Here is a 57671-nt window from a genome sequence, read left to right as displayed (position 1 = left end):
GACAACAAACTGTCCATTGGGCAGGAACTCAACCTGGTTCACCAGTCCAAAATGAACGGGGCCATCCGCTGCCGCCACGTCAAATTCATCGATTGCAACCGAGCCATCGGCGTTGAAAACAGCAGCCCGGATAAAGGAGTCTCCATCGTTGCCGGTACCATCCCGGTGCTTCCAGGTGACCACAAAGCGCCCATCGTCATGTACCGAGACAGAGGAGTATGCATCGCTGCCGGTCAGGGTCTCGGAATTGACCTGAAACTCTGGGACAACTTCAGCCCCAGCCTCATCAAAGATGCGGGCTCTGACCGTTCCTCCTGCAGTCCATGTGGCCACAAAGCCCCCGTCGGGAAGCGCCGAAATCTCTGGTTCCAATAGAAACCCATCCGGATCTTCATCCAGGGAAAACGGTTCTGCGATACGGTTTCCCGATTGATCAAAAATCGAAACCTGCAAGTCGTACCCGTCAATTCCACTGTTCGTCCAGGAAACTGCAAATGAGCCGTCTTCGAGTGTTTCTATTTCGGGGTAGAGACGCGCGTCCACATCAAAGGCATCGGAGGCCGCAAATTCGTCCCCCTTTGGGATCCCGTCAGCATTGTACACCCGTGCCATCACCACGTAGCCTTGGTCGCCTAATTCGGCATCGTCCTCTTGCCACGTTTCCCAGGCGACAACAAAATCCCCATTTGGGAAGGTAAGATACAACTGCGCTCATTCCCAGAACACCCAGATCACTAGGGGTGCTTACCTGAAACTCACTGACGACAACATTGCCTTCAGCATCAAGAATGGTGCATCGAATTCCTTGGTCTTCGTTACTTGCTGGCCCTTGGGCATCCCAGACAACTATCGCGCCTCCAGTGCCGGTCGCCGCCGTAGAAGGTAAATTATTCCACCGCGCATCACCGGTTTCGATGTTGAATTCGTCACCTGCGACGTAGCCTGGCTGGGATGTCCCACCAGCAGAGCCTAAACGGTCGTCATTTGCGACCGGGCCGCTGTCGCTGGCTTGGCCTGTCACGGAGAGGGTGACGGTTGCGGTAGCTGTGTTGCCGTTTGCGTCGGTCACCGTATAGGTAAAGCTGTCGCTGAAGACTTCTCCGGCGGCGAGGTGCTGCAGGGCGTCGTCGGCGTTATAGGTGATACTCACCCCATCAAACGTCAGCGCCAGTCCGGCGGCACTGGTTGCGGCGACCTCATAGCTGGCGGTGCCAGTTCCCATCTCATAAGCAGTTCATAGCAACTGCACTATGGCGCATTGCGACGCCGGGTGATGCGGGAGCCATCCACACCATCCGCTCAGCCGACCTTGGAGATCCAAAATGATGCATCAACGCGCCAATTTCTGCAATGATGGGCTGCTTTGCAGCATTCACGATGGGTAACAACGGTAAGCTCAGGAGAGAAGCGCGACTTTGCAAGGTACACAAACTGAGCATAGCGGCCAAACAAGTCCGTTTCGGCTAACTAGGGATCTTAAGCCCGACAGCTTCAAATTCGTCTTTTAGGTTCTCCCAGCTTTCGGTATTCATTGCGCCTGCAGAACCGCGTCTACCTCTGGCAGGTGGGACTTCCACATTGGCTCGCCGTCCATTTTGGCATTGGCGGGCTGTCCGGCTAGGTCGAAATATGGGCGGGCAGCACGTTCGCGTATGGGCTTTGGTTGCCCTGTTCTCGTCGGCAAGGTTGGACAGGCCTTGTGTCTGCGTTGATGAGACATTGCTGATGGACGCGTTCAGGCTCGTGTTCAATTGCGCCAGGGCCGCCGTTTGCAAAGCCGCCGCGACATAGTCTTGCACCAGCGGCGAGGGGTGATAGCCGATTGCGCCGAGACGACCAGGTCAGGTTTCCACGGCAGGTCAGTGGAGTGCAGGGGCATCCATTGCGCCTTGATCACCTCGGCCGCGAGCCAGGAGCGGCCAATAGCGGCGATGCGGGGGCGGGTTTCATTCGACATAGCGAAATCCTTGAACGGCGCGGAGGTGTCCACCCGATACGACCGTTGTCCCACAGTATTCCGATCGGCAATTGCTCTCGCTGCAACCGTCGTGTTCTGGCTCCAAAGCAATGAGGCTGGAGCCTAAGAGATAGCGGGCTGTAGGGTAGATGTGGAGAGCTGCAGGATGGAACTATTTCAGGGCTATAAATTTTAAGCTTGAAATAAAAATGACACTGCCTGATATTGCGGCAACATACTCTAGAGTGCACCGATTTTAAGGAGAGCCCCATGCCTGCCATTTCAGTACATCCCGAAGGGTGGAAACCGGCCAAGGGCTACGCCAATGGCATGGTCGCCGAAGGAAAGCTGTTGTTTGTGGGCGGCCAGATTGGCTGGACCGCTGATCAGATCTTTGAAGAGCACGGGTTTATCGGCCAGATGAGCCAGGCGCTGCGTAATATTCTCGAAGTGGTGGAGGCTGCTGGCGGTCAGGCCAGTGATATCACCCGCCTGACCTGGTATGTGACTGATAAGGCTGAGTACCTGGCGCATCAAAGCCAGGTTGGTGCTGCCTACCGTGCAGTTATGGGCTATCACTTCCCGGCCATGACCATGGTTGTGGTCTCGGCGCTGGTCGAAGACGAGGCCAAGGGTCGAGATCGAAGCAACGGCTGTTCTGCCCTCTTAGACCTTTGAAGTGATGCGCGACATGCAGATTGAGGCCGGTGGGGAGAACCGCCGGTCTTTGTGTTTCTGCTACGTGCTGCGGAGAGCCCGCCAGTCCTGCATAGGCGTCCAGTCCTGCGTAGGCGTTCAGTCCTGCGTAGGCGTCTTGTCCTCGGTTGAGCCTCCCCTGTGAGCATTCAAGTGAGCATTCATGGCTGATCAAGCGAGATAAAGGCGGCTTGCAGCTGTGCATGCCCAACAGCTTCAAACGACACTTATTTACAGTCGGGCCGGACAAACTTTATAGGCGGGCCAGACAAAGGGGCTGGCATGGTGCGCGCGTATGGACAGTTTTTTGAGCCTGCTCAAGAAATGGGCGATGTGTTTTATCATCTTATATTAGGGTGTTAGGCTGAACTCCTGATGGATGCGGCAGGGTTTTTTGCAATTTTCAAAATTTTACCAGTTGATAAAAAATCAAACTGTGGCACTCTGAGTCGTATAAGAACACAGTCAGGGAGACACCCAATGGCGAGTAGCCATCAGGCATCAGGCATTCAGGCAGGGCGATTGGCCGCTCCTGAGATCGCCGACAATTTTGGGGATCTACATCCCGCATATGACGCGCATGAGGCCTCGGTGGCTGCAGATCGTTGCTATTTCTGCTATGATGCGCCCTGCATGACCGCATGCCCCACCAGCATCGACATCCCGCAGTTCATCCGCGAGATTCAGGCCGGGCATCCGGCCTCGGCGGCCAAGACCATTCTGGATCAGAATATTCTGGGTGGCATGTGCGCGCGGGTCTGTCCGACGGCACCCCTCTGCGAAGAAGCCTGCGTGCGTGAAGCTGCCGAAGGCAAGCCGGTCGAGATCGGCCGTTTGCAGCGGTTTGCCACGGATCTGATTATGCAGCGCAATGAGCATCCCTTTAGCCGTACCGCCAGCACAGGCAAGCGGGTTGCCGTTGTTGGTGCAGGGCCTGCTGGCCTGTCGGCGGCGCATCGTCTGGCGATGCTGGGCCATGACGTGGTGATGTATGATGCCAAATCAAAGGCGGGTGGCCTGAACGAATTTGGTATCGCCGCCTATAAATCGACCGAGAACTTTGCCGCGCGTGAAGTGGACTGGCTGTTGCAGATCGGCGGCATCACCGTTGAATACGGCAAAAAGCTGGGCACTGACCTCACGCTTGCGGCGCTGCAGGGCGACTTTGACGCGGTGTTCCTCTCTATTGGTCTGGCCGGGGTGAATTCCCTGCGGGCCGAAGGTGAGGAGCTGGACGGTGTGCGTGACGCGGGGGACTTTATTGAAGAGCTGCGCCAGGCGGAAGATCTGACGACGCTGCCCGTTGGCCGCAATGTTGTGGTCATTGGCGGTGGCAGGACGGCGGTGGATGCTGCTGTGCAGTCAAAACTGCTGGGGGCTGAAAACGTCACCATCGCCTATCGCCGCGACCGTGAGGCCATGGGCGCCAGCCGTTTTGAACAAGACCTCCCGGCCTCTTAAGGCGTGACGCTGCTGTTCAATGTGATGCCCGTAGCCATCCATGGCAACGGGGCTGCAGCCGAGATCGAGCTGGAGTATACCAGCGTCGAAGACGGGCGTGTGCGCGGCACCGGTGAGACCATGCGTCTGGCCGCCGAACAGGTCTATAAGGCCATCGGTCAAAGCCTTGTGGGCCAGCCAGAAGAGGTTGAGCTTGAGGGCGGCAAGATCATGGTCGACGCAACCGGGCGCACCTCGGTGGCAATGGTCTGGGCCGGGGGCGACTGTGCCTCGGGTGGCGAAGACCTCACCGTGACAGCTGTGGCCGAGGGCCGCGATGCCGCAATGGATATTCATACGAGCCTGATGGGCTGAGCAAGCCGGGGTCGTCGCCCAGGCAACGGCCCCAAGCGAGCATGGGAAGGAGCAGACAAATGGCTGATCTGACAACAGAATTCCTGGGGATTAAATCTCCAAACCCGTTCTGGCTGGCCTCGGCGCCGCCCACGGATAAAGAATACAATGTGCGGCGTGCCTTTGAGGCCGGCTGGGGTGGAGTGGTCTGGAAGACCCTCGGCTCCGAAGGCCCGCCCGTGGTCAATGTGAACGGCCCGCGCTATGGCGCGATCTTTGGCGCTGACCGTCGCCTGCTGGGGCTGAACAATATCGAGCTGATCACTGATCGCTCGCTTGAGATCAACCTCGAGGAAATCACCCGTGTCAAAAAGGACTACCCGGATCGTGCGGTCATTGTGTCGATCATGGTGCCCTGCGAAGAGCAGGCCTGGAAAGACATCCTGCCCAAGGTTGAGGCCACCGGTGCCGATGGCATCGAGCTGAACTTTGGCTGCCCGCACGGCATGGCCGAGCGCGGCATGGGCGCGGCTGTGGGGCAGGTGCCCGAATACATCCAGATGGTGACCGAGTGGTGCAAAAAGTACTACTCAAAGCCCGTGATCGTAAAGCTGACGCCAAACATCACTGACGTGCGCTTTCCGGCGCGTGCGGCCAAGGCGGGCGGTGGCGACGCGGTCAGCCTGATCAACACGATCAACTCGATTGTCTCGGTGGATCTGAACCTGATGGCGCCCGAGCCCACGGTTGGGGGCAAAGGCACCCACGGCGGCTATTGTGGCCCTGCGGTAAAGCCCATTGCCATGAACATGGTGGCCGAAATCGCCCGCTGCCCACAGACGGCAGGCCTGCCGATCTCGGCCATCGGTGGCGTGACCACCTGGAAGGACGCGGCAGAATTCATGGCGCTGGGGGCTGGCAACGTACAGGTCTGCACCGCCGCGATGACCTATGGCTTTAACGTGGTCAAAGAGATGATCCCGGGCCTGTCGACCTGGATGGATGAGCAGGGCTATACTTCTACCCAGGACTTCATCGGCATGGCGGTTCCCAATGTCACCGACTGGCAGTATCTGGATCTGAACTATGTTGCCAAGGCCGAGATCGATCAGGACGACTGCATCAGTTGTGGCCGCTGTTTTGCCGCCTGCGAAGACACCTCGCACCAGGCCATCGAGATGAGCGCTGACCGGGTCTTTACGGTTAAGGATGATGAATGTGTTGCCTGTAATCTCTGTGTGAGTGTCTGCCCAATCGAGGGCTGTATCACCATGGAAGAGGTTGCTGCAGGTCAGATTGATGAGCGCACCGGCAAGGTAGTCTCGGGCGACTATGCCAACTGGACAACGCATCCCAACAATCCCTCAGCGACAGCTGCGGAATAAGCGTTTTTCCCCTGTGGGGACAGACTGAAAAGGGGCGGTGCCATGGCGCTGCCCCTTTTGCATTTGTGGTTTCAGGCCTGTGATTTCTGACCTGCGTCAGACAGGGTTAATTATCTTTAACTTTTGGGCGTAAGCATACGCCGATAAAGAGTTTCCAGGAACTCAGGGGCGGCATCAAAAGGGTCTTCGCCTTCCATGAGCATGCGAACCTGTACGTCAAAATCCGCATAGTGCTGGGTCAGCGCCCAGATGGAAAACATCAGGTGCTTGGGGTGCGTCTGATTGATTTTTCCTGCCGCCATCCAGGCCAGCAGAACCGCTTCTTTTTCTTCCAGCAGCACCCGCAGATCCGTGGACAACGCGTCAAGCATACGCGGCGCACCCTGCACGATTTCATTGGCAAACAGTCGGCTTTCTCGCGGAAAATCCCGGCTCATCTGCAGTTTGCGCTGCACATAGGCAAGGATCTCTTCCAGCGGATCGCCCTCGGCATCTATCTCGCGCATCGGGTCAAGCCAGGTATCCAGCAGCTCTGACATCAGCGCGGTGAACTTCGCGTCTTTGGAAGGAAAATAATACAGCAAATTCGGCTTTGACAGACCCGCCTGGTTGGCGATCTGATCCACGGTCGCGCCGCGAAACCCATGCGCTGAGAACACCTCAAGCGCGGCCTCCAAAATTGCTGCGCGATTCTTTTTCTGGATGCGGGTGGGGGGGCGGTCCTTGGGCATTGTGGATAAGAGATCCTTACTGGCCGTTGCGCGGGAGAGATCGCCCGCAATTTGCGCATTTTCCCCCAGGTTTCTGGGGAATTCCGAGCCAATGTGACTCAATTTCTTGACTGGTGCCGAACCCGTGATAGCGTGAGTTTGACCAGTTGGTCAAATCCAACTCTTTGGAAACCGACCAACGCTTCAAAGCCACCAATTGGTGCCAAGCCAAGAATAACCCGCTTGATCAGCGGGGGGAACAGGAAGGAAGCTGCGATGACGTCTTTGGGACAGAATCTGAAAATCAACGGCGACAGGCTCTCCCAGAGCCTGATGGATATGGCCAAGATCGGCCCCGGTATCGCAGGGGGTAACAATCGCCAGACCTTGACCGACGAAGACGCCGAGGGGCGCGCCTTGTTTCAGAAATGGTGTGAAGAGGCCGGCTGCACCATGGGGCTGGACCAGATGGGCAATATGTTTGCCCGCCGCGAAGGCACGGACCCCGACGCGCTGCCGGTCTATGTGGGATCACACCTGGACACGCAGCCGACCGGTGGCAAATACGATGGCGTTTTGGGGGTGCTTGCGGGGCTGGAATTGATTCGGTCCCTGAACGACATGAATATCAAGACAAAACATCCCATTGTGGCGACAAATTTCACCAATGAAGAAGGCACGCGCTATGCGCCGGCCATGCTGTCATCGGGGGTTTTTGCCGGCATTCACACCCAGGACTGGGCCTATAATGTCGAGGATGCCGAGGGCAAGAAATTTGGCGATGAGCTAAAGCGCATCGGCTGGCGCGGCGACGAAGAGGTTGGCGCGCGCAAGATGCATGCTTTCTTTGAGCTGCATATCGAACAGGGGCCCATTCTGGAGGCTGAGGGCAAGGATATTGGTGTCGTCACCCATGGTCAGGGTCTCAGCTGGACGCAGGTCACTATTACCGGGCGCGATGCGCACACGGGCTCCACTCCGATGCCGATGCGCCGCAACGCGGGCCTCGCCATGGCGCGGGTGCTTGAGGCGGTGGACGAAATCGCCTGGTCACATGCGCCAAGCGCTGTTGGGGCGGCGGGGCATATCGACGTCTATCCCAACTCACGCAATGTGATCCCGGGTAAGGTGGTCTTTACCGTCGATTTCCGCTCACCAGAGCTTGCCGTGATCGAAGACATGGAGCTGCGTCTGCGCGAAGAGGGCAAGGACATTGTTGAAGCCATGGATATGCAGATCGAGTTTGAAAAGGTCGGCGGCTTTGATCCGGTGAAATTTGACGAGACCTGTGTTACTGCTGTGCGCAGCGCGGCTGACCGGCTGGGCTATTCGCATCTTGATATCATCTCTGGTGCCGGCCATGACGCTTGCTGGATCAATCGGGTGGCCCCAACTGCGATGATCATGTGCCCCTGCGTTGATGGGCTTTCGCATAACGAGGCGGAAGAGATCAGCAAGGACTGGGCAGAAGCTGGCGGCAATGTGCTGTTCCACGCGGTTGTTGAGACCGCGGAAATCGTTTCCTGACCCAGCAAACAGGGCTCTGACCGTGCAGTCCCAGCAGGGCTGCGCCCCGAGAGTTTCGGGACAGATGCAAAAAACAGCGCGCGCGACACGCGGCAAAAGAAACATTGGAGGCGTAAATCGCCCCGTCTCAGGGAGTTTTATTCATGAGTAAAGTCATCAAGAACGGCACAATCGTCACGGCCGACCTTACCTACAAAGCGGATGTTTTGATCGAAGGTGGTGTGATCACCCAGATCGGCGCCAATCTGAAGGGCGACGAAGAACTCGACGCCACCGGCTGCTATGTCATGCCGGGCGGGATTGACCCGCATACCCATCTGGAAATGCCCTTTATGGGCACCTATTCCACCGATGATTTTGAATCTGGCACCCGTGCCGGTCTGGCTGGCGGCACCACGATGGTGGTGGATTTTGCCCTGCCAAACCCGGGCGAAGGCATGCTGGACGCGCTAAAGCGCTGGGATAATAAATCGACCCGCGCCAACTGCGACTACTCGTTCCACATGGCTGTGACCTGGTGGGGCGAGCAGGTCTTTGACGACATGAAGACGGTGATCGAGACCCGCGGCATCAATACCTTCAAGCACTTCATGGCCTATAAGGGCGCTTTGATGGTCAATGATGACGAGATGTATTCCAGCTTTAAGCGTCTGTCGGAGCTGGGTGGCATCGCCATGGTGCATGCCGAAAACGGTGATGTGGTGGCGGAACTCTCGGCCAAGCTGCTGGCCGAAGGCAATACCGGCCCCGAGGCACATGCCTATTCACGCCCTCCCCAGGTCGAAGGCGAGGCCACCAACCGTGCCATCATGATCGCTGATATGGCGGGTGTTCCGCTCTATGTGGTGCATACCTCCTGCGAGGACAGCCATGAGGCCATTCGCCGGGCGCGTCAGCAGGGCAAACGGGTCTGGGGCGAGCCGCTGATCCAGCACCTGACGCTGGACGAGAGCGAGTATTTCAACCCCGATTGGGACCACGCCGCCCGTCGTGTCATGTCGCCACCCTTCCGCAATAAAATGCACCAGGACAGCCTCTGGGCCGGTCTGCAGTCGGGCTCGCTTTCGGTGGTTGCCACCGATCACTGTGCCTTCTCGACCGAGCAGAAACGCTATGGCCTTGGCGATTTCACCAAGATCCCCAATGGCACCGGCGGCCTTGAAGACCGGATGCCGATGCTCTGGACCCATGGCGTCGCCACCGGCCGCATCACCCCGAACGAGTTTGTCGCGGTGACCTCGACCAATATTGCCAAGATCCTGAATTGCTACCCGAAAAAGGGTGCGGTTCTGGTGGGGGCCGATGCCGATCTGGTGGTGTGGGATCCGGAAAAGTCCAAAACGATCACCGCAGGGACGCAGCAGTCGGCCATCGATTACAACGTCTTTGAGGGCAAAGAGGTCAAAGGCCTGCCGCGCTTTACCCTGACACGTGGCCAGGTTGCGGTGCATGATGGTGAAATCCGCACCCAGGAAGGCCATGGCCGCTTTGTTGAGCGCGAAGCCAACACCACGGTGAACAAGGCACTCTCCAGCTGGAAAGAGCTGACCGCGCCGCGGCCTGTAGAACGCACTGGCATTCCCGCAACCGGCGTATAAAAGAGCTGGGCTGCCCCGGACCGACATCGCGTGTCTGTCTTTGAGGCGGCCCACTCATAGTCTGAGCAAGGCGAAGAAATGAATACTCAAACGACTACCCAGGCCCATGCCCAACAAGGTGCCACCGAGGCCGTCGTCGAAGCGAAAAACCTAGATCTGGTTTTCCCGACAAATGACGGCTCGGTGCAGGCGCTTAAGGATGTGAACCTCACCATCAACAAGGGCGATTTTGTCAGCTTTATCGGCCCCTCGGGCTGTGGCAAAACCACGTTTTTGCGGGTGATGGCGGCGCTGGAACATCCCACGGGCGGCTCTATCACGGTCAATGGCATGAGCCCGGATGAGGCCCGCAAACAGCGCGCCTATGGCTATGTGTTTCAGGCCGCTGGTCTGTATCCCTGGCGCACCATTGCCAAGAATATCAAGCTGCCGCTTGAAATCATGGGGTACTCAAAGGCCGAACAAGACAAACGTGTAGAGCAGGTGCTGGAACTGGTAGAGCTTACGGGCTTTGGTGGAAAATACCCCTGGCAGTTGTCGGGCGGCATGCAGCAGCGTGCCAGTATTGCGCGCGCGCTGGCCTTTGATGCCGATATCCTGCTGATGGACGAGCCTTTTGGGGCGCTGGATGAAATTGTCCGCGACCACCTCAATGAGCAGCTTTTGAAGCTCTGGGCGCGCACCAACAAAACCATCGGTTTTGTCACCCACTCGATCCCCGAGGCGGTGTATCTGTCGACCAAGATCGTAGTGATGAGCCCGCGTCCGGGCCGCATTACCGATGTGATCGAGAGCACCTTGCCGCGCGAACGCCCGCTGGATATTCGCGACAGCCAGGAATTTATCGACATCGCCCACCGGGTCCGCGAAGGCCTGCGGGCAGGGCATGCCGATGATTGATCTTCTGCGTGTCATTCTGACAAGGGAGGCGGGGGTATGAAGACTTTTCTTTCCGTCCTCACCGTGCTGCGGCCATTGTGGCCTTTTGGTACGCCGCCTGCGTGCCGATGAACATCAAGGGCGTGCTGGACGCCGCTGAACGCGCCGGGGCCGAAGTCACCCCTGCGACCTCTAAAGCGCGCCGCGACATGGGGACCTTTGGCCTGGTTGCTGGCAATACATTTGCCATCGCCGATACCTTTGCGCAGGACCGGCCGCGTCTGCCGGCGCCGCATCAGGTGATGTCAGAGCTGTGGAAGACCACGGTTCAGAAGAAAGTCACCTCGAAACGCTCGCTGGTCTATCACGCGCAGGTGACGCTAAAGGCAACCTTGCTGGGGTTTGTCATCGGCACTGGCCTGGGCATTTTGCTCGCCGTGGGGATTGTGCATTCACGCGTGATGGATATGTCGGTGATGCCCTGGGCTATCGTCAGTCAGACCACCCCGATTATTGCGCTGGCACCGATGATTATCGTGGTGCTCTACTCAATCGGGGTGCAAGGCATCCTGCCCAAGGCGATCATCTCGGCCTATCTCAGCTTCTTTCCTGTGGTGGTTGGCATGGTAAAGGGCTTGCGCAGCCCGGATGCGATGCAGCTGGATCTGCTGAAAACCTATAGTGCCAATACCAATCAGGGCTTTTGGAAGCTGCGGCTGCCGTCGTCGATGCCCTATCTCTTTACCTCGCTCAAGATCGGCATCGCGGCGTCCCTGCTGGGGGCTATCGTGGGAGAGCTGCCAACGGGTGCGGTTTCCGGCCTTGGCGCGCGTCTGTTGGCGGGCAGTTATTATGGCCAGACCGTGCAAATCTGGTCAGCCCTGTTTGCCGCAGCCATTCTGGCCGGGCTCTTGGTGGCCTTGCTTGAACTCATCGAGAAGGCAGTGCTCAAACGGATGGGAATGGTGTCATGATTGAAGTCATTCTTGCTGTGGTGGTCTGGTGTGCTGGCTGGTGGCTGAACAGCCGTCTCGCCAACTCTGCCGCCGCCAGCACCCGTGCAGTTAAACTGCTGGTGCCTGTGATCTTTGGTGTCACTGTGCTGATAATATGGGAGCTTTTGGTGCGGGGGCTTGAGGTGTCGATGGTGATCCTGCCAGCGCCGAGCCTGATTGCTGACCGCTTTGCCAGCTCCTTGCCGATCCTGTGGAAGGATCTGCAGCAGACCTTCCTGAAGGGGGCGCTGTCGGGCTATATCATGGGCTGCTCTGCGGCGCTTTTGATGGCTGTTGCGGTGGATCGCAGTGACTTTTTGCGTCGCGGGCTGTTGCCGGTGGGCAATTTTGTCGCGGCGCTGCCGATGTTGGCACGGCCCCCATTCTGGTGATGTGGTTTGGCTTTGACTGGCAGTCCAAGGCGGCTGTTGTGGTGGTCATGGTGTTCTTTCCCATGCTGGTGAACACGGTTGCGGGCCTGCGCGAAACCTCTGCCATGCAGCGCGATCTGATGCAGACCTATGCCGCCAGCTACTGGCAGAGCTTTTTCAAGCTGCGCCTGCCGGCCGCCTTGCCCTTTATCTTTAACGGGCTCAAGATCTCGACCACGCTGGCGCTGGTTGGTGCGATCGTTGCTGAATTCTTTGGCTCGCCCACCGTCGGGATGGGGTTTCGGATTTCTACCAGCGTTGGCCAGTTGGCGCTTGATATGGTCTGGGCCGAAATCGTGATGGCAGCTCTTGCCGGGTCTTTGTTTTACGGCACAATCGCTTTGGTCGAGAAAAGCCTGACCTTCTGGCACCCGTCACAGCGCGGCTAAAACATTATCAGGCCACTCCGTGTTTTGGCGCGGGGTGGCTATGACCAGAGGAGCGCTCTGGTCTGGTCCTTTAAGATGGTGAAAAATTAACCACGTGACCGGAAACAACGCTCAAGAGCTGCGCAAAAAGCCTAAAGGTTTTAGGTAAATAAAATAATAATATTTGATCGAAGGGTCAAATTCGCGCAAGCTTTCTTCATAACCTAAATCAGGGAGAACGATCTCATGAAACACATTTTGACAGCAGCCGGTCTGGCACTTGCAACTGTCGGTGCCGCACAGGCGTCGGACGATGTAAAACTGCAGCTGAAATGGGTGACACAGGCACAGTTCGCTGGCTACTATGTGGCCTTGGATAAGGGCTTTTACGGCGAAGAAGACCTGAACGTCACCATCCTGCCGGGTGGCCCAGACATTGCACCAACTCAGGTTATTGCCGGTGGCGGCGCTGACGTCACTGTTGAGTGGATGCCTGCCGCCCTGGCGGCCCGCGAAAAGGGTCTGCCGCTGGTCAATATCGCCCAGCCCTACAAAAGCTCTGGCATGCAGCTGACCTGCTGGAAAGACGCCGGCATTGCGACGCCTGCGGATCTGTCCAACCGTACCCTGGGTGTATGGTTCTTTGGCAATGAATTCCCCTTCATGAGCTGGATGAGCAAGCTGGGGATCTCAACCGAAGCCAAGGGAGAGATGGGCGTCGAGGTTCTGAAGCAGGGCTTTAACGTTGACCCTCTGTTGCAGCGTCAGGCCGATTGCATCTCGACCATGACCTACAACGAGTACTGGCAGGTCATCGATTCCGGTGTGGCTCCCGAAAAGCTGATCACCTTCAAATATGAGGATCAGGGCGTCGCGACGCTGGAAGATGGTCTTTATGTGCTGGAAGAGAACCTGGAAGACCCGGCTTTTGTCGCCAAAATGGAGCGTTTTGTGCGCGCCTCGATGAAGGGCTGGAAATACGCTGAAGCGAATCCTGATGAGGCCGCTGATATCATTCTGGAAAACGATGCCTCTGGCGCGCAGACCGAAATGCACCAGCAGCGTATGATGCGTGAAGTTGCCAAACTGACCGCCGGCAGCAATGGCGCGCTGGATGTGGCCGACTATGAGCGCACCGTAAAAACCCTGCTCGAAGGCGGCGACTCGCCCGTTATCACCAAGATGCCTGAAGGCGCCTGGAGCCATGTCATCACCGACGCCGCTCTGAAGTAAGCCTGCGCCTGTTCTCCTCAAGGGATCGTTCGGTCCGTTGAGGAGGCTTGGGGACAGGATCAGACCGGCCCCTCTGAGAAAAATTAGTCCGCTGAACCCCTGGGTTTGGCGGTTTTTTTGTGCGGCCTCATAGGCCTGAAGCGGATATTTATCAAGGGGTAAGCAGGAGCGCGTCTAAAGCTGCCCCAGGAATCCACCGTACTGCCCGTGTTTAAAGATCAAGCCATTGCCGGGGCGCGTCGTGACGGAGGTCACCTGGCCCAGTACTATGGTGTGATCGCCTGCGGGATGTGCGGCATAGTGGCGACAGTCAAAGCGGGCGATGGGGCCGGACAGGGCAGGGGTCTGCGCCTCGCTGAGATGCCAGTCCACCTCGGTGAAACTATCGCCATCGCGGGCAAAGTGCTGTGCCATTTCCAGCTGGTCTTCAGCGAGAACATGGATGGAAAAGCTCTTGGCTGAGACAAAGGCGTCATGGCGCAAAGAGCTGTGGCCCGGGCACCAGAGCAGCAGTGGCGGCTCTATTGAGACGGAGGTGAAGCTGTTGACCGTGATCGCCAGAGGGCCACTTTCGGTCATGGTGGTCACAACTGTAACCCCGGTGCCAAAGCATCCCAGGGCATCCCTGTAGGCCCGGGCGGTGTCAGCACCGGGAATGAAACTGGTTTGTGGCATGTCGCGCGCCTTTGTTCAGGTCTTGCTGCCTGCCTGCCATGTGCCACCGTGATTGTCCACCGGGTTCAGGTCTTCCAACAGGCGTCCGTGGCGGCGCGTCTGGGCAATGACCTCACCCAAAGTGTCAAAGCCGAGCGCCTGCAGCATCGGGATCATTTTGACCAGCGCTTCGGCGGTGGCCTGGGCATCGCCCAGTGCGGTGTGGCGCAGTGCGGTGGGAATGGTGATGTCCAGCCTGTCGCACAGCGCATCAAGCGTGTGTGGAACCGAGGCGCCAAAAAGAACGGCGCTCAGCAGCACCGTGTCCAGAATAGGGTGATCCCATTGCACCTTTGCAGCCGCCGCGTGGCGGCGCAGAAAGGCCATGTCAAAAGGCGCATTATGCGCCACGATCACTGCATCCGAGGCAAAAAGATGAAAGGCGGCAGCCGCCTTGGCAATAACCGGTGCCCCCCGGACCATGTCATCGCTGACGCCATGAACCCGGGTTGACGCCTCTGGAATGGGCCGCTGTGGATCCACAAGGGTGTCAAACTGCTCGCCTTCGATGAGGCGGCCGTTTAGCACCCTGAGGGCGCCGATCTGCACGATCTCGTCCTTATGCGGCAAAAGCCCCGTGGTTTCGGTATCAAACACCGCAAAGCACAGCTCTTTTAGGGGCCGGTCCTCGATCTCCAGCAGGGGCCGGTCGAGCAGATCAAAGTCAAAAATCAGCGGCCGCGCCGCCTCCGGGGAGATTTCGGCCACGGCTGCGTCAAATATGACCGATATAGCCCTCACCCTCTCCCAGCGGTTTCAGGCGCAGGCTATAGCTTTGCGCCCCGTCGCGCCCCGTGACACTGGCAAGGACTTCTTTGCCGGTCCTGATCATCTGTTTATGCGCCGCCTTCAGTGCGGCCTGATCCAGATAGTCAAACAGACAGGCATTGAGACGCGGATGCGCGATCTGGGCCAGCACGGCTGCCGCCTGCGCATCATAAAGAACAATGCGATGGTCAGGCCCCAGCAGGACGGTGGCGACAGGCAGCTCGCTCAACAGAGCGGTAAGGCGCGCCTTTTCTGCCTCCAGTCGGGCGGTTTCCTCGGCTATATCGCGGGCGCGGAGCAGGGTTGCATCGCCCAGCTGCCCGGCGAGCCCGGCGGCCGCAGGTGCAAGATCGCCAAGATACCGGGCGAATTTTTCATCAATAGCACGGCTCACACCGCCATGGGCCCGCACCCGCATCTGCGAGGCCAGAGCCTCGATCGGCTTGGCGACATGCTCGTCAAACAACAACCAGATGGCAGCACACAGCCCCAGAATGGAAAACGAGCTAAGCAGGCCTGCAAAAACAAAGGGGTCCAGCAGCGCAGGCAGGCCTGCGCGCTGATAACTGATCCAGAGCCCTGCCATGACCACCGCGATGGAGCCAAAGGCCAGCAGGCAAAAAAACAGAAAGATCCGTAACCGAAGGCTCAGATAGGTCAGCATAGCTCAGCCTCCACAAACTGCGGTCAGTATGGCATCCTTGCGCGACGGTGAGATCCAGTCCACGCCGTCAATTTCACCCGTGTCGGAAAACGTGGTCTGTGCGGCAACCACGGCGCGCCGCCAGGAGGCGCAATCCACTACGGTGGTCAGCTGGCTGATGGGGGCCCAACGGCCAAAGAAAAAGATTTCTGCCAGATGCTGGTCAGGCTGGTTGGAATGGCTGCGCAGGGTGGCGGTGTCAACGGCGACAAAGCGCTCAGTGTAGGGCACCACATAGGTCCAGGGGCGGTAAAAACTCTGGCGCTCCACCGCTTCGGCGACCACCAGCCCGTCGGGCAGATTGGCAACCGTGCGCCCGTACCAGCCGTATTCCGACGCGACCGTGACGCCAATCATCGCAAGCCCTGCAGCCACCGGAGCCAGCCATGCAGGCAGTCGGTTGCCAAGCGTCCGGTTGACCAGCATGACGACACCAGCCACCGCCACACCGGCAAAAATCACTGCAATCAATTCCAGAAACATAGGCTATCCTTTGTGCGTTTGGTGCCAGCTGTCGAAGCTTGCTTGCTGGGTCTGTTGTGCCCTTTGTACCCTGTCGGGCCTGAGCGTGCGCGCGCCCGGCAGAGCATGATAGGGCTCAGCCGAGCATAGATTTACCGTGTCCAAGCGCGGATTGCATGGTTTTTACCACAACAAAGGCATCGCGCAGATGACTTCGCTCAAAGTCGGACAGAGTGGAGGGCATCAGGTAGTTATCTGGCGCTGCGCCGCGGCGCACCAGAGCGGCCTGATGTTCCAGCCGGGTCGGGGCGTTCAGGTCATAGGCATCTATCAGATCGCGCGCCCCGCTTGGGCTGATCGCGCCGACGGCAGCTGCGGCCTCAAGGCGGGCGCGGGTGTTTACCGCCGGGATCCTGGCCTGCAGCGCATAGATACGCCCCAGATCGGTGACCGGAACCACGCCATTGTGCTTCATGTCCAGTGTGTTGCGGTGCTCTCCTGACCGGATGGTGGCAAAGCCGCGCAACAGGCCCAGGGGAGGTGTGTGTTTCAGCTCGTTTGAGGTTAGATGCGCGACAAAGATCGAATTGGCGCAGGCGGCGGCCAGAACCTCTGTCTGCAGCCCTGCAAACAGGCTGGGGTCGCCGCCAATCGGGCGCAGATCAAACATCACCGAGGCCAGCATTTGTGCTTCGGGGCCGGGTTTGTTGATCCAGCCGTCAAAATAGTCGCGCCAGATGCGCAGCGGCTGACGCCAGCGCGGGTTTGAGGCCATCATATCGCCAGGGCAATAGACATAGCCGCAGGTATTGAGCCCGTCACAGACAAAGGCGGCCAGCGCGGCAAAATAGGCCTCGCCCTTGGCGTCGACCGTATCGGCCAGGATCAGGCATTTGTCTTGATCCGACACGCCGGTCTGTTCTTGTCGGCCCTGACTGCCACAGGCAAGCCAGAGATAGGGAACCGGAGCTGGTCCCAGTTTCTCCTCTGCCAGGGTCAGCAGGCGTCGGGTGACGGTGTCGGCAATATCTGTGATCAGCCGGGTGACCACCTCGTGGCGGTTGCCGCCGGCCACCAGCTGTACGAGCAGACGCGGAATCTCAGCTGTGACCTTTGCCATCGCCTCTGCCGTGGTGGCGCTCACAGGCTGGAGACCAGCTCAGCCGAGCTGACGGCCTGAAACCGGGTCAGATCGGGCTGGGGGGTGATGCCCAGCAGGCTGCCGTTTTGCACGATTGGTATATGGCCGATATGCAGCTCCATCATCGCGTGCAGCACGTCTGATCCAATGGCAGAGGGGGGCAGGCAATGGGGCGCTCGGGTCATGATCTGCGACACGGGGGTCGAGAAGGGCAGGCCCTCGGACAGCAGTTTCTCGGTGAGGTCACGGGTGGTCAGGATGCCCTGCAGGGCGTCACCGTCACTGATGCAGACACAAGAGATATGATGCTGGCGCATCAGTTGGGCCGCACCCTGACAGGTGAGCCCCGCCGAACAGGTGACAGGAGGCGCTGCCATGATGCTTTCGGCGCGGATTGTGGTGAGACCATTCTGGCGACTGGCCTCAGGTCGGCGGCGATCAATGAAGCGGGCAACCGCGGGTTCGGCCTGCATCAGCGCTTCAAAATCATCGCGGGGTAGCAGTAGCAGTACAGATGCCATTGAGGCGGTGGCAGAGGTGACAGCCCGTCCGCCACGGGTCAGCCCCCGTTCACCAAAAGAATTTCGCGACCCCAGAACAGAGATCGCCATGCCGTTTTCGTCCATCACTTCGACCTCGCCGTGGTGCACCAGATACAGACCTGCGAGATCCTCGCCCAGGCCATAGACCTGTGTGCCGGGGGTGATCGACAGGATTTGAAACTTTGGCGCGAGATCCCTCAGGACCTGGAGGGCAAGGCTGTCATAGGGGTGCACGGAGGTCAGAAAGCGGATCAGATCTGTTTCAGAAAGCGGCATCGTCAGGACCTGTCTTGAGGGAAGGGGTTGTAAGAGAATATAGCTGCCGGCCTAGGCGTAACCTGGGCCGGCGTGAGGATAAAAAGGGACGGACCGTTACGGCGGGAGGCCTGCGTGTGGCCCGTCCAGGGAGGGATCAGTGATCCTGTGCCACGCCGGCACCGCGTGGAATACGGACGCTTTCCACCAGATCTTTGATCTCCTGCGGGGTTTCCTTGGTCAGGCTGGCAACCACATAGGCGACGGTAAAGTTGACCGCGGCGCCAATGGCACCAAAGGAGGTCGACTTGATCGTGCCCAGCAGCGGGTCAGCATCGGTAAAGGAGTTGGTGTCCGGGATGAACAGCCAGCCCTTGTGCAGGAAGATATAGATCAGGGTAACACCCAGACCAGACAGCATCCCCGCCACAGCGCCGGTGTTGTTGATCTTCTTTGAGAAGATCCCCATCATCAGGGCCGGGAAGATCGAAGCCGCCGCCAGACCAAACGCCAGTGCCACGGTTTGCGGCGCAAAGCCGGGAGGGTTGAGGCCCAGGTAGGTAGCTACTGCAATAGCCACAGCCATGGCGATACGGGCTGACAGCAGCTCGTTTTTCTCCGAGATATTCGGATTGAGCGAGCCTTTGATCAGATCGTGCGAGGCCGCGGAAGAGATCGCCAGCAACAGACCGGCCGCTGTGGACAGAGCCGCCGCAAGGCCACCGGCCGCAACAAGACCAATAACCCAGGAGGGCAGGTTGGCGATTTCAGGGTTGGCCAGAACCAGGATATCGCGGTTGAACTTGGTCAACTCGTTGCCAGTCCAGCCCATGTCAGCCGCTTTGGCCTGCATCTCGGCGTTCTGGTCGTTGTAGTACTGGATATGGCCGTCGCCATTTTTGTCTTCCCAGGCCAAAAGCCCGGTTTTCTCCCAGGTGGCCATCCAGTCATAGCGGGCATCATTCTCGATCTGTTCAACCGAAACGGCCTGTGCGTCGGTGCCGTTGGGCCACATCATATCGGTGATGTTCAGACGCGCCATTGCACCAACGGCAGGCGCCGTGAGGTAGAGCAGCGCAATGAACACCAGCGCCCAGCCAGCGGACCAGCGAGCATCCGCCACGCGCGGTACGGTAAAAAAGCGCATGATGACATGCGGCAGACCAGCTGTGCCGATCATCAGAGACAGGGTAAACAGAACCATGTTGAAGGTATCGGCGTGATGCGCTGTATACTCGTTAAAGCCCAGCTCGCGCACGATTGCATCCAGTTTCTGCAACAGCGGCTCGCCACTTGCGACGTGATCACCAAACAGACCCAGAGCAAGGCTCGGGTTGCCGGTCAGCTGCAGCGAGATAAAGATGGCCGGGATGGTATAGGCCATGATCAGCACGCAGTACTGCGCCACCTGGGTGTATGTCACACCCTTCATGCCGCCAAAAACAGCATAGGCAAACACAACGCAGGCACCAATCAGCAGGCCGGCGGTGTTGGAGACCTCCAAGAAGCGGCCAAAGGCTACGCCAACGCCGGTCATCTGACCAATTACATAGGTGGTTGAGGCCACAATCAGACAGATCACAGCCACGATCCGCGCGGTGGGGCTGTAGAACCGGTCGCCGATGAACTCGGACACGGTGTATTTGCCAAATTTGCGCAGATACGGCGCCAGCAACAGCGCAAGCAGTACATGGCCGCCGGTCCAGCCCATCAGGAAGGAGGAGTTGTCATAGCCGTTAAAGGCGAAGAGGCCCGCCATGGAGATAAACGAGGCTGCCGACATCCAGTCGGCCGCCGTCGACATGCCGTTGGTGACAGGATGCACGCCGCGCCCGGCGGCGTAGAATTCCGATGTAGAGCCCGCACGAGCCCAGATCGCGATGCCGATGTAGAGCGCGAAAGACGTGCCTACAAACAGCAGGTTGATGGTAAACTGATCCATGGGTTACTCCTCCTCTACGCCGAATTCACGATCCAGCTTGTTCATCCGGAAGGCGTAGAAAAAGATCAGCGCCAGAAAGACCAGGATTGACCCCTGCTGGGCAAACCAAAAGCCCAGATCGGTGCCGCCGACGGCGATGCCTGACAGCATGGGGCGCAGCAAAATGCCGAATCCAAATGATACGACAGCCCAGATCACCAGGCTGACAAGAATGATCCGCACATTGGCCTTCCAATAGCCCTTATCGGCCTCGGTCGTCTGTGCAGCGTTTGGTGTGTCGTCCGCCATGGCGGCTCCTCCTTAACTTTCTTTAGGGCCTGGATGAGGGGTCAAACAGGCATGCGCTCCTTGTTTGCCTGCGCCGGTGTTTTCGTTTGAAAACAAGGCCTCAGGCATGGCTCCGCCGGTCTGCTGACGCGGGTGTCAGAAGGGGTCGTCGGAAATTTCCGGTATGTGGTGTGGGACCCCGCTGAGCAGGCAGGGCCCCTGGAAAGGCTTAGGTCGTGTTAGGACGTGACCTCGGTGACAATTCTAGCAAGTCCGCCAGCAATCGCCTTGATCTCACCCATTGCATCAATCTTTTTCAACGCGCCTTTGCTGTCGTAGTAGGCAATCAGCGGCGCTGTCTGTTCGTGATAGGCCGCCAGACGGCTGGCGACGGTTTCGGCATTGTCATCGGCACGGCGAGACATCTCCGTGCCGCCGCATTTGTCACATGTGCCGACAGTCGCGGGCTGCTTGAAGCTGTCGTGATAGCCCTCCCCGCAGCCTGCACAGGTGTAACGGCCCGAGATGCGGGCCACCATGGCACTGTCGTCCACCTCTAGGCTGATGGCGGCGTTGATCTTCTGACCGCTTTCCGCCAGCAGCCCGTCCAGCGCCTCGGCCTGCACTGTGGTGCGCGGGAAGCCATCAAGGATCACGCCTTTGGCGCAGTCAGGCGCGGCCAGGCGGTCGCGCAGGATATTGATGACGATCTCATCCGACACCAGTCCACCGGCTTCCATCACCGCTTTGGCGGCTTTGCCCGCCGGAGTGCCCGCCGCAACTGCGGCGCGCAAAAGGTCGCCGGTCGAAAGCTGCACAAGGCCGAATTTCGCTTCGAGAACACGGGCCTGCGTGCCCTTCCCGGCGCCGGGGGGGCCGAGAAGGATGAGAACGGCAGGGCGGGTTATCACATCGGTTGTCATTGTCGGTTACCCCTTGCTTGCTCTGTTTGCGATCAGATCATCGACCACGGATGGGTCCGCCAGTGTCGAGGTATCCCCCAGCGCGCCAAAGTCATTCTCGGCAATCTTGCGCAGAATACGGCGCATGATCTTGCCAGAGCGGGTTTTGGGCAGGCCCGGCGCCCATTGGATGACATCGGGGCTGGCGATCGGGCCGATTTCAGTCCGCACCCAGGTGCGCAGCTCTTTCAGCAAGTCGTCCGAAGGCTCGCGGTCGTTCATCAGGGTGACATAGCAATAGATGCCCTGGCCCTTGATGTCATGCGGGTAGCCCACCACGGCAGCCTCGGCGACGGCCGCATGGGCGACCAGCGCGCTTTCGACCTCGGCGGTGCCCATGCGGTGACCTGAGACATTGATCACGTCATCGACGCGACCGGTGATCCAGTAGTCGCCGTCTTCGTCGCGGCGGCAGCCATCACCGGTAAAGTAGTAGCCTTTGTAGTCCGAGAAATAGGTCTGCTGAAACCGCTCGTGGTCGCCCCAGATTGTGCGCATCTGACCGGGCCAACTGTCTTTGATGCACAACACACCCTCAACGCCATTGCCGGTGATTTCTTCTCCAGACTGTGGATCCAGAACCGTGGGCACAACGCCAAAGAAGGGCTTCATTGCTGAGCCGGGTTTGGTTGCATGGGCGCCGGGCAGGGGCGTCATCAGGTGGCCGCCTGTCTCGGTCTGCCACCAGGTGTCAACGATAGGGCAACGGCCGCCGCCAATCACATTGCTGTACCAGTTCCAGGCTTCGGGGTTGATGGGCTCACCTACGGTGCCCAGCAGGCGCAGCGAGGACAGATCGCATTTCTCGACCCATTCATTGCCCTGACCCATCAGGGCGCGCAGCGCAGTAGGGGCGGTATAGAACGGGTTGTCCTTGTGCTTTTCGCAGACCTGCCAGAACCGGCTGGCGTCAGGGTAGGTTGGCACCTCCTCGAACATCAGCGTTGTTGCCCCATTGGCCAGTGGGCCATAGACGATATAGCTGTGGCCAGTGACCCAGCCCACATCTGCCGTACACCAGTAGATGTCGCCATCGTGGTAATCAAAGGTGATCTCATGGGTCATCGCGGCATAGGTCAGATAGCCGCCAGATGTGTGCACCACGCCCTTGGGCTGGCCTGTTGAGCCCGAGGTATAAAGCACAAACAGCGGATCTTCAGCGTTCATCTCGGCAGGTTTCCAGTAGTCGTCCGCCTCAAGCGCCATCTCGTTGTAGTCAAAGTCGCGGCCATCAACCCAGGTGGTCTGGCCACCGGTCCGTTTGACCACCAGACATTTGACCGTGTCTTTGCAATGCAGCAGTGCCGCATCGGCGTTTGATTTCAGCGGTGTTTTGCGACCACCCCGTGGGGCCTCATCGGCGGTGATCACCACCTTGGCCTCTGAGCCATTGACCCGTGCGGCCAGCGCATCCGGGCTGAAGCCGGCAAAAACAATAGAGTGGATCGCCCCGATGCGGGCACAGGCCAGCATGGCATAGGCGGCCTCGGGGATCATCGGCAGATAGATGACAACCCGGTCGCCTTTGCGCACGCCCATGGTTTCAAGAATATTGGCCATGCGGCAGGTACGGCGGTGCAGCTCTTTATAGGTGATGTGCTGGGCGGCCTCATCCGGATCATCAGGTTCAAAGATGATCGCGGTCTGGTCGCCACGGGTTTCAAGATGGCGGTCGATACAGTTGGCCGAGACATTCAGCGTGCCATCGGCATACCAATTGATCGATACCTCGCCAAAATTGAAATTCACATCCTTCACAGTGGTGAAGGGTTTGATCCAGTCGAGACGTTTGCCCTGCTCTCCCCAGAAAGCCTCCGGATCTTTCAGCGAAGCGGCATACATCGCCTCGTATTTGGCATTGTCGACATGGGCGCGGGCAACGGTTTCGGCGGATGGCGCGTGGGCCTGGCCCTGGGGTTGCTGTGTCATGCTGGTCTCCTCCCTAGTATCTTGTCCCTGGTATCTGGTCAGTCTGACACACCACAACTGACTGGCATGAGTGTCAAACTGTTTCCTCCCTTGCCGCCAATCATAGGGTGAGTGGAAAATAAGTGAATAAGATACGGGAAAATAACGATTTGCTTGTAAATGAATTTCCCTTCAAGGGGGTGATTTGAAAATTTGTTACCAAACTGTAAAGAAAAACCGTTGAGAATATGGATATTGTGAGTCAACGGTCCTGTGTCAAAAGTTTCACAATCTGACAGCAAAAGGTTGTGGAAGAGGGCCAGTCCGTCATTTTTCAACACTTCTGACCTGCGGCATTTTGTGCCTTGCGCCTCTGTCTGCGTAGAAATTGCGATTGTTTTACGCAACTTTCTTGCGTTTCCGTCTGGGCCCAGGACCGAATGAGACCGGGTAAGGCCGGGCAAGACCGGATAGGCGGGTGGTGACCAGATCGTGTTTCACCCATAGGTGGAATCTCACCCAATGTGCTGCGGTGCGGGCTTGGCAGCTCGCAGAGTTGCCGTTAGCCTGTGCGCAAGCGCCTGCCAATGAGCGGCCCTTCAGGGGCGGCCAGGCGGGGACAGGCGCAACATGGGAGATGTATATATGAAGACGATTTTGACTGCTGCTGTGGCGGCTGCTGCTGGTTTTGCGCTTGTCGGAGAGGCGGCAGCGACGGAATGGAATGTTTCTGTCTGGGGCAAGCGCCGCGCCTTTACCGAGCATGTGGAAAAGCTGGCTGAGCTGGTGAGCGCCAAAACCAATGGTGAGTTCACCATGAACATCAGCTATGGCGGTCTTTCCAAGAACAAAGAGAACCTCGACGGTATCTCTATCGGTGCGTTTGAGATGGCGCAGTTCTGTGCCGGCTATCACCGCGACAAAAACCCATCCATCACCGTGCTTGAGCTGCCCTTCCTCGGCGTGAACACCCTGGCAGAAGAAGTGGCCGTCAGCCATGCGGTCTATGCCCATGAGGCAGCGCAGAAAGATCTGGCGCGTTGGAATGCAAAGCTGCTGATGACCTCGCCTATGCCGCAATATAACATTGTTGGTACAGGTGCTCCGCGCGATAAAGTGTCCGAGTTCAAGGATATGCGGGTGCGTGCCACCGGCGGTATCGGCAAAGCCTTTGCAGCGGTTGGCGCGGTTCCCACCTCGGTGACAGCGACCGAGGCCTATAACGCGATGGAATCAGGTGTTGTTGACACCGTGGCCTTTGCGCAGCACGCCCATCTGTCTTATGGCACCATCAATCGCGCTGAATGGTGGACTGCCAACCTCAACCCAGGCACTGTCAACTGCCCTGTTGTGGTGAACACCGATGCCTATGACGCCCTGAGCGATTCTGAACGTGCCGCACTGGACAGCTCGGTTGGGGAAGCGATCGACCACTGCCTGGCCATCTACGGCGCCCTGCTCGAAAAGTGGGATTCCGTGCTGGAAGAAAAGGGCGTGACCAAGGTCATGATGTCCGAAGACGAGTTGGCAGGCTTTCGCGCCACTGCGGCAGATCCCATTCGCGAACAGTGGATCAAAGACATGGAAGCCCAGGGCATTCCAGGCCAGGAGCTTTATGACCTGGTGATGAAGACCCTCAACGACGCCCGCGCCGGCAACTACGCCGCGCCTGTGACGGCTCGGGGCTGAGAGGGATCTCTCGGCCCCGTTTCGTTTTTTGGAACTCTCTGAGAGAAAGGTGGGACCCATGGCGGGAAACGCCGCGGTTATGGAAGATGGCAGTCTGATCAGCCGTCTCGACCGCAAACTGCTGCAGCTTGAGCAAGTCTTTGCGCTGCTCAGCGGGCTTGCTGTCTTTTCACTTATGCTTCTGGCGGTGGTCTCGGTTGGGGGGCGCAACGCCTTTAACGCGCCTTTGCCGGGCTATGTGGACTGGATCGAACAGGCCATGCCGCTGATCGCCTTTATGGGCATCGCCTATGTGCAGCGTGATGGTAGCCATATCCGCATGGATATCGTGGTTGGTGCGCTGCGGGGACGGGCGCTGTGGCTGTTTGAGCTGATCTCGGTGCTGTTGATGCTGGTGCTGATGCTGGCGCTGGTCTGGGGCAGCTGGTCACATTTCGAGGGGTCGTTTGATTTTGCCGCCCCTTTGTGGAGCCGGGACAGCTCGATTGATATCAGCCTGCCGATCTGGCCCGCAAAGCTTTTGGCGCCGGTGGCTTTCTCTGTGCTCTGCCTGCGGCTGATGCTGCAGGCCTGGGGCTATGGGCGCGCTCTGGTGCAGGGGCTGGACACACCGCCAGCGGTGCCTTTGATCCAGGATGCTGCGAAACAGGCTGCGGCCGAGGCAGAGCAGCTCGTCGGTCATGACAATGACGCTTTGAACGGGCAGGGGTAGAGCCATCATGGAACCTATTGAAATTGGCCTTTGGGTCACGGGCTTTTTGCTGGTGCTTGTGGTCCTGGGCATGCGGGTGGCCTTTGCGGCTGGCCTTGCCGGTCTTGTCGGGCTGGTCTGGATCTTTTGGGCCAAGTTTGGCTATGATCCCGCCCGTTTTGGCAAGGCGCTGACCATTGCGGTGAAAACCGCAGGCCAGGTGCCACATTCCAAAGTCTCAAGCCAGGCGCTGAGCCTGATCCCAACCTTCATTCTGATTGGCTATCTGGCCTATTACGCTGGCCTCACGCGCGCCTTGTTTGAGGCCGCCAAGCGCTGGATCGCCTGGTTGCCCGGCGGGCTTGCGGTTGCGACGGTGTTTGCCACCGCAGGCTTTGCAGCCGTCTCTGGTGCCTCTGTGGCAACCTCGGCGGTCTTTGCCCGTATCGCTATCCCCGAGATGCTGGCGGTTGGCTACAATAAACGCTTTGCGGCGGGCGTTGTGGCGGCGGCCGGAACCCTGGCCTCGCTGATCCCGCCCTCTGCCATTCTGGTGATCTATGCCATTATCGTAGAGCAGGACGTGGGTAAGCTGTTGCTGGCGGGCTTTATTCCCGGTGCCTTTAGTGCGGTGGTCTATGTGCTGCTGATTATTGGCATTGCGGTGATCTTCAAAAACGTCGGCCCGCCGGTCACCGGCTTTACCTGGCGCCAGCGCTTTGAATCCCTGCCCGCTGCCCTGCCGATCGTCTTTGTCGTCGTGATCATCATCTGCTTTGTCTACAACCCCTTTGGTGGTGACGCCTGGGGCACGCCAACCGAGGGCGGCGCATTGGGCGCCTTTGTGGTCTTTTGCATGGCGCTGTGGCGCGGCATGCGCTGGAGCGAGTTCAAATCGGCTTTGCTGGAGACGGCTAAGCTCACCGTGATGATCTTTACCATCATCTGGGGCGTGCTGATCTATGTGCGCTTTTTGGGTTTTGCAGACCTGCCGGGGGCGTTTTCGGATTGGATCACCAGTCTTGCGATGTCGCCTATGGTGATCCTGATCTGTATCCTGCTGGCCTATGCGGTGCTGGGGATGTTCATGGATGCCATTGGCATGCTGCTGTTGACCCTGCCTGTGGTCTACCCGGCGGTGATGGCGCTGAATGGCGGCGAAAGCGTGGCTGCTGTGGACAGTGCCTTTGGCATGTCAGGGCCGATGTGCGCCATCTGGTTTGGCATTCTGGTGGTGAAAATGGCTGAGTTCTGCCTGATCACGCCGCCAATCGGCCTCAACTGTTTTGTGGTGGCTGGGGTGCGCGATGATCTCAGCGTGCAGGACGTCTTCCACGGCGTGATGCCCTTTTTCATCGCGGACGGGGTGACAATCGCCCTGTTGGTGGCCTTCCCGGCCATTGTGCTCTACCTGCCAAGCCTGGCGTAACAGCGCCTGTTATCTGTCTGAATTGAAAATGGGCGAAAGGGAAACTCCCCTTTCGCCCATTTTGTTTGTCACTGTTTGAGCAGACGTTCTGTGCTGGTGCAAATTTCCTTTTGCCCGGAATGCAAAGCCATGCAGGGATCGGGGCCGGCCAGGTTCAGAGCTTAGCGCGAAAAACTCATGGGGAGATTGAAGGTGAACGGCTTGCCGCCAAGCTGTTTTGGCGCCGAGGGGAACTTTCCCGCCCGGCTTACGGCTTTGGGGCCGCCTGATCAACCCCCGCCACACCTGAGGATTTGGCAACGCGGTAATTGATCAGCTTGCCATTGGCCGCGACGGTGATGCGCAGCACAACCCGGCCTTTGCCGCGCTGGCCTGAAGGGTACCGCTGGCGGCGTTCTATGCGAGAGCGGATTTTTGCCCCCCAGATGGACTGTAGCTTTGCCTTTTGCCCTGCGGATGCCGTGGCCGTGCTGGCGCCGCCTGCGAGCCCTGCCTCTGCGCCGCCGCCGGATCCGGCCGCCCGTTGCGCGGGACGCCCTGCAGAGGTCTGCTGGGAGGTCTTGGCTACAGGCTGTTTCGGGGCAGGCTGCTTTGGCACAGGTGGCTGGCCACTGGCGGTTTGGGGGCAGGTTTTTCAACCGGCTTGGGCCGCGGTTTGGGTTCCGGCTCTGGTTCTGGTTCTGGTTCCGGCTCTGGTTCTGGTTTTGGGGGCGGCGGCGGAGGGGCTGGCGCCGTATCGACCTCTACCACCTGTTTCACCTCAGGCTCCGCCAGGGCCACCAGAACGGCAACGCGGGGGGCCTCTGCCAGATCAATCTGCGGCATTTGCAGTGCGGTTGGCTGTATGGTCGGCTGTGCTTGTGGCTGCGTCAGATCGGGATTTGTCAGCTGCACCCGAGGGGTAGGACGCTCCCAGGCCTTTACCATTTCTGCCAGGGTGGCACTGGCCGCCTCGATCGAGACCCGCGCATCGCCGCCCGCACCGCTGGACTGCACCCCCGATTGCGGCGCGGTGGCAAACAGGCTGACATGGATAAAGGCCGCAAGACCGGCAAACAGAGTGAACTCGGCAGCGCGTTTCATTCTGGGCGTACCACCAATTCTGCGCGGCTCAGCCCTGCCGCCGCCAGTTTCGTCAAGATGCCCGCCAGTGTTTTGGCCTCAAGCCTGGCATCAGCGCGCAGCACCACCACAGGGGCATTGGCGCTGGACGCGGCCAGCTTATCCAGCGCAGCCTCGCCCTCGGCGCCGTCAAAATGCAATTTGCCGGTGGCGTCGATATAGAGGGTCTGCTCTGCCTTGGTTTCGGCCTCAAGATCAGCATTTGGCGGTGTGACCTCAAAAGGTTCAGGCTGGGCCAGACGCGATGTCATCAAAAAGAAGATGAGCAGCAAAAAAACCACGTTGATCATCGGCACGATGGATTCTGCGCGGGGACGGCGCCGGGGCGGGGAAAAATCCATAGTTTCGCTCACTCCACCAGTACAAAGGCTGTAAAGCCAGCGTTGCGCAGGGTCTGGGTGACAGTGGTGATGCGCTGCAGGTTGGCGCCATCGGTGCCGCGCAAAATGACCAGATCACCGGGTGTTTCCATCAGGGGCGCAAGACTTGCCGCCAGATCCTGTGTGGGCAGACCATTGAGGTTCAGGGTGTCGGGGCCAATACTGACCAGTCTCGGCGGGCCGGAATAGGCGCCGCCTCGTCCTGCCAGCGGCAGCTCAAGCACCGCTTCGGTGCCAAAACGCGACGCCAGCATAAAGAACACCAGCAGCAAGAAGACCACATCGATCATAGGCGTCAGGCTGGGCTTGCGCCGAGGCTTTGGTGCGACACTAAAATGCATCGTTTACTCGGCCGCCATTTGTAATTTGGCCGGGGCTTCTGCCACAAACAGGCGGGTGGCGCTGTCTTCCAGAGCCTGACGAATGCGCATGATGACGGCTTCAAACCATGTCAGCGCAGCCGAGGCCGGGTCGCGACCGCCATGCCGGCAGCAGTGGTCAGCAGGGCTTCCCAGATGCCGCCGGCCAGCAGGGCGGGATCAGCCTTTGAGCCCGCCTGTTGCAGGGCCTGAAAGGCCGCGATCATGCCCAGTACGGTGCCCAACAGCCCCAGCAGCGGCGCGATTGTTGCAATGAGTTCAAGGGCTCCCAGTCCGTTTCCCGCCTGTGCCAGGTGCTTTTTGGCCACGCGGGCGGTTTCCTCACGGGCGCGTGGCTCGGGCAGGCTGCGCAGGGCGTTCAGGCCAGCTGCAACCACTTTGGAGCGAATGCCCATGCGTCCCTGAACGATGGTCAAAGCGGCGTCCGGCTTGCCTGCTTCATAGGCGGCGACAGCTTTGCTGGCTTTGCCACGGGACCAGGCGCCGATCAGGGCCAACCGCCAGATTTTCCACAATGTAAGCGCTAATGTGATTACGGAAAGCGCCGCAATTGCCCAGATGGATGGCCCGCCGTCGCGTAAAAACTTCTGGGCCTTTTGCGAGGTCTCAACCGCCATCTGTTGCAGCTCTTGCTGTCGCGAGAGCGGCTGCACGGGGGGCAATTCCACCGCCTCTGTTGCCTCTGATACATCTGGCCTGGGGGCCGTTGCCTGACCGGGGGCTGAGGTCTGTGCCGCATCAAGCGGCTGCGGGGCAGGGCTGGCAGCCGCGTCCGCCTGGCTGGAGACAGCCGGAATATCCGGGCTCTGGGCCTCGGTGGGGACGGGCGCGGTGAGGCTGGCTCCGGTGCTGTCCAGCACGGGAGCTGTAAGCTGGGGCGTGGCCTGGGTCGCTGCAGCCGCTGGGCTTTGCAAAGTTTCCGGTTGTTGCACCGCTTCCTGCGCAGAGGCGAGAGAGCTGGTGGCAAGCAGCAGCAGCAGGGCGAGGGGGATGGTTCGACTCATGGCTTGCTCCAGTAAGCAGCGATATAGCTAGTGCCCGCCGCCGGAGGGGAGGCTTTGATGGCCTGGCGCACAGGCGTCACATCGCTTTTCTCGCTTGCGAACCAAAAGCAATGTGCCGGCTGCGCTGCACGGGCTGACAGGGCGCGTTCGGCAAGATCGGAGGCGTCACGCCGAACGCGCCAGGTAAGCTGCACGCCCTTAGGGGCGCTGATGGGATAGCCACAGGCCTCACCTTCGGCCGCGACAAGGGTGGCCTGACCCTGACTATCCGCTGGAAGGCTCGCAAGAATACGCGCGGCCGCCGGAAAGGCGGTTTCATCGGCAAACAGCAGGATGTGTGACACCTGAGGGATGCCGCCGCCGCCTGGTCCGGCTATGGCCAGAACCTCGCCCACCGAGGCACTGCGGACCCATTCGGTGGCGCGGCCACCGTCGTGCAGAAAAATGTCAAAATCCATCAGCCCCGCCTGACGGTCTATCCAGCGGGTGGTGTAGACCGGACGATGCAGTGCATTTTCGCCTTTGGGCCAGACTGTTGTGCCATTTTCCGACAGGCTGGGCCAGACGGGCTCGCCGCATCCGGCTGGAGGCAGAACCAAGCGAAAGTGAATGGCATCGTCTTGAAAACTGCTAAGGTCTTCTCCGTTTATACGCACCCGCAGGAAGGCCGTACCAATGGGGGTAATCGACTGCACGGTGGTGAAATGCAGGTTGGGCGGCAGAGACGCCTGTGTCGCGCTGTCCGACCAGCGCAGAGCCTTTGCAGCCTCAGGCAACAGCTGCTCAAGGTTTTCGCTAAAGCCGTCTTTCAACATAAACAGCCGGTCCGGAAGCGCGGCGGATATGTAAACCGAAAAGCCATTCTCCTGCGCGGTAATCCGGAGTTGGCCAAAGGAAGCGACCTCAACGCACAGAGCGGTATCCGTGTCCTCGCGGATCTGCAGCTCATGCTCGCGAGCCTGCTGCGCCATGGCCTGACGCAGGGTGGAAAATGAGCTGTCGGCCTGATTTGCCAATGTCAGGGTTGCATAGGCTTCGATGGGAAAGCTTGGATTTATCGTCATGCTGCTGTCCTATTCAGGGATGACATGGGGGTGCCGCGCACCGGAGCCGAGATATTCTGGCAGGTGAGGCCAAACAGGTGGGGCCAAACAGGTGAGGCCAAAGCGCTATTGCGTGTTTTGGCCTTAGCCACTTTGGCAGGGGGGGCTTTGACAAAGAGCGCAGCTGCGCCCAAAGCAAGCATGTGGCTGGGCTGTTGGCGCATTTGAGAAGGCAAAAGGCGCCGAAGCCAGGATGCGGCCTGGAGCCCGTTCATCTTTAGCTCATCTCGGGCAGGAGCACGAAGGGGCCGAAGAGCGGCGACGATTGCAACAAGTTTTTGGCGCACCAAACTGCTCCAATGCGCTGCAAAAGGGCGGTGCCTCTACAGCTGTTGAGTGGTTTGGCTGGATGTTGCAAGGGACGATCACCGTCCTGACATCTGGCTTCGAGAAAAAGGTCTGAGATGGACCCATATTTTTCCTTACTAGTTTTGTCAAGAATGGAGCCATGTGGCATCAGAAGATATCCTGGAAGACATCAATCACAGAAATGCACATTTGCTTGGGCGCGTTTGGTCAAGAATGCAGCCCGCATTCTGTCGTTCCACCGTTCCACGAGGTGATCGCTCTCGAAGATCACGCAGGCATTCCTGTCAGTTCGCGTGTTAATCAGTTCGCGTGTTGGTCAGGTCACGTGTTGGGAGGCCTCGTGTGTAAAAGCACCGCTGTTCGGTTTGGTCCTAACGGAGCCAGCCGTGTTCATTGCGATGTCGCAAGGCAGTCGCGCGCGCTAGGCAAACAGGGCCTGCGTTTGTGTCGCAATTAGACCCATTCAAAGCTTCCGGCGTTGGCAGGCAGACGCTCGTTCAAGCGGCGTAGCTGCGCACACTCTTTGCGTCGACCTTAAGGTGATAGGCTTGGCAGGTTTCCCCCCCCACATCGATGCGAGGGCCGGCCGGAGAGGTCGTCAACCCGGTTTTGCGCATCAGCAGCCGGGCCGTCACGGTCGTAGGCAAAGGTAGGAGTCAATCTGCCATTTCTCGGCCAGGCGGGCGAGGTTAAGTCCTATTTCTCCCCTGACGCGCATTCTTTCTCGGCTGCTCAGAGTGTCTGCGACAAAAACCCTGCTGACCTCCCATATGCCGGGATCCTGAGGCGCGGGTGCGTCAAGAATATCTGTGGGCATCTTTGGCAGCAGTCCGAGTTGCGCATCGCGCAGCATGTAGCTTGCAGCAATGCTATGCGCGGTTGTTGGCGTCAGTCGAAGCCCACCGTGGACCGTCTCGCCGTCATGAATGGCGCAATAAATGCTCTCTGGCGTGTCGTATTGATCGAATTCAAGGCCGCGGACATTCGGAAGATCCCAGCCCAGAGTTTCGATGAAATGGTGATGCCTTGCCCGCAGTAGCGCGGTGAAAAGAGTTCCGGTTTCGCCTAAATTGTCGAAGGTTATTTCTGTTGACTGCATCAAAGTGCCTGACCATTTTTTGCCGTCTGTGAACCGCGTTCAGAGGGTTTTTTTGAAGATGTAAAACAGCTTTTGCATGTAATCGTAAATTTTTTATTAATTTTTAACGATACGAAGCCACGTGGCCAACCCTGATTTGAAACTGTCAAAACTGCTGTGCTCTATGCGGTCAATGAGGGTCTGGTGGCAAGGGCTGTCTGGCGCATCTTTTTGCAGGACCAGGTCTCACAGGTCGCCTGTAAAGGCTGTTTGGCTTGTGATCTGCTTTGCGCAAATGGATCAGGAAAGGCACAAATGCTGCCTGCTACGGCCCAGACCTACATCTGTTGAATGATTATGTGATTTAAGGGGTTAGAAGAGGCCTAAGGCAGCGGCGCTATAGAGCTTTAAGACGCAGGATGAGAGGGTGGAGCTGGTTTGCCGGTACAGATCCGGAGTGGGCCCGGCTGGGTCATGTTCTTGGTTTGCATCATCGCTCTGCGCAAGGGAAGGACGTTGCGTAACTTTTGCTTAACCATGTGGGATGCGGCGCGCTTGAGAGGAGCATATGTGTCTTAAACGGCGAAAAGGCTGCAGATTGACACCTTTTACGCTGAAAGCGAGGTCGCTGCAGTTTTAGGCGCACATCTTTTGGTTGATTTTGGATTGTGTTCCAAACGTCCCTCTCATTTGGCCATTTATAATGAAACGGCGCGGCGGAACTGTCTGCTGTTCAGGCCGGATCGAACCCAACGCTGCACACTCTACTATGCTCAGGTCTAGGGCCTCCGTCTACAGAATGGGCGGGAAGCGGGCATATGCACAAAAGTCGCCCAACCAAGTGGCATGACGCGGCAACATCGGCCCAGAGCCACCGTTGCTCGGTCCGCAAGGCGCTGCATCGCAGTTTCACCAAACCAGCCATTCAAACTCTTTTTGTGCCAATTGATAGCGCGCAAGCTGCGTCGAAAATGGTCACCGCAGCAAATCGCAGGGTGGCTCAAACGCAAATATCCTGATGAAGAGCAAAATTGTGTGTCACACGAAACGATATATCGTAGCCTCTATATCCAAACCCGAGGGGTTTTGAAGAAGGAATTGCAGGAATGCCTGCGCAGCCCGCGTGCTATCCGACGCTCAAGACATGCCACTCAAAAGGGCCTTGAGTTGCGCAAAATCAAAAATGCTGTTTCGATTCCCAATCCGTCTGGGTGTCGGATGTGATCCAGATCCTAGGCGATGATGTGAGTGAGGGCTTGCGATTGAACGAATGCGCTGTTCAGCCTGCCGCCAAAAGAACGTCAAAGAATACAGGATCACCAATCTAGGTGGATCTGCAGAGGCGATGCGAGGTGCTGCGCAGGTTGGGCCAGGGCTCACTTCGCCTGACGATTTATAGAACTGAACAATTTTGCGGCGGAAGATCTCGGCTTCTACTCTAAAATCTGCGGTACACCTTCAACGTAACCCATTGAAAATTATAGGGCGTTGTTTTTGATGTGCGGTATAGCTATTTGCTTGAAAACATTCGTTTATAGCGGTGGTGGTAGGCCCGGCAGGATTTGAACCCGCAACCAAAGCGTTATGAGCGCTCTGCTCTAACCGTTGAGCTACAGGCCCGCTGGGGACGTGGTTAGAAAAAGGCTGCGGGAAGGTCAAGCGATGATTGCAGTTGGAGGGTGCCTGCGCGCGATTGATGCAACATGCAGCGCCTCCAGGCGCGCAACAAGGCTGTTGATCACCACCTCATGGCGTTTGTCAAAGCTGTGCCGGGAGGGGTAGACCGCAAAGATATCCTTGCTCTGGGGCGGGTGGGCGGGAAGCACCGCCTCAAAGCGTCCGTCTTGCAAGGCCTCCTCAAGAAACAGGCGCGGTGCACGGGCATAGCCGGTCTGATTGGTCACGGCGCGGATGATCAGATCGGGATCATCGGCGGTAAACCCTACGTGGACCGGCGCCTGATATTCGACACCGTTGCGCATCAGAGAAAAGTAGCCGCCAGTCTGATCCTCATGGTGCTGAATGAATTTCAACCGTTTCAGCTCGTCTGGCCCCTCGGGGCGTCCCGCCTGGTCAAGGTAGGCAGGCGTGGCAAAGAGCACAGTTTCCATCTGTGCGATCTTGCGCGCCGTGCCTTCGGTCTCTCCCAGGGTGCCAGAGCGGATCGCCAGGTCGATATTTTCGCGCACAACGTCAATCAGGCGGTCTTCCAGCTTCATCACAATATCAAGGTCAGGGTAGGCCTGATTTATGTCCAGCAGCACCGGGCCCAGGATGATACGGCCAAAAAAGGTGCTGGTGCTAACCCTGAAGGTGCCCGAGACACTGTCTTCCAGCGCGCTCAGCTCGGCCCGCATACGTTCATAGCCGGACAGCAGTGTCAGGCCCTGAGCATAGACCAGCTGCCCGGCCCGGGTTGCTTTCACGCCTGTGGCACTGCGCAACAACAGCTGTTGTCCAAAGAGCCCCTCCAGTTGCTTGATCTGAAGGCTGACCGCAGGCTGGCTCAAGCCGCGGCGCTGGGCGGCGCGATTGAGGCTGCCTTCGTCCAGGGCAATGGTAAAGGTTTCCAGAAGTCCCAGCCTGTCCATGATCCGCTCTCACTGTTGTGGTTTTACCTATAAGCATTGCTGATAGGTGATATCGGCATTGTCTCCCTACATGTCGGGCGGAGACCAGCCTAACTCTGTATCGCAACCAAATACTGGTTCTGACATATTGGAGATTCTTATGACGATCAATCGTAGACACCTGTTGCAAGCCCTTGCAGCTGCACCTGTTGCCGCCGCAACCCTGCCTGCTGCGGCCAATGCCTCTGCCCAAGCCTCAGCGATAGCTTCTGCGCCTTCAGCGTTTCACCGGTTCAAGATTGGCGAGGCCACAGTGACTGCACTGCTGGACGGGCATCTGCCGCTGGGTACGCAGTTGATTCCAGACTTTGACGCCGACAAGGCCAGTTCAGCCCTGAAGGGGACCTTGTACCAGTTCAAAGACAGTTCCCTGCAGGTGCCGGTGAATGGCTATCTGGTTGAGCACGGCGGGACATACACGCTGGTTGATACCGGCGGCACACCGCAGATGAGCCCGGCGCTGGGCGGGTTGCACAGTGCTTTGGCGGCAGCGGGCGTAACCCCAGAGCAGATCAGCACCGTGGTGATGACCCATTTGCACCCCGATCATACCGGCGGCCTGTTGCTGCCCGATGGCAGCGCGGCATTTGCCAATGCCGAGCTGGTGGTCTCTGAGGTTGAATGGGGCTTTTGGCACGATGACGCGATCCTTGCGGGCGTGCCTAAGGGCAGTCAGGGCTTTTTCCACGCGGCCCGCATGTCGGTGGCCCCCTATAAGGATCGCCTGAAGCTGATCAAAGGCGAGGCTGAGGCCGCGCCGGGCCTCACGGCTGTACCCTTGCCGGGGCACACGCCGGGACATACCGGCTTTATGTTGGATGGGGGGAGCGAATCTCTGCTCATCTGGGGGGATCTGGTGCATATGACGGCGCTGCAGTTCACCTATCCCGACTGGACCATAACCTTTGATACTGACGCGCAACAGACAGCCACAACCCGGCGTCAGATGATGGATCGCGCCGTGGTCGACAACCTGCTGGTGACGGGCATGCATCTCGACTTTCCCGGCCTGGGGCAGGTGAAGCGGGCAGGCGAGGGCTATCGTTATCAGGCTGCCCCCTGGCAGTTTGGCCAATAAGGTAGCACTCGCGCTGAAAATCACCGCCCCATCGCGCGACATGATGCGCGCGGTGGATTCCCTTGTTTCTTTCTGCATCACCTTGCGATAAAGGCTGCGCAACCAGTTTGAAGGAGCCAAGAGATGACCAGTGGCAAGAACGGTTTGACCTATGCAGATGCAGGTGTGGACATTGACGCGGGCAATGCCCTGGTGGACCGCATTAAGCCGGCCGCCAAGCGGACCAACCGGTCCGGCGTGATGAGCGGATTGGGCGGATTTGGCGCCCTGTTTGATCTTAAGGACGCAGGCTATAGCGACCCTATTTTGGTGGGGGCCACCGATGGTGTCGGCACCAAGCTGCGTATCGCAATCGACACAGGCGTTGTTGACGGTGTGGGCATCGATCTGGTTGCCATGTGTGTCAACGATCTGGTCTGTCAGGGCGCCGAGCCTTTGTTCTTTCTCGACTACTTTGCCACCGGCAAGCTCGAGACCGAAACGGCCGCGCGGATCATCGAAGGGATTGCCGAGGGCTGCGTGCGCTCAGGCTGTGCGCTGATCGGCGGCGAGACCGCCGAGATGCCCGGTATGTATCCCAAAGGCGATTTTGACCTTGCGGGTTTTGCCGTGGGGGCAATGGAGCGCGGCACAGCGCTGCCCGAAGGTGTGGTTGAAGGCGATGTGCTTTTGGGGCTGGCCTCTGACGGGGTGCATTCCAACGGCTACTCCCTGGTGCGCAAGCTTGTTGAGCTGTCTGGCCTTGGCTGGGACGCTGACTGTCCCTTTGGCGAGGGCGCGCTGGGCGAGGCTCTGCTGACCCCGACACGGCTTTATGTAAAGCAAAGCCTCGCGGCGGTGCGGGCCGGTGGTGTGCATGCGCTGGCGCATATCACCGGCGGCGGTCTGACTGAAAACCTGCCACGGGTTCTGCCCGATGATCTGGGCGCGGATATCAATCTGGATGCCTGGGAGCTGCCCGCTGTGTTCAAATGGATGTCCGAGGTCGGCGGCATTGCCGAGGCAGAGATGCTCAAGACCTTTAACTGCGGCATTGGCATGATCCTGTCGGTCTCGGCGGATCGCGCCGATGAGCTGGTGGCGATTTTGCAGGATGAAGGCGAGACCGTCAGCCGCCTGGGTACTGTCACGGCAGGTGTCGGCATGCGCTATGCGGGCAAATTGCTGTGAGCGAAAAGAAGAAGGTCGCCATTCTGGTTTCGGGAGGCGGCTCCAATATGGTGGCGCTGATCGAAAGCATGACAGGCGACCATCCGGCCCGCCCCTGTCTGGTGCTGTCAAATGACGCCGAGGCAGGCGGGCTGAAAAAGGCAGCAGCAGCGGGGATTGCCACAGCAGCAGTAGACCATCGCCCCTTTAAGGGCGACCGGTCCGCCTTTGAGGCCGAGCTGGTGAAACCCATTCTGGAAGCAGGCGCCGATATTGTCTGTCTGGCCGGGTTCATGCGGGTCCTGACCGAAGGGTTTGTGGCCCCGTTTCAGGGGCGCATGCTGAACATTCATCCCTCCTTGCTGCCGAAATACAAGGGGCTGCACACCCATGCGCGCGCATTGGAAGCGGGCGACAGCGAGCATGGCTGCACCGTGCATGAGGTGACGCCAGCGCTGGATGATGGCCCCATTTTGGGACAGGCGCGCATTGCCGTTCTGCCAGGAGATACCCCTGAGACGCTGGCCGCGCGGGTTCTGGTGCAAGAGCACAGGTTGTACCCGGAGGTGCTGCGCCGTTTTGCCTCTGGGGACCGCCGCCAGGTGGTGTTACAAGGCTGATCTGGAGATTTGCATTGCGGCCAGCAAAGGCGTATCACCATGCGCAGCCAACCACTGTAGAATACCAGAAAAGTCGTGATATATGAAAACTCTGACCACCACCGACGAGCTGCAGGCCTTTTGTGAAGAGGCGGCAAAACACCCCTACGTGACGGTCGACACCGAGTTTTTGCGCGAACGCACCTATTATTCCAAACTCTGCCTCATTCAGCTGGCATTTGCCGGCGATGGCGAGACGGATGCCGTGCTGGTGGATCCGCTGTCTGATGGTCTGTCGCTTGAGCCGCTGTATACCCTGTTTCGCGACGAGGCCGTGGTATAGGTCTTTCATGCCGCGCGTCAGGATCTCGAGATTTTCTGGGTCGACGCGCATGTCTTTCCCAAGCCCCTGTTTGACACACAAGTTGCCGCCATGGTCTGCGGCTTTGGTGATCAGGTCGGCTATGAGACTCTGGTGCGCAAAATCGTCAAAGAGGGTGTCGACAAAAGCTCTCGCTTTACCGACTGGTCCCGCCGCCCGCTGAGCCAGGCCCAGCAGGCCTATGCGCTGGCGGATGTGACGCATTTGCGGAATGTCTATGAGTTTTTGGCCGCCGATCTGGAACGCAGCGGCCGCTCGCACTGGGTTGCCGAAGAACTTCAGGTGCTCACCCACCCGTCCACCTATGATATTCAGCCAAAAGATGCGTGGCAGAGGGTGAAATCCCGCACCTCCTCCGGGAAATTCCTGGCTGTGGTGCGTGAGCTGGCAGCCTTTCGTGAGGACTATGCCCAGACCAACAATGTGCCGCGCAACCGGGTGTTCAAGGATGATGCGCTGGTCGAGCTGGCCTCGACCAAGCCGCGCACCGGTGCGGATCTTGGTGGCTCTCGCTTGCTGCTGCGCGAGGCCCGTAAGGGCGCCATTGCCGATGGTATTTTGCAGGCTGTTACCAATGGGATAAACTGCCCCGCTGACAAACACCCAAAGGTCGATCGCAGCCGCCACAAGATGCAGGTTAACCCGGCGCTTGCCGATCTGTTGCGGGTGCTGCTGAAGGCCAAAACCGAATCTGCGGGGGTTGCTGCCAAACTGATTGCCCCAAGCGCGGATCTGGATGCCATTGCCGCCGGGGAACGCGATGTTGCCGCTCTGACCGGCTGGCGCCATGAGGTTTTTGGCGAGGACGCGCTGCGCCTGTGCAATGGCGAGATCGCCCTTGCGGCCAAGGGACAATCGGTAAAGGTCGTTACGCTCTAGCACCCTGTCACGCTAAGGCACCCTGTCACGCTGTACTTACTCTGCTGCACATCCAGGCGCGATGCTTTCAGCCTTGTTGCTCTGCTTGGTGCAAAGAGGCGCTGGGCGACAGACACAAAAGAAAACGTGGGCTCAAAACAAAACGCCCGGCGGCTGCGTGCCCCGGGCGTTTTGTTGTTTTCGGTGTTGATTTTAGCTGAAACTGAGAACGCCTGGCCTAGCGACGGCGGGTTTCACGGGCGTTCTCAGCGCCGCTCACCCGGATCAGTCGAATGCCCTGCATGTCTTGGTCGCTCACGGTGACGGCCGCCTGCACTGTGCGGCTGTGCGGTGTGCCTGTCGCGGTGGCGGCTTCCGGGTAGAGCACCATAAAGGTATATTCGAGCGTGCCGGCCTCCGCGTCGGGCAGGCGGCGCAGATCTATTTTGTAGGCACCCTGACGTTCGGCAATGGCGGTCACATGAATAATGGCGCCGGTTTGGGTTGGCTCAACACGCAACTGACTGATCTGTGCCACCGGAACGCTGAGGTCTTCTTTCTCAGCGCGGGCAAAGATGCTTTTGGCTCTGCGCTGTGGGATCAGCGTATTTACATTGGGGTCAGCCGAGCCCGGGACCGGTGCCGTTTTCGAATTTCCGAACCAGTTGCCCGGGTTCCCGCGTGAGTCCCGCCAGCCGCCACAGCCCGCAAGTACAAGCGTGCCCGCCAAGATGAGTGCCAAGGATTTGCGCATGTCGTCCCGCCCGTCTTTTAAGTCTGTTTGATTGTGGTTACCCGATTGCGCGGCGCTTGAAAAGCTGTTGAAAAACATGGGCAGGCGGCATAGGTGCAGCACTGTTGATTTACGACACAGCTGAGAGGGACTCCGGTCATGGCCAGCGCCGCATTTGAAGAGATCGTTGAAGACTTCGAATTCCTGGAGGACTGGGAAGACCGCTACCGCCATGTGATCGAGCAGGGCAAGGCGCTGGAGCCACTGCCAGAGGCTCTCAAGGTGCCTGCAACCAAGGTCGATGGCTGTGCCAGTCAGGTCTGGATGCATCCGGTGATCGAGGAGGGGCGCTTTCACTTTGATGGCGCAAGCGACGCACTTATCGTGCGCGGCCTCATCGCGGTGCTGCGCTGCCTGTACAAGCTCGGCCTCACCCTGGACGAGGTCCTGGCGGTGGATGCCCGGGCCGAGCTTGAACGTCTGGGGCTGAACGAACATCTGTCGGCCCAGCGGTCCAATGGGGTGCGGGCGATGATTGAACGTATCCGCGAGACTGCAGCGGCGCAGATCTAAAGCCGCAGGCGAGAGAGGCCAAAGAGGTCAATGAGGCCTGAGAGGCCGCAAAACACCAGTGCCGCAGGTCTGGGACAGGGGGCCTAGAGCGTTTCGCCCTGCAGGGCAGGCGGCGTTTTTGCCCAGGATTTTATCGTGGTTTGCAACTCGCCATAGCCGGTGTGACGGTGCTCCAACGCAAGGCCCATGCGGCTGGCGCAGTCGCGCGCCTTTTCCACAAGGTCAGGGTCGCTAAGCTGCGATTGATAGATCAGCTTGGTATAATTGCCAAAAATCATCTCGCGCAGCTCAGGAGCCCGGTCCAGCCCCATGGGGCGCCAGATGAAGGCATCAAACTGTTTCACCAAAAAATCAGTGAGATAAAAGGCTGTGATTTCGCCCGCGTCGCTCTGAGCCGCAAAAGTATCGTTGCCTTCAAAGAAGGAATAGCAATGCGGCCCGGCCACCATCTCGACCCCTAGCTGGGCACATTTCTGCGCCAGGGTGCCGCCGGTGCCACAATCGGCATAGACGACGCAGATCTGATCATAGCGGGAGCGATGCTGCAGCACGGCGTCTTCAACGGCAAGGGTGATCTGATCCGGGTAGAGATGCAGTTTTGCCGGCAAACAGGTCAGATCAATGTGATCCAGCCGGTTGATTTCCTTGATGGCAAGGATCTCACGCGCAAGTGCGCCGCAGGCAATCAACAGGATGCGGCCGGGCTGTTTCTCAGGCGCGGCTAAACCCTGTTCGCCAACAGGGGCTGCGTCGGGTTTTCGCTCACTGGTTTGGTTGCTGGGGGGACGAAATGCAGCCCGCTCGGTCAAGCGCGCTGCACGTCCTTTGCGTGCCAAATCAGGCGCTCATCCGGTTGTGCTTGCGCGCAACAAAGTCCTTGGCCATCTCAACGGCAACGGCTGCGTCACGGCAGTAGCCGTCAGCGCCGATGGCCTTGCCAAATTCTTCGTTCAGCGGCGCGCCGCCAACCAGAACAACATAGTCGTCGCGCTTGCCCTGTTCGATCATCGTGTCGATGACGACCTTCATGTAGGGCATGGTGGTGGTCAGCAGGGCAGACATGCCCAGGATATCCGGCTGATGTTCTTCCAGCGCTTCCAGATAGTTCTCAACCGGGTTGTTGATGCCCAGATCCACGACCTCAAAGCCGGCGCCTTCCATCATCATGGAAACCAGGTTTTTGCCGATGTCGTGAATGTCGCCTTTGACGTTGCCAATCACCATAGATCCCATACGCGGCGCGCCGGTCGCGGCCAGCAGGGGTTTCAGAATGGCCATGCCACCCTTCATCGCATTGGCAGCCAGCAGCACTTCGGGGACAAACAGGATGCCGTCACGGAAATCGGCGCCAACGATGGTCATGCCGCCGACCAGCGCTTCGGTCAAAACCTTGTAGGGCTCCCAGTCGCGAGACAAAAGGATCTGCACCCCTTCTTCGATCTCTTCCTTCATTCCGTCATACAGGTCATCAAACATCTGTTGGACAAGTTCTTCGTCGTCCAGTTCCGCCAGGATGATATCTTCTTCTTCTGACATGCGCCTATTCCTTGAGTGGGCGGGGATTCCCCGGCGTGGCCTCGTTCTGCCGACTATTGGGCCATATTGTCGCTGCGAGACTGCAATAATTGCGACATTGCCTTTGTCCAGACCGACCTATAGGGCGAAAAATAGCAGATTGATAATGAAGAATTCGCAAGGAAATCTTCGATTTTTCGGGTTTGTTCTTCATATGTTCCAAAATCACTGTCACAGTGGGTTTATGGAACAGATGATTCACCCGCCGACCCTGCGTCGCAAAGCCCGCGCTAGCCTCAGCAATGCGCCAGGTCGCTTTGATCTGGGCCGTGATGCCATCGACGATGGCTGGGAACAGGATCTCCCGGCTGCGGTGATTCCCACCGAGGTGCGGCTGGAACAGGCGTGCAGCGCGATCTCTTATAACCGCTCGCCGGATTTGCCCTTTGACCGTTCTCTCAACGCCTACCGGGGCTGCGAGCACGGCTGCATCTATTGTTTTGCCCGGCCCAGCCACGCCTATCTCGGTCTGTCTCCGGGGCTGGATTTCGAAACCCGCCTGATTGCGCGCCCCAATGTGGCTGAGGTGCTGCGTCAGGAGCTGTCCAGGCCGCGCTACAGGGTGGCTACTCTGGCCATGGGCACCAATACCGATCCTTATCAGCCCTGCGACCGCGATCATGGCCTCACCCGCGCCTGCCTTGAGGTCTTGCGCGATTTCAATCATCCGGTGGCTATTGTGACCAAGGGCACGCTGATCGAGCGCGATCTGGACGTCCTGTCTGATATGGCCAGTCGGGGACTGGTGCGGGTGGGCATCTCGGTCACCACACTGGATCCGGCTCTGTCACGCCGGATGGAGCCACGGGCCCCAGCCCCGGCCCGCAGGCTGGCGGTGATCAACCGGTTGTCTTCGGCTGGCGTGCCTGTGCGCCTTATGACCTCGCCGGTGATTCCGGGGCTGACCGATCATGAGCTGGAGGCGCTTTTGGCAGCCGGGGCTGCTGCGGGGGCGGATGCGGCCAGCTGGATCATGCTGCGCTTGCCGCGCGAGGTTTCAGAGCTGTGGCAGGACTGGCTGGCAGAGCATGAGCCGGGGCGGGCGGCAAAGGTGATGGCGCGGCTGCGCGAAATGCACGGAGGGCGCGACTATGATCCACGTTGGGGGCAGCGCATGCGGGGCGAGGGGGAATATGACGGCATGATTGGACGCCGCTTTGAGGCAGCCTGCAGGCGTCTGGGGCTGAAGACGGGGACGTCTGAGCTGCGCTGCGATCTGTTTCAGCGGCCACCCCAGCGGGGCGACCAGCTGGGGCTGTTTGATTAAGATGCAGAGATCAGCACACTATTGGCCGAGTGTTGCGCAGTCGTTGCCGCGCATGTGACTGCATGCGCGGCGGCCTGCCATCAGGGTCGCGGGCAGGGCCGGTCTGGATCAGCCTGAGCCGACCTGGTTCAGCCTGGATCAGCCGCGACGGCGGCCACGACGGGTGCGGTGTTCGCTGGCATCTTTTGCATCCGCACCGGTTCCATCACCCGCTGAGGTGAAGGGGCCGAGGATCTCGACAATTTTCTCCAGGCTGGGGCGGTCGCCGCGCGCACGGGTATCCAGTGCTTCGCGCATGTGGCGCAGGTGCTCTGGCATGGGGCCGCAGCAGCCGCCAATGATCTTGGCACCGGCATGGCACGCCATCACCGCATATTCGCCCATCAGCGCTGGCGTGCCATCATAGTGGATATGGCCATCGACGTATTTTGGAATACCAGCATTGCCCTTAGAGATGACCGGGCGTTCTGTGCCCTGGCGGCGAACCCCAGCACGGTGCGCAAAATGTCTGACGAGCCGGTGCCACAATTGGCCCCAAAGGCCAGCGGCGGATTGGGCAGGTCTTCGACCAGTTTGGCCAGATCTGCAGATGTAATGCCCCTCATGGTGCGCCCGGCGGTGTCAAAGCTCATGGTGCCGCACCAGGGCATATCCGCCAGTGCAAAGGCCTCGGCTGCCGCGCGGAACTCTTCTGCCGCCGAAATGGTCTCAACCCAGAGCACATCTGCGCCACCCTCTTTCAGAGCCTCGGCCTGTTCGTGGAACATCTCGACCGCGAGGGCATGGCTCAGCTCGCCAACGGGCAGCATGATTTCACCGGTTGGCCCGACCGAGCCAGCAACGGCAATCTTGCGGCTGGATTTGTCTGCCACCTCGCGGCCCAACTCGGCTGCGGCGCGGTTGAGTTCACGCACCCGTCCCTGGGCGTCATGCAGTTTGAGCCGGGCGGCGGTGCCACCAAAGCTGTTGGTCAGAAACAGATCGCTCCCGGCATCAACCGAGCCCTGATAGAGCGCCATGATCTTTTTGGGCTCATCCGTGTTCCAGAGTTCGGGCGCATCACCGGACTGCAGCCCCATATTAAAGAGGTTGGTGCCTGTGGCGCCATCGGCCAGCAAGACGTCATTTTGCGCAAGAAACTCGGCAAAGAAAGTGTTCATTGAATGTGTCCTGTCAGAAAGAAGAGGCGAGTGATGCGCCGGGGATTGGCCGTAAGACGGGCTGTGAGACTGGCTGTACGACTGGCCGGATAGCTGGCCAAAAGGCGAAGGTGACGTTGCCACGTGCTGTGTCATGAGCGGGGCGTGAGGGCAAATGCAAAATCCTCAAGTTGATTATGAGCTACGTGCGCAACAGCTATGAGGCGCGCGCGCCGGGAGTTTGCAGCGCATCCTCCCAGCCTGCGTCCTCATGATCGGCCTCAGCAGTTGAGGTGGCAAAGCTGCCCGCAGCGACGACGCTTTGGTTCAGAGCCGTTGAGGCAGGCAGAACTTTTCCGGGACGGTTGATCAGGCGGGCCATTTCAAGCCCGGCAATGACCATTTCACTCCAGCTGGGGCAGGCCATGTAGCGCGGCTCCCAGGTTGGTGCAAAGCAGGCTTTGAACCGGCGCAGCCCCGAATCCATCCGGGCTGCATAGCGATGATCGGGGACCGCAGCCAGGACAGGCGGGCAATACCCTCTTCGGCGCTGGCGCTGATGGCGGCGCGCAGCAACACATGTCCCGTGCCGTCCGGCGCATTCGGACAGATGCGGATAAGGTCCAGGCACCATTCCGCCTTTGAGACATGCAGGCTGATAAACCCGATGATGCGGTCGTTCTGCCAGGCAAGAAACACGCGTTGCGTGGCAAGATAGTTGGCTTCAAACCGGCCCATTGTGGTGCCACGGGCGCCGCCGTGCTGCTCTTGCCAGAGCTTGTCCAGCGCTTCCATCTGCGCCAGCGGCAGATTGGTGGGTGCCGGCAGCACTGTCAGTCCTGACTTTTCTGCGTGTCGCAGCTTGCGTCGCAACTGGCGATGGTGTGAGCCGGCCTCGTTGAACGCGGCGGGGGAGAGGACGGCCTCGGCGGCAATACGCAGAACAGCCCAGCCAGCCTGACGCGCCGCTAGGGCGTTGCGTGCGGAGCACTTGTAAATACAAGGGGTTGCATTGCGTTGCTGGGCATAGCGTTTCAAGGGCGCAAGGGTTTCGCGGAGCTCTCCCACCAGGGGGTCAAGCAGCGCCACCGAGATCTGCGGGCTGTCGAGCAGGGCCAATTGGTTGAAGCCAAAAGACTGTACGTGACCGCCGTTTTGACGAATAACACCGGTTTCGGCACAGGGACGCTGGTGTTGCAGGGCGCAAGCTGATGCGCGCCGGGCGCCAAGAAGGTCCGGATCAATCACCGGTGCCCGCATGGTTTTCAGGCGCTGCGGCATAAGCATCATGGCGCAGGAGAGCGCCGCCGGCAGGGCATAGTACACCAGCCGGAAGGCCAGCAGCGCGGCCAGCAAGCCGGTGCTGTCCTGCGCCGGCAGGAGGGTGAAGACCATCAACTCCAACGGGCCTGTGCCCCCCGGCGCCGAGGACAGAATCGCGGCTGCCAAAGCGATAAGATAGACCACAACAAGAGTGCTCCAGGGGATATCCAGCATGCCGGGCAGCAACACCCACAGGGCGGAGCCCGCCGCGAGAACATCGATCAGCGCCCAGACAGACAGGGCCACCATAGCCGTCAGCGAGGGCCAGCGCAGGTTCAGCCGTCCCAGTGACAGCGTAGGCGCCAGAAAGCTGAGGACGGTCGCGCCAAGCGCAGTTGCCACGAGGATCCCACCGACTGGGGTGAACCAGGGCGACAATGGAACCATCAGCATTGCCACGCCGCAAATCACGGCCAAAGCCGCCATAAAGGTGAGGCCCACCAGACCAGTCAGCTGCGCGGCCTGCATGGCCGTCAGCCCCGGAACCAAACGCCAGCGGGCATAGGCACCGGGGAACAGGCCAAAGCCAACCAGCTGGGAAAACGCGATCGCAGCCATTCCTGCCCTGCGGGCTTGCGGGCCATCCAGGCCAGTTTGCAGGTGGCGGTGGGCGACGGAATCATAGCGCCCCAGAGCCCAGAAACTGACCGCTGTTGCGACACAGGCGGCAAGCCATTGCCACAGTTTAAGCCCGCCCAGCAGGGCCCAGATTTCAGAGGCCGAGGGCAGCTCTATGCGCGTCGACAGCGCCCAGAGGCACAGGGCGGCCATTGCAAAGGGGGCGGACAGGCGGGCGAGCTGGAGAATGTGTCCTGCGGTTGGGTGTTTGGGGCTCTGCATCCTGATCCTTTTGCTGGCCCGATAGGGGCAGAAAAGTCAGCATACCAACCGCAGGTTTTCGCGGCGCTAATTGCAGCGCAGTGTAGGAGCGAATTCCTGGCCCCAGTATTGACCTAAGTATTGCCCTAAGTATTGGCCCCAGTGTTGGTCCCGGTATTGCCCCCGGGGGATGTCCGGCATCAAGTCTCTGCCAGAATCTCTTTCTGGGCCTGGCGCAAAAACAAGGCCATCTTTTCGCGGATAACCTCGTCCGTGGCTTTCCCTTTCAGATCAGCGGAAACCTTGCGCACAACATCTTCGTGTCCAGGTTCCTGCAGGTCCGCGGAAACCACGGTGGCAGCGTAGCTTTTTGCCGCATCACCGCTCAGATCCAAAAGCTCAGCCGCCCAAAGCCCCAGGATCTTGTTGCACCGGGCCTGCGCCCGAAAACGCAATTCTTCATCATGGGCAAATTTGGCCTCAAAAGCCTGCTCGCGGTCGCTAAATGTCGTCATGTCATTCCTTCCCTTTAAACAGATGCGTGATTGTTAATATGGGGTTGCAGCTGGTGTGGAACAAGGGTGGTGCAAGGCATGCCGCAGCCTTTTTATGCCGGGTTTTGTGCCAGAAGAGCGGCCTGGCGCCGGGCCTGCTATGGCATAAAAGGGCGAGGCTGCGCTCATAGTGCGGGTCGGTTTTGTCATCTGCAGGGTGGTCAAACCGACTGAAACGGTCACATAACGCCCTTTGTGTTGCCTTGCGGGGCTCTGCTGTGCTTGCAGCACTGCACCCCTTGCACTATGAGAGCGACAAGAAACCGGGTCGGGATTCCGGCCTTTACCTCGAAAGGCTCCTCATGGCACGTCGCAAAAAGATTTACGAAGGCAAAGCCAAAACATTGTATGAAGGTCCCGAGCCGGGCACCATTGTGCAGTATTTCAAGGATGATGCCACCGCTTTCAACGCAGAAAAGCGCGAAGTGATCGAAGCCAAAGGCGTTCTGAACAACCTGCTCAGTGAGTATTTCATGCAGGGTCTGGGCCAGATCGGGGTTCCAACACATTTCCTGAAGCGGCTGAACATGCGCGAGCAGCTGGTTCGGTCCTGTGAAATCATTCCGCTGGAAGTGATCGTGCGCAACTATGCTGCTGGTTCCATGTCCAAGCGGCTTGGCATTGACGAGGGCACCCAGCTGCCACGCCGCATCGTGGAATACTGCTACAAAGACGACTCACTTGGCGACCCTCTGGTGACGGAAGAGCATATTGCCGCCTTTGGCTGGGCCAGTCAGCAGGATATGGACGATATCCTCAGCCTGGCGCTGCGGGTGAATGACTTTATGTCTGGCGTGATGCTGGCCGTTGGCATTCGTCTGGTTGATTTCAAAATCGAGATCGGCCGCGTTTATGACGGCGATTTCCAGCGCCTGGTTGTGGCCGATGAGATCAGCCCCGACAGCTGCCGCCTGTGGGACATTGAAAGCGGGCAAAAGCTCGACAAGGATGTGTTCCGTCGTGATCTTGGCAGCCTGACGGATGCCTATAGCGAAGTGGCACGGCGCCTGGGCGTGATGCCAAACAATCCACCAGCACCCAGCAAGCCAACATTGGTGAACTGATCTGCTGTAACACTCTGGCCTGCTCCTTTTTGGTGTGACGGGGGCAGGCACTACCAAATTTTCTGCAAAGGGCGCGGCCGCAGGTCTGGCCCCATCGAACCTGAGGAAAGACACGATGAAGGCACGGGTGCATGTAATGCTGAAGAACGGGGTTCTGGATCCGCAGGGCGAGGCAGTGCGTCATGCATTGGGCGCCATGGGGTTCGACAAGGTCGAAGGTGTGCGTCAGGGCAAGGTGATCGATCTTGATCTGGCCGCAGGCGCCACTGAGGCTGACGTGACCGAGATGTGCGAAAAGCTGCTCGCCAATACTGTGATTGAATCCTACAGCATCGAGATTCAGTGATGAAAGCAGCCGTCGTCGTATTTCCCGGATCCAACTGTGATCGCGATCTGGCCGTGGCTTTTGAACGGGCCGGTTTTGATGTCTCCATGGTCTGGCACAAGGACAGCGTGCTGCCAGAAGGTATTGATATCGTAGGGGTTCCCGGTGGCTTCTCCTATGGTGACTATCTGCGCTGCGGCGCCATTGCGGCGCAGTCGCCGATCTGTCAGGCCGTGGTGGAACATGCCAAGCGCGGCGGCTACGCCATGGGGGTCTGCAATGGGTTTCAGATCCTGACCGAAACCGGCGTTCTGCCAGGGGCCTTGCTGCGCAAGGCGGGGCTGAAATACATCTGCCGCACCGTTGATCTTGAGGTGGCGACTGCCGACAGCGTCTTTACTCAGGGCTACGCCAAAGGCGATGTCATTGGCATTCCTATTGCGCATCACGACGGCAACTATTTTGCCGATGCCGAAACCATCGCCGCCCTGAAAGATCAGGACCGCTTTGCCTTTACCTACAGGCAAAACCCTAATGGCTCTGTCGATGACATTGCCGGGATCCTGTCGGAAAACCGCCGGGTTCTGGGCATGATGCCGCACCCGGAGAGGGCGGCGGATGAAGGTCATGGTGGCACCGATGGAACGGCAGTCTTTCGCGCATTGGCCGGGATTGTCGCGGCAGCGTGACTTGAGCTCTTGCGGTGGCAGCTCTAGGATTTTCCTATGATTGCGCCGCAGGACTCCAAACACCTATTTGCCAAACCGGAGCGGTCAGGGACTATTCCCTGGCAGGCACGGCTTGCCTTGGTGCTGTTTATGGCTGTGGCCACGGCAACGGTCTGGGTGACCAATCAGCAGCTGACCCATCGCTTTACTGACAGCACCCGCAATCGCGGTGAGCTGCGGCTGGCATTATATTCTGGCAATCTGGTGAGCGAGTTGCGCCGCCATGCCATCGTGCCGCAGCTGCTGGCGCGGGATCAGGCCCTGATTGCGGCGCTGCAAAGCCAGGATTTCTCTCTGTCCACCCAGCGGCTGATCTCGTTTATCGACGAAATCGGGGCCGCGTCTATCATGCTGATGGCCAGCGATGGGCGCACGGTTGCGGCGACAAATCGCAACCGGTTGGGGGAAATCCACCGCAATGCAGCCTATTTTGTCGATGCGGCCCGGGCAAAATCCACAGTGTTTTCGGTGATCAAGCGTGAGGTGGGCGGCTATCGCTTTACCTATTCGCGCCGCGTCATCGACACCTCTGGCCTGCTGGGGGTGATCGTCATTGAGGTGGACCTGCGCAAGTTTGAGCGCGCCTGGGCCGGTGTTTCGGATGCGGTGCTGGTGACCGACAGCACCGGCAATATCGTGCTTGCGACCGAGGCGCGCTGGCGCGGCCTGAAAGAGAGCGATGCGGTCAAGCTGCAGACCCCCGAGGGGGCGATCCAGCGGGCGTTTCGCGCCACGGCAGACTGGAGCACGCTGCCCCCCGATGCCTATCTGCAGGGCGAGGCGGTCATGCGGCTGGAAAACCGGGTGCCGTTTCAGGGCTGGCGGATGACCTCGTTTACCACCTATGCCTCGATCCGCGAGAAGGTGAACGCGGTTCTGGCACTTGAAATCATGGGATTCGCCCTCCTGCTGGCGCGGGCCTTTTATGCGCTTAGCCGCAAGACGGCGCTGCGGATGGCGCTGTTTCAGCGCGAGTCGGCGGAGCTTCGCGTATTGAACGCCCGCCTGCAGCGGGAAATCGCCGAGCGCGAGCGCATGCAAAAGACCCTGGCTGTGGCCGAACAAAGCCTGGCGCAGAGCTCTAAACTGGCAGCCCTGGGCGAGATGTCGGCCGCTGTCAGCCATGAGCTGAACCAGCCTCTGGCAGCGATGAAAACCTACCTCGCCGGGGCGCGGCTTTTGCTCAATCGCAACCGGCCCGACGAGGCGCTGGCCTCCTTTGGCCGCATTGATGATCTGATAGAGCGCATGGGGGCGATCACCCGGCAGCTCAAATCTTATGCCCGCAAGGGCGGCGACAGTTTCAGCCCTGTAAACCTTGGCGATGCGCTGGCGTCCAGCCTGTCGATGATGGAGCCGCAACTGCGTCAGCGCCACGTCAAAATCACCCGGATCCTGCCTGATGACCCGGTTTTTGTCATGGCAGACCGGATGCGTCTGAAGCAGGGTATGGTCAACCTCTTGCGCAATGCACTGGATGCCACCAAATCAGTAGAGGATCCCGAGGTTGAGATCCTGTTGGCCGCCGGTGAGACCGCAACACTGACGGTGCGCGACAATGGCGTCGGGATTGAGGATTTTGGCAGCCTCTTTGACCCCTTCTATACCACCAAACAGGCGGGGGATGGGGTCGGACTGGGGCTTGCCATCTCCTCTGGGATCGTCAACGACCTAGGCGGCAGGCTCTCGGCCCGTAATGGGCAAAACGGCGGAGCCGTGTTTGCAATGCAATTGCCGATCCTGGTGGACGGTGTTGAGGCCGCGCAGTAGCGGTACGGATATGTAGAAGGGGGGCCAAATGGCACAGGCCATGAAAATCGCAATTGTTGATGATGAGCAGGACATGCGCCAGTCGATCAGCCAGTGGTTGGCGCTGTCGGGCTATGACACCGAAACCTTTGCCAGCGCCGAAGATGCGCTCAAGGAGCTGGGGCCGGACTATCCGGGCATCGTCATCTCCGACATCAAGATGCCCGGCATGGACGGCATGCAGTTCCTCAAAAAGCTGATGGGCGGCGACAGTGGCCTGCCGGTGATCATGATCACCGGCCACGGGGATGTACCCATGGCGGTTGGGCGATGCGGGGTGGGGGGTTTGATTTTCTGGAAAAGCCGTTCAACCCGGACCGTATGTCAGAACTTGCAAAGCGCGCCACCGGCGCCCGCCGTCTGACACTGGACAACCGCGCACTGCGCCGCGAGCTGTCGGATGGCAGCCAGATCATGAAAAAGCTCATTGGCATGAGCCCGGTGATGGAGCGTCTGCGGGAAGATATCCTCGATCTGGGCCAGGCCGATGGCCATGTGCTGATAGACGGTGAGACCGGCACCGGCAAGACCCTTGTGGCGCATGCGCTGCACGCGGTGGGCAGCCGGGCTGGCAAGAAATTTGTGCTGATCTCCTGTGCGGCACTGGAAGAAGAGGCGCTGTCCAAGCGCTTGTTTGGCCCGATGCAGCCCGAAGACAGCCTGTTGCCCGCGCTGGAAGAGGCCCGTGGTGGCACTCTGATTCTTGAGGGGATCGAGGCGCTGAGCGAGCCCTTGCAGGCGAAGCTTTTGAGCGCCATCAATGAGCAGGGCATGCCGGGGGAGACGCGGATCATTGCGATCTCTAATCTGCAGGAAGCAGGCAAGACCTGCGAGGACGCGCTGCGGCCTGATCTGTTTTACCGTCTGGCGGCGCTGCGGATCATCGTGCCGCCGTTGCGCCAGCGCGGCGAAGACATCCTGACGCTTTTTACCCGGCTTTGTGAACAATTTGCCGAAGAGTATGGCTGTGATGCGCCACAGGTCACAGCGCAGGAGGCAGCGCAGCTGTTGCAGGCGCCCTGGCCGGGCAATGTGCGTCAGCTGATCAACGTGGCCGAGCGCGCGGTGCTACAGGCCCGCCGTGGCTCTGGCACAATCGCGTCGCTCTTGATGTCGGATCACGAGGAAATGCAGCCGGTGATGACCACCGAAGGAAAGCCGCTGAAAGAATATGTCGAAGCGTTTGAGCGCATGTTGATCGACAATACCATGCGCCGCCACAAAGGATCGATTGCCAGCGTGATGGAAGAGCTGTGCCTGCCCCGGCGCACGCTGAACGAGAAGATGGCCAAATACGCACTGCAGCGTTCCGACTATCTCGGCTAAAGGCTCAAGGTTACCCACAGGAGAGGCCCTCCTGTGGGTAAGGGGCATTTGTTAGCCGAATCCAGGGATTTGGCCTGGGGATGGTTCGATTGACGCCGGGAAAGTGCCAAATCATCAACCATTCATTCATCATTTCGCGTTTTACCCATATTGTCGCCCGTTCGGCCAAGCCCAGATGACGAATGCCCATTGTCATTGCCTCTGCGCTGGTCTTATGGTGAGCGAGTGGAGTGACGTCAGACGACCGGCGCCCCATTCAAGATGAGTTTCGCTGTCTCGCGCTTTTTTCCGGCATGATCCGACACCGGCATGAACCGAAAAACATGAGACAGACCGATTGGCTCCGAAATTACATCGGAGCAGCTAAGCGCCTCTTTGTATAATCCTTTGTACAATCAAAGAGGAATAACAAGGCAGGCAACGGGCCCTCCCGACCTGTCGGAGAAGAAACGCGATGACGCGCGCGCGAGCGAAGAGCATGCAGGCACGAGGACCGGACGTAAGTTCCAGGGCCATCTCCTGTTGTGCGCCGTCCCAGATCGCCCTGACAAGACACCCCCCAATACATGCGCGACCCCCCGGACCGGGAGGGCTTGCGTCTGCGCAGGGCAGGTGCACTAAGGAAACATGGCAAAGAAGATGCTTATCGATGCCACCCACGCGGAAGAAAACCGCGTCGTGGTGGTCGACGGAAACAAGGTCGAGGAATTCGATTTTGAATCCGAGAATAAACGCCAGCTAGCTGGCAACATTTATCTGGCAAAAGTCACACGGGTCGAGCCTTCGTTGCAGGCGGCCTTTGTGGAATATGGCGGCAACCGGCACGGCTTTCTGGCGTTCTCGGAAATTCACCCCGATTATTACCAGATCCCTGTCGCGGACCGCGAAGCCCTGATGGAAGAAGAACGTGCCTATGCGGAAACGCTGCGGGCCCGTGATGATGAAGAAGAGGCAAAGCCCTCCCGGTCTCGTTCGCGTGGCCGAAAAGGCTCGCGCTCCAAGGCGTCCAAGATCACCTCGGGTGATGCGGTTGAGACCAAGGAAGTGGCGGCTGAGGCCGAGGCTGCAGCTGAGGGTGTCGCGGCTCCTGAGGTCGCTGAGACCCCTGCAGTGCAGGAAATCGCCGGTATGGAGACGATTGACCTTGTTGATGAGGTCGAAAGCGATGAGGCCAAGCTGGCGGAGGTTCCCGAAGGGGCGTCGCCAATGGAGCTTGTGGCTGAAACGCCCGTCGAAGAGCCTGACTCTTTGGAAGACGTTTCTGCCAAGGACGCAGCCGAGGCCGCATCGAGTGATGAGGCCGCATCCGGTGATGCCGGCGAAAACGCGACAACAGACAATGCGACTGCCGACAAAGAGGCTCCCGAAAGTGAGGCCGACAACAGCGATGACGGCGAAGAGTCTTCTGAGCGCGCTGATGCCAGCTCAAAAGATGACAGCATCGAATCTGTGGCTGACGAAGACGATATCGAAGACATTCGTCCGGCCCGTAAACCGCGTGCCCGTCGCTACAAAATCCAAGAAGTCATCAAGGTGCGCCAGGTTCTGCTGGTTCAGGTCGTCAAAGAAGAGCGTGGCATAAAGGCGCCGCTCTCACAACCTCTCTGTCGCTGGCCGGTCGCTACTGCGTTCTGATGCCAAACACGGCGCGCGGTGGTGGCATCAGCCGCAAGATCACCAATGCCGTGGACCGCAAAAAACTGAAAGACATCCAACCGAACTCGACGTGCCAACCGGCGCAGGCCTGATTGTGCGCACCGCCGGTGCGAAACGCACCAAGGCCGAGATCAAGCGCGACTACGAATACCTGCAGCGCCTGTGGGAACAGATCCGCGAGCTGACACTGAAAAGCGTCGCCCCCGCCAAGATCTATGAAGAAGGTGATCTGATCAAACGGTCTATCCGGGACCTCTATAACCGTGAGATCGACGAGGTGCTGGTCGAAGGCGAACGCGGCTATCGCATCGCCAAGGACTTCATGAAAATGAGCATGCCGTCCCACGCCAAGAACGTGAAGAATTATCAGGAAACCCTGCCGCTCTTTGCCCGCTTCCAGGTTGAAAGCTACCTGTCCGGCATGTTCAACCCGACCGTACAGCTGCGCTCGGGTGGCTATATCGTGATTGATTCCACCGAGGCCCTGGTGGCCGTTGATGTGAACTCTGGTCGTGCCACCAAACAGTCGTCGATCGAGGAGCCCGCGCTGAACACAAACCTGGAGGCCGCCGAAGAAGTTGCCCGCCAGCTGCGTCTGCGTGACCTCGCTGGTCTGATCGTGATCGATTTCATCGATATGGATGAGCGTAAAAACAACGCCGCCGTTGAAAACCGGATGAAAGACAAGCTGAAGACCGATCGTGCGCGCATTCAGGTGGGCCGTATCTCGGGCTTTGGTTTGATGGAAATGTCGCGTCAGCGCCTGCGTCCTGGCATGATCGAGGCCACCACCAAACCTTGTCCCCATTGCCACGGCACCGGTCTTATCCGGTCTGATGACTCGCTGGCCCTGTCGATCCTGCGCCAAATCGAGGAAGAAGGCACCCGCCGTCGCTCTCGTGAGGTTCTGGTGCGCTGCCCCATCGATATTGCCAATTATCTGATGAACCAAAAGCGCGAGCACATCGCCCAGATCGAGGCCCGCTATGGGTTGTCGGTTCGCATCGAAGGCGATGCGCATCTGGTGAGCCCTGACTTCACGCTTGAAAAGCTCAAGACGGCCACCCGCGTGGTTGCGGTTGCACCAACGCCTGTCGTGTCTGTCGATACATCGATCATGGCACAGGTTGATGCCGAAGAAGCCGAGACTGACGAGGAAGAACTCGCAGCAGAAGATGTGAGCGAAGCTCAAGAGGTTGAGAACGATGCAGAAACCAATGGCGAAGACAAGCCCAAGCGCAAGCGTCGGCGTCGGCGTCGGCGTAAGTCGAACAATGGTAGCGAAAACTCTGAAGAGGACGGGGATGATAAATCCCAGACCTCGGGTGCCGAGGCTGGGAGTGACAAATCTGCGACCACTGGCGAGACTAATGCTGAGGCCACAGGTGAAACCACTGGCGAGGCTGCGGAAGAGGGGGCATCTGAAGACAAGAAGCCGTCTCGAAGCCGCACCCGGACCCGCACTCGTGGCGGCCGCTCGCGCTCTAAGAAGAGCGACGTGACGGCTGTTGCCTCGGCCGCGGCAAGTTCTGATCAAACGCCTGTGACAGCTGAACCTGTGACAGCTGAGGCCGAAACAGTGTCGAGCGTTGATGCCTCTGAGGCCCCTGCTGAGGTGGCGGGCACAAGTGAGCCGCTGCAGAACAGACCTCACCCAACAACGAGGCTGTCGCTGAGACCGTCGCCTCTGAGGATGCGCCTGCACCAGCCCCTGCGCCTGCAGCAGAAAGCGCTGCAGAGACACCGGTTGAGGTTGCGGAACCAGCTGTGGCAGAAGCCGCCCCAGTTGATGCCGCTGCAGGCAATGCTGCGGAGGCCGAAGGGGCTCCAAAAGCTTCGGCTGTGGTCGACGAGACCCCGTCTGGCGATGACGTTCAGTCTGCTGATACCGCTGAGCCTGACGCCCCTCAGGTTACAGAAGCTGCGGTGGCAGAGGTGGAAGCCCCTGCGCCAGAGGCGGCGCCAGAACCCGTGCTGGCAGGTGCTGCAGCAGAGCCGGAGGCTCCACCAAAACCGAAACGCCGAGGCTGGTGGTCAAAAGGCTAAGAGATAAGAAGGCGGATCTTAGGGTCCGCCTTTTTCTTTGGGGCGGTCGTCGTGACCCGGGCCAGAACTCCGTGACCTTGGCCACAGGCTAATGGCCCAATCACAGGTGAATAGCTCAGGAGATTTAGAAACGTGAGCAAAGACAAGACCAGTCCTGCCGGTATGCTGAGCGAAATTTTGGCGCTGGAAGAAAGCGTCTGGCAGGCTTTGATATCTGGGGACATGGCAGCGGACAAAAAGGCCCTGCACCCGGATTTTTTGGGCGTCTACCCAAGCGGATTTGCTGCGCGTCAGGATCACCTGGACCAGCTGAAACAGGGGCCCTCAATTGCGTCGCATTTTTTGTCGCAGGCGCGCTTGCTGCAGCTTGGGCCAGACTATGTGTGCCTGTCATATCACGCCCGTTTCACCCGGGCAGGTGCCGGGGTTGAGGAGGCCATGTATGTCTCTTCAATCTGGCAACGTGCGGGGCAGAGCTGGGTCAATGTCTTTAGTCAGGACACGCCTGAAATGACGGGGTGAGAAAGATGGAAACAGCTCCAAAACTGGTGAGTTATTTGGGGGCGATTCTGCAGTGGAGACATCAAAGGGTTGCGCCTGGGCTGGCATGTGGTGACAGGCATCTCGCCCGCTGAGCAATGTCACAGGAAGGCAGCTTGCCTCGGCTAGCCGCCCTTGCGTATCCGGTAGATTTGGTGGTCATCCTGTGCGATCTGACCCAGAAACTCATGTCCCGCTTCAGCGCAGAAATGCGGCACATCAATCACAGCGGCGGGATCATCGGCTAGCATTTGTAAAACAGCCCCCGGCGCAAGCGACTTTAGCCGTTTGCGCGCCTTGAGAACGGGCAGGGGACAGAGCAGTCCGATGGCATCTAGTGAAGCATCCGGGTGGTCAGCAAAGGCAGGGTCGTGATCAGTCATGGGATCTCAAATAAGGCCCTCGTCACGCGCTGTCCACAAGGTTGTGACCTTGGGCCCCCGTGACCTTTGCCATCGAGTGGTCTAAGGGAAGATATGTTTGGAATCGAGATCATAGACGCAGGGCTGCTCCCTGCGATGTTCGTGGCGCTCCTGGGCGGGCTTGTCAGCTTTTTGTCCCCCTGCGTGTTGCCGATTGTGCCGCCCTATCTTGCCTATATGAGCGGTGTCTCTATTGGCGAGATGCAGGGGACGGCCTCGGCACGCCGTAAGGTGATCCTGTCGGCCCTGTTTTTTGTCATGGGGCTGTCGACTGTGTTCTTGCTGCTGGGATTCACCGCCTCGGTTTTTGGCGCCTTCGTGTTGCAAAACCAAGAGCTGTTTGCGCAGGCCTCTGGTGTGGTCGTGATCATCTTTGGTCTGCATTTTTTGTCGGTGTTTCGCATTCCTATTCTGGACCGTGAGGCCCGCATGGATACAGGGCAGGCCGGAGGCTCTGTGCTTGGCGCCTATGTTCTGGGGCTGGCCTTTGCCTTTGGCTGGACGCCCTGCATCGGGCCGCAGCTGGGGGCGATCTTGTCGCTGGCCGCCTCCGAGGCCTCGGTGGCGCGTGGCACTGTATTGCTGGGGATCTATGCGCTGGGGCTCGGCGTGCCTTTCTTGTTGGCCGCAATCTTCCTCAACCGCTCTATGGTG

Annotated in this window: 45 protein-coding genes, 1 tRNA gene and 11 pseudogenes (1 of these 57 running past the window's edge); 27 read left to right on the top strand and 30 right to left on the bottom strand. The window is 59.1% G+C overall.

Going from position 1 to position 57671, the window contains the following annotated elements; genetic code table 11:
• From B4968_RS21075 to B4968_RS23330, 3 genes are all read right to left on the bottom strand, one after another.
• A protein-coding gene (locus B4968_RS21075; RefSeq protein ID WP_083101193.1) for a cadherin-like domain-containing protein crosses the window boundary here: on the bottom strand, positions 1–612 show its beginning. Its footprint begins 2148 nt before the window's first position; only the first 612 of its 2760 coding nucleotides appear in the window; the start codon lies at positions 610–612; the stop codon falls past the left edge of the window.
• Positions 590–1222, bottom strand: coding sequence for an Ig-like domain-containing protein (locus B4968_RS21070; RefSeq protein ID WP_083101192.1), 633 nt, complete (start codon positions 1220–1222; stop codon positions 590–592). Before B4968_RS21070 ends, B4968_RS21075 begins: the two co-directional genes overlap by 23 nt.
• 525 nt (positions 1223–1747) lie before the next feature.
• Complete coding sequence (locus B4968_RS23330; RefSeq protein WP_139792957.1) at positions 1748–1957, bottom strand: hypothetical protein; 210 nt, start codon at positions 1955–1957, stop codon at positions 1748–1750.
• Positions 1958–2227: 270 nt separating this feature from the next.
• Here B4968_RS23330 and B4968_RS21060 point away from each other — a divergent pair.
• From B4968_RS21060 to preA, 3 genes and pseudogenes are all read left to right on the top strand, one after another.
• Positions 2228–2627 (top strand): annotated as a pseudogene (locus B4968_RS21060) (RidA family protein).
• A 506-nt stretch (positions 2628–3133) separates the two neighbouring features.
• Positions 3134–4468: pseudogene (locus B4968_RS21055) on the top strand (NAD(P)-dependent oxidoreductase).
• Between the two features lie 59 nt (positions 4469–4527).
• On the top strand, positions 4528–5832 hold the full coding sequence (gene preA / locus B4968_RS21050; RefSeq protein ID WP_083101190.1) for an NAD-dependent dihydropyrimidine dehydrogenase subunit PreA: 1305 nt from the start codon (positions 4528–4530) through the stop codon (positions 5830–5832).
• Between the two features lie 116 nt (positions 5833–5948).
• Here the strand turns inward: preA and B4968_RS21045 are convergent, their stop codons facing one another.
• The gene (locus B4968_RS21045; protein ID WP_083101189.1) at positions 5949–6563 is read right to left on the bottom strand and encodes a TetR family transcriptional regulator C-terminal domain-containing protein; all 615 of its coding nucleotides are present in this window, start codon (positions 6561–6563) and stop codon (positions 5949–5951) included.
• A 255-nt stretch (positions 6564–6818) separates the two neighbouring features.
• Between B4968_RS21045 and B4968_RS21040 the strand changes: the two genes are divergently transcribed.
• From B4968_RS21040 to B4968_RS21015, 6 genes and pseudogenes are all read left to right on the top strand, one after another.
• Positions 6819–8069: a Zn-dependent hydrolase gene (locus B4968_RS21040; RefSeq protein ID WP_083101188.1), complete on the top strand. Its 1251-nt coding sequence runs from the start codon at positions 6819–6821 to the stop codon at positions 8067–8069.
• A gap of 143 nt (positions 8070–8212) precedes the next feature.
• Entirely contained in the window at positions 8213–9667 is a 1455-nt protein-coding gene (gene hydA, locus B4968_RS21035) for a dihydropyrimidinase (protein WP_083101187.1), read from the top strand.
• Between the two features lie 78 nt (positions 9668–9745).
• Positions 9746–10567: an ABC transporter ATP-binding protein gene (locus B4968_RS21030; RefSeq protein ID WP_083101186.1), complete on the top strand. Its 822-nt coding sequence runs from the start codon at positions 9746–9748 to the stop codon at positions 10565–10567.
• Between the two features lie 36 nt (positions 10568–10603).
• Positions 10604–11520 (top strand): annotated as a pseudogene (locus B4968_RS21025) (ABC transporter permease).
• Positions 11517–12361 (top strand): annotated as a pseudogene (locus tag B4968_RS21020) (ABC transporter permease). The pseudogenes B4968_RS21025 and B4968_RS21020 overlap by 4 nt, the downstream one beginning before the upstream one ends.
• 225 nt (positions 12362–12586) lie before the next feature.
• Positions 12587–13573, top strand: coding sequence for an ABC transporter substrate-binding protein (locus B4968_RS21015; protein WP_083101185.1), 987 nt, complete (start codon positions 12587–12589; stop codon positions 13571–13573).
• Positions 13574–13747: 174 nt separating this feature from the next.
• On the opposite strand, the gene B4968_RS21010 is transcribed toward B4968_RS21015, so the two are convergent.
• The 9 genes and pseudogenes from B4968_RS21010 to B4968_RS23325 all read right to left on the bottom strand — a co-directional run bounded on the left by B4968_RS21010 (position 13748) and on the right by B4968_RS23325 (position 23644).
• Complete coding sequence (locus B4968_RS21010) at positions 13748–14248, bottom strand: flavin reductase family protein (protein WP_083101184.1); 501 nt, start codon at positions 14246–14248, stop codon at positions 13748–13750.
• Positions 14249–14263: 15 nt separating this feature from the next.
• A pseudogene (locus tag B4968_RS21005) lies at positions 14264–15719 on the bottom strand (3'-5' exonuclease).
• A gap of 3 nt (positions 15720–15722) precedes the next feature.
• Positions 15723–16241 (bottom strand): hypothetical protein, encoded by a 519-nt coding sequence (locus tag B4968_RS21000; RefSeq protein WP_083101183.1) that lies wholly within the window; start codon positions 16239–16241, stop codon positions 15723–15725.
• 115 nt (positions 16242–16356) lie between these two features.
• Positions 16357–18179 (bottom strand): annotated as a pseudogene (locus B4968_RS20995) (DUF294 nucleotidyltransferase-like domain-containing protein).
• Positions 18180–18315: 136 nt separating this feature from the next.
• Positions 18316–20100, bottom strand: coding sequence for a sodium:solute symporter family protein (locus tag B4968_RS20990; RefSeq protein WP_083101182.1), 1785 nt, complete (start codon positions 20098–20100; stop codon positions 18316–18318).
• Between the two features lie 3 nt (positions 20101–20103).
• Positions 20104–20388, bottom strand: a complete 285-nt coding sequence (locus B4968_RS20985) for a DUF4212 domain-containing protein (RefSeq protein ID WP_083101181.1) — start codon at positions 20386–20388, stop codon at positions 20104–20106.
• A gap of 218 nt (positions 20389–20606) precedes the next feature.
• Entirely contained in the window at positions 20607–21290 is a 684-nt protein-coding gene (locus B4968_RS20980) for an adenylate kinase (RefSeq protein WP_083101180.1), read from the bottom strand.
• Positions 21291–21296: 6 nt separating this feature from the next.
• Positions 21297–23258, bottom strand: a complete 1962-nt coding sequence (gene acs / locus B4968_RS20975; protein ID WP_083101179.1) for an acetate--CoA ligase — start codon at positions 23256–23258, stop codon at positions 21297–21299.
• Positions 23259–23296: 38 nt separating this feature from the next.
• A complete protein-coding gene (locus B4968_RS23325; protein ID WP_139792956.1) occupies positions 23297–23644 on the bottom strand; it encodes a hypothetical protein in 348 nt (115 codons plus the stop codon).
• 238 nt (positions 23645–23882) lie between these two features.
• Here B4968_RS23325 and B4968_RS20970 point away from each other — a divergent pair, with 238 nt between their 5' ends.
• From B4968_RS20970 to B4968_RS20960, 3 genes are read left to right on the top strand one after another with little or no spacing between them, the layout of a single operon-like run.
• Entirely contained in the window at positions 23883–24926 is a 1044-nt protein-coding gene (locus B4968_RS20970; protein ID WP_083101178.1) for a C4-dicarboxylate TRAP transporter substrate-binding protein, read from the top strand.
• Positions 24927–24984: 58 nt separating this feature from the next.
• Entirely contained in the window at positions 24985–25638 is a 654-nt protein-coding gene (locus B4968_RS20965; RefSeq protein WP_083101177.1) for a TRAP transporter small permease subunit, read from the top strand.
• A gap of 7 nt (positions 25639–25645) precedes the next feature.
• On the top strand, positions 25646–27046 hold the full coding sequence (locus B4968_RS20960) for a TRAP transporter large permease (protein WP_083101176.1): 1401 nt from the start codon (positions 25646–25648) through the stop codon (positions 27044–27046).
• A gap of 247 nt (positions 27047–27293) precedes the next feature.
• Here B4968_RS20960 and B4968_RS24940 read toward each other — a convergent pair whose 3' ends face one another.
• The 7 genes from B4968_RS24940 to B4968_RS20925 form a co-directional block, all read right to left on the bottom strand.
• Positions 27294–27644 carry a TonB family protein gene (locus tag B4968_RS24940; RefSeq protein WP_241525905.1) on the bottom strand — a complete coding sequence of 117 codons (351 nt, stop codon included), beginning with the start codon at positions 27642–27644 and terminating at the stop codon, positions 27294–27296.
• On the bottom strand, positions 27611–28129 hold the full coding sequence (locus B4968_RS24935) for a hypothetical protein (RefSeq protein WP_241525904.1): 519 nt from the start codon (positions 28127–28129) through the stop codon (positions 27611–27613). Before B4968_RS24935 ends, B4968_RS24940 begins: the two co-directional genes overlap by 34 nt.
• Positions 28126–28509 (bottom strand): ExbD/TolR family protein, encoded by a 384-nt coding sequence (locus tag B4968_RS20950; RefSeq protein WP_083101175.1) that lies wholly within the window; start codon positions 28507–28509, stop codon positions 28126–28128. The genes B4968_RS24935 and B4968_RS20950 overlap by 4 nt, the downstream gene beginning before the upstream one ends.
• Positions 28510–28517: 8 nt before the next feature.
• Positions 28518–28889, bottom strand: coding sequence for an ExbD/TolR family protein (locus B4968_RS20945; protein WP_083101174.1), 372 nt, complete (start codon positions 28887–28889; stop codon positions 28518–28520).
• 110 nt (positions 28890–28999) lie between these two features.
• Positions 29000–29932, bottom strand: coding sequence for a MotA/TolQ/ExbB proton channel family protein (locus B4968_RS20940; protein ID WP_338153325.1), 933 nt, complete (start codon positions 29930–29932; stop codon positions 29000–29002).
• Positions 29929–30996, bottom strand: a complete 1068-nt coding sequence (locus B4968_RS20935; RefSeq protein WP_083101173.1) for a siderophore-interacting protein — start codon at positions 30994–30996, stop codon at positions 29929–29931. The genes B4968_RS20940 and B4968_RS20935 overlap by 4 nt, the downstream gene beginning before the upstream one ends.
• Before the next feature lie 979 nt (positions 30997–31975).
• On the bottom strand, positions 31976–32443 hold the full coding sequence (locus B4968_RS20925; RefSeq protein ID WP_241525903.1) for an acyl-homoserine-lactone synthase: 468 nt from the start codon (positions 32441–32443) through the stop codon (positions 31976–31978).
• 915 nt (positions 32444–33358) lie between these two features.
• On the opposite strand from B4968_RS20925, the pseudogene B4968_RS20920 reads away from it, so the two are divergent.
• Positions 33359–33619, top strand: a pseudogene (locus B4968_RS20920) (IS30 family transposase); the annotation flags it as partial.
• Between the two features lie 347 nt (positions 33620–33966).
• Here B4968_RS20920 and B4968_RS20915 read toward each other — a convergent pair.
• Together B4968_RS20915 and B4968_RS20910 are read right to left on the bottom strand one after the other, a co-directional pair.
• A tRNA-Ile gene (locus tag B4968_RS20915) sits at positions 33967–34042 on the bottom strand.
• A gap of 35 nt (positions 34043–34077) precedes the next feature.
• Positions 34078–35013 (bottom strand): LysR family transcriptional regulator, encoded by a 936-nt coding sequence (locus tag B4968_RS20910; protein ID WP_083101171.1) that lies wholly within the window; start codon positions 35011–35013, stop codon positions 34078–34080.
• Positions 35014–35152: 139 nt separating this feature from the next.
• Between B4968_RS20910 and B4968_RS20905 the strand changes: the two genes are divergently transcribed.
• From B4968_RS20905 to rnd, 4 genes and pseudogenes are all read left to right on the top strand, one after another.
• Positions 35153–36130: an MBL fold metallo-hydrolase gene (locus B4968_RS20905; RefSeq protein WP_083101170.1), complete on the top strand. Its 978-nt coding sequence runs from the start codon at positions 35153–35155 to the stop codon at positions 36128–36130.
• 123 nt (positions 36131–36253) lie between these two features.
• Entirely contained in the window at positions 36254–37300 is a 1047-nt protein-coding gene (gene purM, locus B4968_RS20900) for a phosphoribosylformylglycinamidine cyclo-ligase (protein ID WP_083101169.1), read from the top strand.
• The gene (gene purN, locus B4968_RS20895; RefSeq protein WP_083101168.1) at positions 37297–37899 is read left to right on the top strand and encodes a phosphoribosylglycinamide formyltransferase; all 603 of its coding nucleotides are present in this window, start codon (positions 37297–37299) and stop codon (positions 37897–37899) included. Before purM ends, purN begins: the two co-directional genes overlap by 4 nt.
• An 82-nt stretch (positions 37900–37981) precedes the next feature.
• Positions 37982–39139 (top strand): annotated as a pseudogene (rnd, locus tag B4968_RS20890) (ribonuclease D).
• 217 nt (positions 39140–39356) lie between these two features.
• Here the strand turns inward: rnd and B4968_RS20885 are convergent.
• Entirely contained in the window at positions 39357–39872 is a 516-nt protein-coding gene (locus B4968_RS20885; protein ID WP_162843581.1) for a hypothetical protein, read from the bottom strand.
• Positions 39873–40010: 138 nt separating this feature from the next.
• Between B4968_RS20885 and B4968_RS20880 the strand changes: the two genes are divergently transcribed.
• On the top strand, positions 40011–40424 hold the full coding sequence (locus B4968_RS20880) for a SufE family protein (RefSeq protein WP_083101166.1): 414 nt from the start codon (positions 40011–40013) through the stop codon (positions 40422–40424).
• Between the two features lie 83 nt (positions 40425–40507).
• On the opposite strand, the gene B4968_RS20875 is transcribed toward B4968_RS20880, so the two are convergent.
• Positions 40508–41260: a DUF1638 domain-containing protein gene (locus B4968_RS20875; RefSeq protein ID WP_083101165.1), complete on the bottom strand. Its 753-nt coding sequence runs from the start codon at positions 41258–41260 to the stop codon at positions 40508–40510.
• Between the two features lies 1 nt (position 41261).
• Positions 41262–41960, bottom strand: a complete 699-nt coding sequence (locus tag B4968_RS20870) for a corrinoid protein (protein WP_083101164.1) — start codon at positions 41958–41960, stop codon at positions 41262–41264.
• Between the two features lie 223 nt (positions 41961–42183).
• Here B4968_RS20870 and B4968_RS20865 point away from each other — a divergent pair, with 223 nt between their 5' ends.
• Complete coding sequence (locus B4968_RS20865) at positions 42184–43266, top strand: PA0069 family radical SAM protein (protein WP_083101221.1); 1083 nt, start codon at positions 42184–42186, stop codon at positions 43264–43266.
• Between the two features lie 138 nt (positions 43267–43404).
• Here the strand turns inward: B4968_RS20865 and bmt are convergent.
• The 4 genes and pseudogenes from bmt to B4968_RS20850 all read right to left on the bottom strand — a co-directional run bounded on the left by bmt (position 43405) and on the right by B4968_RS20850 (position 47062).
• A pseudogene (gene bmt / locus B4968_RS20860) lies at positions 43405–44426 on the bottom strand (betaine--homocysteine S-methyltransferase).
• 196 nt (positions 44427–44622) lie between these two features.
• On the bottom strand, positions 44623–44832 hold the full coding sequence (locus B4968_RS24930; protein ID WP_241525902.1) for a hypothetical protein: 210 nt from the start codon (positions 44830–44832) through the stop codon (positions 44623–44625).
• Positions 44775–46568, bottom strand: coding sequence for a phosphatidylglycerol lysyltransferase domain-containing protein (locus B4968_RS20855; protein ID WP_241525901.1), 1794 nt, complete (start codon positions 46566–46568; stop codon positions 44775–44777). Before B4968_RS20855 ends, B4968_RS24930 begins: the two co-directional genes overlap by 58 nt.
• 179 nt (positions 46569–46747) lie before the next feature.
• The gene (locus B4968_RS20850) at positions 46748–47062 is read right to left on the bottom strand and encodes a DUF1476 domain-containing protein (RefSeq protein WP_083101163.1); all 315 of its coding nucleotides are present in this window, start codon (positions 47060–47062) and stop codon (positions 46748–46750) included.
• Between the two features lie 341 nt (positions 47063–47403).
• Here B4968_RS20850 and purC point away from each other — a divergent pair, with 341 nt between their 5' ends.
• From purC to B4968_RS20815, 7 genes and pseudogenes are all read left to right on the top strand, one after another.
• A complete protein-coding gene (gene purC / locus B4968_RS20845; RefSeq protein ID WP_083101220.1) occupies positions 47404–48165 on the top strand; it encodes a phosphoribosylaminoimidazolesuccinocarboxamide synthase in 762 nt (253 codons plus the stop codon).
• 115 nt (positions 48166–48280) lie between these two features.
• Positions 48281–48511 carry a phosphoribosylformylglycinamidine synthase subunit PurS gene (gene purS / locus B4968_RS20840; RefSeq protein ID WP_083101162.1) on the top strand — a complete coding sequence of 77 codons (231 nt, stop codon included), beginning with the start codon at positions 48281–48283 and terminating at the stop codon, positions 48509–48511.
• Complete coding sequence (gene purQ / locus B4968_RS20835) at positions 48511–49179, top strand: phosphoribosylformylglycinamidine synthase subunit PurQ (protein WP_083101161.1); 669 nt, start codon at positions 48511–48513, stop codon at positions 49177–49179. The genes purS and purQ overlap by 1 nt, the downstream gene beginning before the upstream one ends.
• A gap of 36 nt (positions 49180–49215) precedes the next feature.
• Positions 49216–50988, top strand: coding sequence for a sensor histidine kinase (locus B4968_RS20830; protein ID WP_083101160.1), 1773 nt, complete (start codon positions 49216–49218; stop codon positions 50986–50988).
• Between the two features lie 28 nt (positions 50989–51016).
• Positions 51017–52353: pseudogene (locus tag B4968_RS20825) on the top strand (sigma-54-dependent transcriptional regulator).
• 627 nt (positions 52354–52980) lie between these two features.
• A pseudogene (locus tag B4968_RS20820) lies at positions 52981–56055 on the top strand (Rne/Rng family ribonuclease).
• Between the two features lie 132 nt (positions 56056–56187).
• The gene (locus B4968_RS20815) at positions 56188–56577 is read left to right on the top strand and encodes a nuclear transport factor 2 family protein (protein ID WP_241525900.1); all 390 of its coding nucleotides are present in this window, start codon (positions 56188–56190) and stop codon (positions 56575–56577) included.
• Positions 56578–56720: 143 nt separating this feature from the next.
• Here B4968_RS20815 and B4968_RS20810 read toward each other — a convergent pair whose 3' ends face one another.
• On the bottom strand, positions 56721–56978 hold the full coding sequence (locus B4968_RS20810) for a sulfurtransferase TusA family protein (RefSeq protein ID WP_083101159.1): 258 nt from the start codon (positions 56976–56978) through the stop codon (positions 56721–56723).
• A 93-nt stretch (positions 56979–57071) separates the two neighbouring features.
• Between B4968_RS20810 and B4968_RS20805 the strand changes: the two genes are divergently transcribed.
• Positions 57072–57671: cytochrome c biogenesis CcdA family protein (locus tag B4968_RS20805; RefSeq protein WP_083101158.1), on the top strand; the 600-nt coding region annotated here is incomplete at its 3' end.

This window comes from Pseudophaeobacter leonis (genome assembly GCF_002087335.1).
GTDB lineage: Bacteria > Pseudomonadota > Alphaproteobacteria > Rhodobacterales > Rhodobacteraceae > Pseudophaeobacter > Pseudophaeobacter leonis.
The sequence above is the reverse complement of the archived record's forward strand: the minus strand, read 5'-3'. Positions and strand labels throughout refer to the sequence as shown.

Coding starts and splice junctions, on each gene's coding strand:
- B4968_RS21070 (WP_083101192.1), bottom strand. CDS start 1,222: ATGGGAACTGGCACCGCCAGCTATGAGGTCGCCGCAACCAGTGCCGCC.
- B4968_RS23330 (WP_139792957.1), bottom strand. CDS start 1,957: ATGTCGAATGAAACCCGCCCCCGCATCGCCGCTATTGGCCGCTCCTGG.
- preA (WP_083101190.1), top strand. CDS start 4,528: ATGGCTGATCTGACAACAGAATTCCTGGGGATTAAATCTCCAAACCCG.
- B4968_RS21045 (WP_083101189.1), bottom strand. CDS start 6,563: ATGCCCAAGGACCGCCCCCCCACCCGCATCCAGAAAAAGAATCGCGCA.
- B4968_RS21040 (WP_083101188.1), top strand. CDS start 6,819: ATGACGTCTTTGGGACAGAATCTGAAAATCAACGGCGACAGGCTCTCC.
- hydA (WP_083101187.1), top strand. CDS start 8,213: ATGAGTAAAGTCATCAAGAACGGCACAATCGTCACGGCCGACCTTACC.
- B4968_RS21030 (WP_083101186.1), top strand. CDS start 9,746: ATGAATACTCAAACGACTACCCAGGCCCATGCCCAACAAGGTGCCACC.
- B4968_RS21015 (WP_083101185.1), top strand. CDS start 12,587: ATGAAACACATTTTGACAGCAGCCGGTCTGGCACTTGCAACTGTCGGT.
- B4968_RS21010 (WP_083101184.1), bottom strand. CDS start 14,248: ATGCCACAAACCAGTTTCATTCCCGGTGCTGACACCGCCCGGGCCTAC.
- B4968_RS21000 (WP_083101183.1), bottom strand. CDS start 16,241: ATGTTTCTGGAATTGATTGCAGTGATTTTTGCCGGTGTGGCGGTGGCT.
- B4968_RS20990 (WP_083101182.1), bottom strand. CDS start 20,100: ATGGATCAGTTTACCATCAACCTGCTGTTTGTAGGCACGTCTTTCGCG.
- B4968_RS20985 (WP_083101181.1), bottom strand. CDS start 20,388: ATGGCGGACGACACACCAAACGCTGCACAGACGACCGAGGCCGATAAG.
- B4968_RS20980 (WP_083101180.1), bottom strand. CDS start 21,290: ATGACAACCGATGTGATAACCCGCCCTGCCGTTCTCATCCTTCTCGGC.
- acs (WP_083101179.1), bottom strand. CDS start 23,258: ATGACACAGCAACCCCAGGGCCAGGCCCACGCGCCATCCGCCGAAACC.
- B4968_RS20970 (WP_083101178.1), top strand. CDS start 23,883: ATGAAGACGATTTTGACTGCTGCTGTGGCGGCTGCTGCTGGTTTTGCG.
- B4968_RS20965 (WP_083101177.1), top strand. CDS start 24,985: ATGGCGGGAAACGCCGCGGTTATGGAAGATGGCAGTCTGATCAGCCGT.
- B4968_RS20960 (WP_083101176.1), top strand. CDS start 25,646: ATGGAACCTATTGAAATTGGCCTTTGGGTCACGGGCTTTTTGCTGGTG.
- B4968_RS24935 (WP_241525904.1), bottom strand. CDS start 28,129: ATGAAACGCGCTGCCGAGTTCACTCTGTTTGCCGGTCTTGCGGCCTTT.
- B4968_RS20950 (WP_083101175.1), bottom strand. CDS start 28,509: ATGGATTTTTCCCCGCCCCGGCGCCGTCCCCGCGCAGAATCCATCGTG.
- B4968_RS20945 (WP_083101174.1), bottom strand. CDS start 28,889: ATGCATTTTAGTGTCGCACCAAAGCCTCGGCGCAAGCCCAGCCTGACG.
- B4968_RS20940 (WP_338153325.1), bottom strand. CDS start 29,932: ATGAGTCGAACCATCCCCCTCGCCCTGCTGCTGCTGCTTGCCACCAGC.
- B4968_RS20935 (WP_083101173.1), bottom strand. CDS start 30,996: ATGACGATAAATCCAAGCTTTCCCATCGAAGCCTATGCAACCCTGACA.
- B4968_RS20925 (WP_241525903.1), bottom strand. CDS start 32,443: ATGCAGTCAACAGAAATAACCTTCGACAATTTAGGCGAAACCGGAACT.
- B4968_RS20910 (WP_083101171.1), bottom strand. CDS start 35,013: ATGGACAGGCTGGGACTTCTGGAAACCTTTACCATTGCCCTGGACGAA.
- B4968_RS20905 (WP_083101170.1), top strand. CDS start 35,153: ATGACGATCAATCGTAGACACCTGTTGCAAGCCCTTGCAGCTGCACCT.
- purM (WP_083101169.1), top strand. CDS start 36,254: ATGACCAGTGGCAAGAACGGTTTGACCTATGCAGATGCAGGTGTGGAC.
- B4968_RS20885 (WP_162843581.1), bottom strand. CDS start 39,872: ATGCGCAAATCCTTGGCACTCATCTTGGCGGGCACGCTTGTACTTGCG.
- B4968_RS20880 (WP_083101166.1), top strand. CDS start 40,011: ATGGCCAGCGCCGCATTTGAAGAGATCGTTGAAGACTTCGAATTCCTG.
- B4968_RS20870 (WP_083101164.1), bottom strand. CDS start 41,960: ATGTCAGAAGAAGAAGATATCATCCTGGCGGAACTGGACGACGAAGAA.
- B4968_RS20865 (WP_083101221.1), top strand. CDS start 42,184: ATGGAACAGATGATTCACCCGCCGACCCTGCGTCGCAAAGCCCGCGCT.
- B4968_RS24930 (WP_241525902.1), bottom strand. CDS start 44,832: ATGGCCTGCCCCAGCTGGAGTGAAATGGTCATTGCCGGGCTTGAAATG.
- B4968_RS20855 (WP_241525901.1), bottom strand. CDS start 46,568: ATGCAGAGCCCCAAACACCCAACCGCAGGACACATTCTCCAGCTCGCC.
- B4968_RS20850 (WP_083101163.1), bottom strand. CDS start 47,062: ATGACGACATTTAGCGACCGCGAGCAGGCTTTTGAGGCCAAATTTGCC.
- purC (WP_083101220.1), top strand. CDS start 47,404: ATGGCACGTCGCAAAAAGATTTACGAAGGCAAAGCCAAAACATTGTAT.
- purS (WP_083101162.1), top strand. CDS start 48,281: ATGAAGGCACGGGTGCATGTAATGCTGAAGAACGGGGTTCTGGATCCG.
- purQ (WP_083101161.1), top strand. CDS start 48,511: ATGAAAGCAGCCGTCGTCGTATTTCCCGGATCCAACTGTGATCGCGAT.
- B4968_RS20830 (WP_083101160.1), top strand. CDS start 49,216: ATGATTGCGCCGCAGGACTCCAAACACCTATTTGCCAAACCGGAGCGG.
- B4968_RS20810 (WP_083101159.1), bottom strand. CDS start 56,978: ATGACTGATCACGACCCTGCCTTTGCTGACCACCCGGATGCTTCACTA.